46 protein-coding genes, 1 tRNA gene, 1 CRISPR repeat array and 1 other annotated feature (2 of these 49 only partly in view) are annotated in these 57,671 nt (G+C 56.1%); of the genes, 25 read left to right on the top strand and 22 right to left on the bottom strand.

Annotated elements, in window-relative coordinates; genetic code table 11:
- Positions 1-1,979 carry the 3' portion of an extracellular solute-binding protein gene (locus tag I5P96_RS11445; protein WP_117506097.1) on the top strand. 208 nt of this gene lie to the left of the window's left edge, so the window shows 1,979 of its 2,187 coding nt (coding positions 209-2,187); its start codon lies off the left edge, out of view; the stop codon is at positions 1,977-1,979.
- Between the two features lie 57 nt (positions 1,980-2,036).
- Here the strand turns inward: I5P96_RS11445 and I5P96_RS11450 are convergent, their stop codons facing one another.
- Complete coding sequence (locus I5P96_RS11450; RefSeq protein ID WP_223382194.1) at positions 2,037-3,038, bottom strand: metallophosphoesterase family protein; 1,002 nt, start codon at positions 3,036-3,038, stop codon at positions 2,037-2,039.
- A gap of 290 nt (positions 3,039-3,328) precedes the next feature.
- Here I5P96_RS11450 and I5P96_RS11455 point away from each other — a divergent pair, with 290 nt between their 5' ends.
- The 9 genes from I5P96_RS11455 (at position 3,329) to I5P96_RS11495 (ending at position 10,667) form a co-directional block, all read left to right on the top strand.
- Positions 3,329-4,390: a hypothetical protein gene (locus tag I5P96_RS11455; protein ID WP_223382195.1), complete on the top strand. Its 1,062-nt coding sequence runs from the start codon at positions 3,329-3,331 to the stop codon at positions 4,388-4,390.
- Positions 4,391-4,744: 354 nt separating this feature from the next.
- The gene (locus I5P96_RS11460; protein WP_181966910.1) at positions 4,745-5,128 is read left to right on the top strand and encodes a helix-turn-helix domain-containing protein; all 384 of its coding nucleotides are present in this window, start codon (positions 4,745-4,747) and stop codon (positions 5,126-5,128) included.
- 275 nt (positions 5,129-5,403) lie between these two features.
- Positions 5,404-6,060, top strand: a complete 657-nt coding sequence (locus I5P96_RS11465; protein WP_181966909.1) for an ImmA/IrrE family metallo-endopeptidase — start codon at positions 5,404-5,406, stop codon at positions 6,058-6,060.
- A gap of 479 nt (positions 6,061-6,539) precedes the next feature.
- Positions 6,540-7,010 (top strand): sigma-70 family RNA polymerase sigma factor, encoded by a 471-nt coding sequence (locus tag I5P96_RS11470; protein ID WP_223382196.1) that lies wholly within the window; start codon positions 6,540-6,542, stop codon positions 7,008-7,010.
- A 376-nt stretch (positions 7,011-7,386) separates the two neighbouring features.
- On the top strand, positions 7,387-7,614 hold the full coding sequence (locus tag I5P96_RS11475) for a hypothetical protein (RefSeq protein WP_223382197.1): 228 nt from the start codon (positions 7,387-7,389) through the stop codon (positions 7,612-7,614).
- Positions 7,615-7,682: 68 nt separating this feature from the next.
- Complete coding sequence (locus I5P96_RS11480) at positions 7,683-8,357, top strand: type II toxin-antitoxin system PemK/MazF family toxin (protein WP_223382198.1); 675 nt, start codon at positions 7,683-7,685, stop codon at positions 8,355-8,357.
- Positions 8,348-9,160, top strand: a complete 813-nt coding sequence (locus I5P96_RS11485; protein ID WP_223382199.1) for a DUF6551 family protein — start codon at positions 8,348-8,350, stop codon at positions 9,158-9,160. Before I5P96_RS11480 ends, I5P96_RS11485 begins: the two co-directional genes overlap by 10 nt.
- 133 nt (positions 9,161-9,293) lie before the next feature.
- Positions 9,294-9,494: a helix-turn-helix domain-containing protein gene (locus I5P96_RS11490; RefSeq protein ID WP_005927005.1), complete on the top strand. Its 201-nt coding sequence runs from the start codon at positions 9,294-9,296 to the stop codon at positions 9,492-9,494.
- A 75-nt stretch (positions 9,495-9,569) separates the two neighbouring features.
- On the top strand, positions 9,570-10,667 hold the full coding sequence (locus I5P96_RS11495; RefSeq protein WP_223382200.1) for a tyrosine-type recombinase/integrase: 1,098 nt from the start codon (positions 9,570-9,572) through the stop codon (positions 10,665-10,667).
- 134 nt (positions 10,668-10,801) lie between these two features.
- On the opposite strand, the gene I5P96_RS11500 is transcribed toward I5P96_RS11495, so the two are convergent.
- The 9 genes from I5P96_RS11500 to I5P96_RS11540 form a co-directional block, all read right to left on the bottom strand.
- Positions 10,802-10,879, bottom strand: a tRNA-Pro gene (locus I5P96_RS11500).
- A gap of 72 nt (positions 10,880-10,951) precedes the next feature.
- The gene (locus tag I5P96_RS11505) at positions 10,952-11,737 is read right to left on the bottom strand and encodes a ComF family protein (RefSeq protein ID WP_223382201.1); all 786 of its coding nucleotides are present in this window, start codon (positions 11,735-11,737) and stop codon (positions 10,952-10,954) included.
- The gene (locus I5P96_RS11510) at positions 11,737-13,917 is read right to left on the bottom strand and encodes an S-layer homology domain-containing protein (RefSeq protein WP_223382202.1); all 2,181 of its coding nucleotides are present in this window, start codon (positions 13,915-13,917) and stop codon (positions 11,737-11,739) included. The genes I5P96_RS11505 and I5P96_RS11510 overlap by 1 nt, the downstream gene beginning before the upstream one ends.
- A 13-nt stretch (positions 13,918-13,930) precedes the next feature.
- Entirely contained in the window at positions 13,931-15,136 is a 1,206-nt protein-coding gene (locus tag I5P96_RS11515) for an ABC transporter permease (protein ID WP_118553812.1), read from the bottom strand.
- On the bottom strand, positions 15,133-15,894 hold the full coding sequence (locus I5P96_RS11520; protein ID WP_118553813.1) for an ABC transporter ATP-binding protein: 762 nt from the start codon (positions 15,892-15,894) through the stop codon (positions 15,133-15,135). The genes I5P96_RS11515 and I5P96_RS11520 overlap by 4 nt, the downstream gene beginning before the upstream one ends.
- 11 nt (positions 15,895-15,905) lie before the next feature.
- Entirely contained in the window at positions 15,906-17,537 is a 1,632-nt protein-coding gene (locus tag I5P96_RS11525; protein ID WP_223382203.1) for an efflux RND transporter periplasmic adaptor subunit, read from the bottom strand.
- 225 nt (positions 17,538-17,762) lie between these two features.
- Positions 17,763-18,761 (bottom strand): GGGtGRT protein, encoded by a 999-nt coding sequence (locus I5P96_RS11530; protein ID WP_097793550.1) that lies wholly within the window; start codon positions 18,759-18,761, stop codon positions 17,763-17,765.
- Positions 18,762-18,778: 17 nt separating this feature from the next.
- Positions 18,779-19,480, bottom strand: a complete 702-nt coding sequence (locus tag I5P96_RS11535; RefSeq protein ID WP_097793551.1) for an iron-sulfur cluster assembly scaffold protein — start codon at positions 19,478-19,480, stop codon at positions 18,779-18,781.
- A gap of 259 nt (positions 19,481-19,739) precedes the next feature.
- A complete protein-coding gene (locus I5P96_RS11540) occupies positions 19,740-20,960 on the bottom strand; it encodes an MFS transporter (protein ID WP_223382205.1) in 1,221 nt (406 codons plus the stop codon).
- 354 nt (positions 20,961-21,314) lie between these two features.
- Here I5P96_RS11540 and hisS point away from each other — a divergent pair, with 354 nt between their 5' ends.
- On the top strand, positions 21,315-22,556 hold the full coding sequence (hisS, locus tag I5P96_RS11545; protein WP_223382207.1) for a histidine--tRNA ligase: 1,242 nt from the start codon (positions 21,315-21,317) through the stop codon (positions 22,554-22,556).
- 150 nt (positions 22,557-22,706) lie between these two features.
- Here hisS and I5P96_RS11550 read toward each other — a convergent pair whose 3' ends face one another.
- The 3 genes from I5P96_RS11550 to I5P96_RS11560 form a co-directional block, all read right to left on the bottom strand.
- Entirely contained in the window at positions 22,707-24,008 is a 1,302-nt protein-coding gene (locus I5P96_RS11550; protein ID WP_223382209.1) for a putative ABC transporter permease, read from the bottom strand.
- A gap of 153 nt (positions 24,009-24,161) precedes the next feature.
- Complete coding sequence (fucO, locus tag I5P96_RS11555; RefSeq protein WP_223382211.1) at positions 24,162-25,310, bottom strand: lactaldehyde reductase; 1,149 nt, start codon at positions 25,308-25,310, stop codon at positions 24,162-24,164.
- A 211-nt stretch (positions 25,311-25,521) separates the two neighbouring features.
- The gene (locus tag I5P96_RS11560; RefSeq protein WP_118553820.1) at positions 25,522-26,181 is read right to left on the bottom strand and encodes a GntR family transcriptional regulator; all 660 of its coding nucleotides are present in this window, start codon (positions 26,179-26,181) and stop codon (positions 25,522-25,524) included.
- 310 nt (positions 26,182-26,491) lie between these two features.
- Between I5P96_RS11560 and I5P96_RS11565 the strand changes: the two genes are divergently transcribed.
- Positions 26,492-26,968, top strand: coding sequence for a Fur family transcriptional regulator (locus tag I5P96_RS11565; RefSeq protein ID WP_223382213.1), 477 nt, complete (start codon positions 26,492-26,494; stop codon positions 26,966-26,968).
- A 13-nt stretch (positions 26,969-26,981) separates the two neighbouring features.
- Positions 26,982-27,245: a binding site (T-box leader), on the top strand.
- Positions 27,246-27,350: 105 nt separating this feature from the next.
- Positions 27,351-28,937 carry an asparagine synthase B gene (gene asnB, locus I5P96_RS11570; RefSeq protein ID WP_207653471.1) on the top strand — a complete coding sequence of 529 codons (1,587 nt, stop codon included), beginning with the start codon at positions 27,351-27,353 and terminating at the stop codon, positions 28,935-28,937.
- A gap of 152 nt (positions 28,938-29,089) precedes the next feature.
- Here the strand turns inward: asnB and I5P96_RS11575 are convergent, their stop codons facing one another.
- From I5P96_RS11575 to I5P96_RS11595, 5 genes are all read right to left on the bottom strand, one after another.
- Entirely contained in the window at positions 29,090-29,836 is a 747-nt protein-coding gene (locus tag I5P96_RS11575; RefSeq protein WP_223382215.1) for a CpsB/CapC family capsule biosynthesis tyrosine phosphatase, read from the bottom strand.
- 4 nt (positions 29,837-29,840) lie between these two features.
- Entirely contained in the window at positions 29,841-30,572 is a 732-nt protein-coding gene (locus tag I5P96_RS11580) for a CpsD/CapB family tyrosine-protein kinase (protein WP_223382217.1), read from the bottom strand.
- On the bottom strand, positions 30,569-31,360 hold the full coding sequence (locus I5P96_RS11585; protein WP_223382219.1) for a YveK family protein: 792 nt from the start codon (positions 31,358-31,360) through the stop codon (positions 30,569-30,571). Before I5P96_RS11585 ends, I5P96_RS11580 begins: the two co-directional genes overlap by 4 nt.
- A 75-nt stretch (positions 31,361-31,435) precedes the next feature.
- Entirely contained in the window at positions 31,436-32,065 is a 630-nt protein-coding gene (locus tag I5P96_RS11590; RefSeq protein ID WP_223382221.1) for an LCP family protein, read from the bottom strand.
- Positions 32,066-32,522: 457 nt separating this feature from the next.
- Positions 32,523-34,007, bottom strand: coding sequence for a C69 family dipeptidase (locus I5P96_RS11595; RefSeq protein ID WP_223382223.1), 1,485 nt, complete (start codon positions 34,005-34,007; stop codon positions 32,523-32,525).
- 300 nt (positions 34,008-34,307) lie between these two features.
- Here I5P96_RS11595 and cas3 point away from each other — a divergent pair, with 300 nt between their 5' ends.
- From cas3 to cas2, 7 genes are read left to right on the top strand one after another with little or no spacing between them, the layout of a single operon-like run.
- A complete protein-coding gene (gene cas3 / locus I5P96_RS11600; RefSeq protein WP_223382225.1) occupies positions 34,308-36,707 on the top strand; it encodes a CRISPR-associated helicase Cas3' in 2,400 nt (799 codons plus the stop codon).
- 18 nt (positions 36,708-36,725) lie between these two features.
- Positions 36,726-37,448 (top strand): type I-C CRISPR-associated protein Cas5c, encoded by a 723-nt coding sequence (gene cas5c, locus I5P96_RS11605; RefSeq protein WP_223382227.1) that lies wholly within the window; start codon positions 36,726-36,728, stop codon positions 37,446-37,448.
- Positions 37,445-39,436 (top strand): type I-C CRISPR-associated protein Cas8c/Csd1, encoded by a 1,992-nt coding sequence (cas8c, locus tag I5P96_RS11610; RefSeq protein WP_223382229.1) that lies wholly within the window; start codon positions 37,445-37,447, stop codon positions 39,434-39,436. The genes cas5c and cas8c overlap by 4 nt, the downstream gene beginning before the upstream one ends.
- 21 nt (positions 39,437-39,457) lie before the next feature.
- Positions 39,458-40,306, top strand: a complete 849-nt coding sequence (gene cas7c / locus I5P96_RS11615) for a type I-C CRISPR-associated protein Cas7/Csd2 (RefSeq protein ID WP_223382231.1) — start codon at positions 39,458-39,460, stop codon at positions 40,304-40,306.
- Positions 40,293-40,967, top strand: coding sequence for a CRISPR-associated protein Cas4 (gene cas4 / locus I5P96_RS11620; protein WP_411703327.1), 675 nt, complete (start codon positions 40,293-40,295; stop codon positions 40,965-40,967). Before cas7c ends, cas4 begins: the two co-directional genes overlap by 14 nt.
- Positions 40,964-41,995, top strand: a complete 1,032-nt coding sequence (gene cas1c, locus I5P96_RS11625) for a type I-C CRISPR-associated endonuclease Cas1c (RefSeq protein WP_223382233.1) — start codon at positions 40,964-40,966, stop codon at positions 41,993-41,995. Before cas4 ends, cas1c begins: the two co-directional genes overlap by 4 nt.
- Before the next feature lie 9 nt (positions 41,996-42,004).
- Positions 42,005-42,295 (top strand): CRISPR-associated endonuclease Cas2, encoded by a 291-nt coding sequence (gene cas2, locus I5P96_RS11630; RefSeq protein WP_097793571.1) that lies wholly within the window; start codon positions 42,005-42,007, stop codon positions 42,293-42,295.
- Between the two features lie 182 nt (positions 42,296-42,477).
- A CRISPR array of direct repeats spans positions 42,478-46,301; the repeat unit is 33 nt; unit sequence GTCGCCCTCCTCGCGGAGGGCGTGGATAGAAAT.
- A 346-nt stretch (positions 46,302-46,647) separates the two neighbouring features.
- On the opposite strand, the gene I5P96_RS11635 is transcribed toward cas2, so the two are convergent.
- Positions 46,648-47,346 (bottom strand): LytTR family transcriptional regulator DNA-binding domain-containing protein, encoded by a 699-nt coding sequence (locus I5P96_RS11635; RefSeq protein WP_223382235.1) that lies wholly within the window; start codon positions 47,344-47,346, stop codon positions 46,648-46,650.
- 265 nt (positions 47,347-47,611) lie between these two features.
- Here I5P96_RS11635 and I5P96_RS11640 point away from each other — a divergent pair, with 265 nt between their 5' ends.
- Positions 47,612-49,003 carry a DUF1254 domain-containing protein gene (locus I5P96_RS11640; RefSeq protein ID WP_223382237.1) on the top strand — a complete coding sequence of 464 codons (1,392 nt, stop codon included), beginning with the start codon at positions 47,612-47,614 and terminating at the stop codon, positions 49,001-49,003.
- Between the two features lie 15 nt (positions 49,004-49,018).
- Complete coding sequence (locus I5P96_RS11645; RefSeq protein WP_223382239.1) at positions 49,019-51,070, top strand: alkyl/aryl-sulfatase; 2,052 nt, start codon at positions 49,019-49,021, stop codon at positions 51,068-51,070.
- 190 nt (positions 51,071-51,260) lie between these two features.
- On the opposite strand, the gene I5P96_RS11650 is transcribed toward I5P96_RS11645, so the two are convergent.
- Positions 51,261-51,605 carry a winged helix-turn-helix transcriptional regulator gene (locus I5P96_RS11650; RefSeq protein WP_097778356.1) on the bottom strand — a complete coding sequence of 115 codons (345 nt, stop codon included), beginning with the start codon at positions 51,603-51,605 and terminating at the stop codon, positions 51,261-51,263.
- 221 nt (positions 51,606-51,826) lie between these two features.
- Between I5P96_RS11650 and I5P96_RS11655 the strand changes: the two genes are divergently transcribed.
- The 3 genes from I5P96_RS11655 (at position 51,827) to I5P96_RS11665 (ending at position 53,946) form a co-directional block, all read left to right on the top strand.
- Positions 51,827-52,222, top strand: a complete 396-nt coding sequence (locus I5P96_RS11655) for a pyridoxamine 5'-phosphate oxidase family protein (RefSeq protein ID WP_118526777.1) — start codon at positions 51,827-51,829, stop codon at positions 52,220-52,222.
- An 82-nt stretch (positions 52,223-52,304) separates the two neighbouring features.
- Positions 52,305-53,084, top strand: coding sequence for a protein-ADP-ribose hydrolase (locus tag I5P96_RS11660; RefSeq protein ID WP_223382241.1), 780 nt, complete (start codon positions 52,305-52,307; stop codon positions 53,082-53,084).
- Positions 53,029-53,946, top strand: coding sequence for an SIR2 family NAD-dependent protein deacylase (locus I5P96_RS11665; protein ID WP_223382243.1), 918 nt, complete (start codon positions 53,029-53,031; stop codon positions 53,944-53,946). Before I5P96_RS11660 ends, I5P96_RS11665 begins: the two co-directional genes overlap by 56 nt.
- A gap of 137 nt (positions 53,947-54,083) precedes the next feature.
- On the opposite strand, the gene I5P96_RS11670 is transcribed toward I5P96_RS11665, so the two are convergent.
- Positions 54,084-57,122, bottom strand: a complete 3,039-nt coding sequence (locus tag I5P96_RS11670) for a glycoside hydrolase family 2 TIM barrel-domain containing protein (RefSeq protein WP_223382245.1) — start codon at positions 57,120-57,122, stop codon at positions 54,084-54,086.
- A gap of 96 nt (positions 57,123-57,218) precedes the next feature.
- On the bottom strand, positions 57,219-57,671 hold the end of the coding sequence (locus I5P96_RS11675; protein ID WP_223382246.1) for a DUF2264 domain-containing protein. 1,236 nt of this gene lie beyond the right edge of the window; the window shows 453 of its 1,689 coding nt (coding positions 1,237-1,689); its start codon lies off the right edge, out of view — the gene reads right to left on this strand; the stop codon is at positions 57,219-57,221.

Genomic DNA, 57,671 nt, shown 5'->3' on the forward strand with positions numbered 1-57,671 from the left:
ATGACAGACGATATACCGACTTCTTTTTAAGTTTTAAGAACTATGCGGAATCTAGTGGCTATTCCGTTCGACTCTATTTTTCAAACGATTTGCTTGCAGAGGAGGAAGTCCAACTCCAAACTATCCGTTCCGAAATGACGGCGGGAATTGCTACATTTTCGTCTTGTACAAAAGATGGCCGGAACATTTATGACGAAATCGGGATTCCAAAGCAGGATGTTGTCTTTGTGGAGCGAAATCCCTTTGATTCCCCTTTCTATATTGGATTCGATTACGCCAAAGCTGGTTTAGAATTAGCAGAAAAGCTAACATCTAAAAAGTGCAGTCGCATCCTTCTCATCACTGAGACTTTGGATTATTCCAGTCAGAATGAATTTTACTTGGCTTTTTCGGCTGCATTAAAAGCCAAAAACTGCATCCTGCACCATGTCCAAACCGATTCACAGCACTGTTATACCCATTTTTTGCAGGTTTTGAACGATCTTGAACCAGTTGATGCCGTAGTTCTGACAAATTATCACTTGGCAGAAAATTTCAGTAATGTCAGCAAGACATTCTATCCTCATCTTCATTCGCCAATTTATACCATTTCGCCGCTTTTTACAATTCCATCGGTCGGATGTAAAAAATATGAGCTGAACTACCGTCTGATGGGACGCTGTGCCGCAGAGCAGCTTATTAAGCGGAAAGAAAACAAACGATCCGAAATTCAACCGATGATTTTGCATAACGATGGGATGCGAAATTGGTTATCCAAAATTCCGGGTTCGACTTGCAAACGGCTAACGATCCTGACACTAGACAGCCCGACGGCTCGAATTATGGAGAACATGGCGCGTATTTACACGGATGCAACAGGAATCGAAATCAAAGTCGCCATCTGTTCTTATGATGGAATTCACGAGATTCTGAGCGACCTTGGAAACACAGATGCCTATGATGTCATCCGTCTGGATCACACATGGCTTTCATGGTTTGGTGAACATATTTTTGCGCCCTTGAGTGAGTTGACCTCTTCCAGTGCTGAACAGTTGTTCGAGCCTTTTATTCCCGGCCTTGTTCCACAATACACAAGTGTGAATGGCGTTGCCTATGCCTTTCCTGAAACACCGAGCGCACAGTTACTGTTCTACCGTAAAGATTTGTTTGAGAACACCGTCCTGCAGCGTCTTTATAAGGAACAGTATAAGGAAGAGCTTGCGCCGCCGCAAGATTTCGAGCACTTTAACCGTATCGCGAGGTTCTTCACTAGACGTTTCAATGAACATTCCCCCACAACCTATGGCACAACGTTGACACTTGGAAACAGTGGCGTTGCTGCAACCGAATATCTAACACGGTATTTCAGTCACTCGCACGATTTGTTCGATGCAAATGGAAATCTGCTCCTCAACACAGACATCGCTATTCAATCCATGAAGGAACTTATCGAAGCCAAGGATTATTCTCCCAAACGATATAATAGTTGGTGGCGAGAATCGGCACGTGAGTTTGCCGCAGGCGATACAGCAATGTCTATCATTTTCAGCAATTATGCCTCAGAGATGATGGACAGCGATTCAGTTATTATCAATAAAATCGGTTACACATATCTTCCGGGGCAGAATTCTTTGCTGGGTGGCGGCTGTATTGGAGTATCCAAAAACAGCCAAAACAAAACGGAAGCATTTGATTTTATAAAATGGATTTGCAGCGAGGAGATTACGACTGCCATGACCCTTCTAGGCAGTGTTTCTCCTTGCGAAAAAACGTACAGCAACTATGAGGTCCTTGATACCTATCCTTGGCTTGGACTCTCTCACAAGTGTATTGCACAGTCAAAGATCAATCGTATTCCCCCGCAGAAAGCAACCTGCTTTGATGAGCGCAGATTTTTAAGCATCTTAGGCATGGCGGTCAATACGGTATACAATGACACAGCAACTCCACAAGATGCCTTAATCTATGCCATTCAAAGCTACAATCGCACTATGAAATAAAATACAGCCTCCGAGTTTAGGCATAGTGCCGATATCTCGGAGGCTGTATTTTTGTGATTAAACATCACCTTGAAGTGTCTCAAATTCGTCCCATGCAAAAGACCATGATGCAACAGAAGGAGTCAACGGCACAGTGATTCCAGTTTTTTCGGGAGAGGGTGGAACAAAATGACCTTCTACTCCTTTTACCGAAACACCGTTTTCATCCAACGTGACAATTGCATAGATTGGATCTGCATAAGGAACAACAAATTGCAAATTTGGGAACTTCGCTTCAATCTCAGAGCTGTAACGGTGCGTTGCGTACGCAGTTCCCGCCCAGTAGTTGGAGATACTGTTAAGGGTATAATACAAAATTCCATTTTCAAAATGCCTGATATCCCGATGAACATGACCGTTCATGCAAAACTGAATCCGCTTTCCTGCTGCTCTGCCTTCCCGGATAATCTTCTGCAGGTCGTCAACATTTCTGAGTCCGCGAGGGCAGGCATAGAGCGGCTGATGCGAAAAAATCACAATGGGTTCTGTCGCAGAAAGAACTTCTTCCCGAAGCCACACAAGCTGCTGTTCTCCAAGATACGGGAGGTCTGTGGTTTCAAAATATTTTCCAAAATTGTAATCCACAAGGTCGCCGCGTTCATCCCGATAAGAGTTGCCGTCCAGAACGATGAAGTGCCAGCCTTTGAGATGGAACGAGTAATAGGGCTTTTCCATCCCATACATTTCCAGAGCATCTGCCTTGGAGCAAAAATCACACTCATGATTTCCGAGGAGATGATACTTCGGTTTGGAAAACAAATTATATTTATTCAGAATCTCTAGTTTTGGTATTTCAGTCGGACATTCCATTGCATATTTGAGATTGATGGGCATTTTCTCCGGTGCACATAGACAGGTCGAAGTGTCCTTGGGATAAGAAAAATCACCCAGCTGAATGATAAAATCGACATCGGCCTTTTGTGCAGCATCCAGAAAAGCATCTATTCGCATCATGCCATCGTGCATAATGTCCAGATGCAAATCTGTCATTGCTGCGAAGGTCACAGGTTGTGTTTTCATATCAATTCTCCTCTATTTCGTTTCGGATTAACACACTTGTTCGGAATGAGTTAGTATTCTATTTGTGTGTACTTCTTTACGAATTTCTATGCAGAGAGACCACTGTAGCAGCTACTTTCTGCATCGCAAATATGCGCCCTGTTGTATACATTTTTCACCTCCCATGGTAAATTTCTTTATACTGATGCTATTCTATCACTTTTTTTGAAACGTGTCAAAATAATTATTGACGAATCCCAGTGCTTGTTCTATAATGGACATATGAAAGCTGTATTCGAGGAGGTATTAGTATGGATCAAATCCCTGAATTTTACCAACCGCACCATCATCGGAGAACTGCCATCCGAATCATCAAATCAAAGGCAGGGCACTACGGTCTACCAATATTTCACTTTGATGCCGACTTTTTCTTGGAAGCTGTTAACGACCCACATTTCTGCTATGAAACGGATAATGAATTCGTTGTCTATGTGGAACACACACAGTTAGCAGATGCTTGTCTTGCAACCTGCTCCTTTGATACCGAAAACAAGTATGAGGTAACTGCAATTCTCTGTGAAAAGCAGACTCTTTACTTCGAGAACAAAAGCGGTATCATCACCTTTAATTTTGAGATCAGCGGTCTGACCGGGCCAACACGAACGCTATATGTACATTCTATTCTGCGTGATCCCGGTTTGACCCTGCGAATCGAGCAGAACCATATCGGACGACGTGCAGGAAAATACCGCGAAGGAGATTATCCGGCAACCGAAATTTTAGCAGCAAACCATTATATGTTTGCCATGCGCGAGATGTTGTATGCACTTGATCTCCCGCAGTATTTGAACCGGAATCGTCTGGGTTATCTCCTGATTTTGGGCTTTGAAACGAACAATGAGATTCATACAGATTACCCTCCACACTGGCATCTCATTTATCGCTGGCCCAATCATGCTGGTTCTCCTGCACCTCACATTTACCTTGCCCCCGATGGTAAGATGACAGAAAATGCGTGCTATGTAGACTGTGCTCATGGCACGCACCGTGACTATTCCGCAGGTGAATGGTGTCCCTTTGTTGACCCTTATGGACATGATGTATGTGCTATCCGGATAAATGCGGATGGAGGAATGTCTATAACCAAACCGATGTCCTCCATTTATACGATGAGTGCCTATACTCCAGATGTTGGTGTGACCATCTATAAGGATGATACACTCATTGGCACAATCCGAACGGAAAATGATACGGATCAAGGAATTTTCAATGTCACATGGAACAGTACTGGAAATCTCAACTTCCACGGTAGCTATTCCGAAACCATCGAGTACAATACCCTTACAGGTGCAATTCTTAAAATAAAACGATAATTGATACAAATCCCTCAATGCCACATACAGTTTTGGGGAATTGTTGAACAGATAGTTGTACGTCGTTAAGAGACTTTCTCTGAAAGAGGATGATTTGTCAAAACTGTTCTGTAGAATTGCTGCTATAAATTATTGATAGCCCGTCCATCCGAGCGGAGTCCTGTTTTTCAGGGCTCCGCTTTTTGATGTTGTGCAAGTTTGATCTTGAGAAATCCAATGATTTATCAATACCAGTTTTGAAACAAGCAATATATGTAGTAAAATTTCAGTATTTATATTCTATTGAAGGTTTTTGCCGCAACGTGTACTCTTTTTAGGGAAAGCACTTGTTGTTTTGAAGATGAGAGGTATGCTGTGGCAAAATCAAAAGGGAAAAGTCGTTCTACACAGGTGCGTTCAAAGCTTGCGATACAAGTTGGTGAACGAATCCGTAAAACTCGTAAACAAGAAGGACTTAGTATCGAAAACTTTGCACTTCGTTGCGACATTCACCCGTCCTATGTTGGTCATATAGAGCGAGGAATGCAGAATCCGACGCTTTCCACCTTGGAGCGCATCAGCCAGGGTTTGGGAATCAGCATGGAGGACCTTTTCAAGGACATAGATACACCGATCAATGTGGAGAACGCTGCAATACGACATCTATCTCAGGTCATAAGCGAGTTGTCCCCTGAGCAAACGCAACAGCTTCTGCAGATTGTTGATAGTGTCATGGCAATCAAAAACGAATATTTATAAGAAAACGCTCTCTTATCGAGGGCGTTTTCTTGTTGCAAAAAAGTGACACTGTACAATAGGAAGCAACGGATCGCTACATATAAATAGCCTTTTTTCGAGCGATATAAACATCGAACTTTCGTTTATTTTGTGACATTCTACAGTTGTTATTTGAATTTATTTGATATTTATACAAAAAACCATTGAGTATATTGCAGCATGAGAAAAAATGCGGTATAATCGGCGCAATCTACACAGATCGAGTAGGATAATAAAAAAGAATGGGAGGCGTACACATGAGTTGTTTGGGTTCAAAGCATGAGTTACTGCAAGTTGCAGACCATGTAATCGCTCATTATTATCAGCGTGTTCCGTTTGTACGGAATCATCCGCAGGCGATAGACTTGGATATGCTTGTGATGGAACTGATGGGCGGTAGCATCAAGATGTTCCCACTATCTAAAGATGGCTCTATGTTAGGCATGACTGCACATGAGCGCCTTATAATCCGAATGGAACTAAAAGATGGCACAATCATTCGTGACACGTTGCGCCCCAAAGACATTGTGATAGATTCCTCGCTGGCAGGTTTCCACAACACCGGAGTGCGGAACTTTACTTTGGCACACGAAATCGGGCATCAGCTTTTGCACATTTATTATCCACTTCTGGCTCTTTCAGACCAGTTGGAAGAAGACTGTGCGGACATTATTGCAGAAGGTCTTTTGCTGCCAGAGTGCCTTGTGAGGGCCTCCATGGCATTCTTCCAGTTCCCTGACACGTTATCTCATATATCCAGATCGCAGTTAGATATGAACTACCCTAGTTTTAAGAAGATGGCGAGGCAACTAGGTGTGCAACGTCAGCTTCTTGCAAATCGTATGAAGTATTTGCATATCCTGACCAGCGATGTTCCGTATCGCCACACACTTTCGTTGATGGAGGCAGGGTGATAATGAAAGACAGACTTAAAGAACATATGGAAGGCTGGCGTTTCTGCGAAAAATGCGGCATGAAGCTTTATCAAAAGATAGATGGATGCAGCGGCACGATTCATCTGAAATGTCACCGCTGCAATACACTCCTCCGCATTGATTTATCATTCCGAAGAAAGAAGTGACCCTCTAAAAAAATCGGGTGCATCGCACCCTGAATATGGACTGTTCGCACCGAGCAACGGGCCGTCACCTCTGGGTGATGTATGAAACGTAGCACCAAATAGCCGGGCAACAGCTTGATTGAGTGATTTTCGCTTGAGAATCTCTCAGTCGGCTGTTGTCCGGCTATTTTTTATAGCTTCAGGAAGCCTGCTCCCGAAAAGGAGCAGGTTTTATGTTTGCCCTCTTTTCATGGCTGCCCCAAGCGGCGAAATATCCGTAGTGTCTCCAAATTTTCGACTTTTCACGTTTTATCGAAAATTTGGAGGTTACACATGAGTTTCAATAATGGCAATGAACGTCGCAAGCTGAACGCAAAGTGGGCGCATCTTCGTGTGCAGTACCGCGAAGCAGGAATGAGCGAAGATGCAATTCAGGCTATGTACGAGTTTGATTTGGGTGTTCTCAATAGCGAACGCGCCTACATCACCAACACACTGACGATTTCTGACACCACCGATGATAGTACAGCCACGGAAACCAGCGACTTCAAGCAGTATGAAAAAGCCATTACCGTAACGGATACCTACCACGAAACGAAAACGCGCTTTGCATGGGTAGGCGAAGTTCAAAATGAGAGGTTACACACCGGACTAGAAAAACTTTCAGATGAAGATCTCAAACTGCTGACCTTATACGCTGTAAGTGGCTTTAACGAATATGAAATTGCTAAAGTATTTAGGATTTCACAGCCTGCTATTCATAAGCGAATTGCAAAAATCACTTTATTTTTGAAGAAGTTTTGATTTTTGGTTATTTTTTGAGCCTTCTCGATGGCTCGTAAGTGTAAGGGCAATTCACCAGATGGCGAAAGCCGCTGAACGAAATGTCTGCACTCATGTTCTTTGAAAACTGAATAGTTCCGCCATCTGGTACTCCGATAATGATACTTCCGTAATTCGCGGCCCGGTCACAAAGCAGACGGGGTGGCTGAAATGCCAATGAAGCGGTACAAGTCCGCTGCCAGATGTTTATGCCCCACTCGCAGGGAGCCGAGGGCGAATATGCGAGACCTTAACTTATTAAATCAGGCGTGGCCGAATGCTGTTTTCGGTCTTCGTCCACGCCTGTTCTTTTTACTTATTCCATATATCCACATTTTCGTCCTACATAGGAGGTTTTATGAACGAAAACGACCGTACCACCTTAGAGCAAGCGATCTACGAGGAAATGGAACTGACCCCGGAGATGATTCGGTCCATCCGCACGCTCTGCGGTGTCTGCCTTTGTAGTTTTGTAGAATCCAAGGCGTTCAAAATCGCCATTGTTCCCAGCGCAGACCGGAGCATGGACACTTGCGCAGTCTGCCAGACCCGGCGCGGTCATGACTACGTTGTAATGAACCGCTGAACAAACACACCGCCCACCGCCAAGGAGGTGCAGCGGGCGGTGTACATATTGCAAAAGGAGGGCAGCTATTGATTCAAAACTGGAAATTCCAACGTGGAGACATTTTCTTCACCCGTTTCGACAACGCCATCGGTTCAGAGCAAAGCGGGAATCGTCCGGCAGTCGTTCTCCAGAACGATGTGGGAAATTTTTACTCACCCACGCTGATCGTGGCCACATTGACAAGCAAGGCGGCAAAAAAGTATACCCAGCCGACCCACTGCCTGCTGGTGAACGAGTTTCTCTCCGTACCATCCATCGTTCAGGCAGAGCAGATTTTTACCGTAGACAAGAGCAGGGTGCTGAAATTCCTCGGACACCTCACCCCGGAGGAAATGGACCGAGTGGATGATGCTGTCCGCGCCAGCCTTGCTCTGAACCCGATGGGGAGCATTCAGCGGCTTCCACCTATCATCCGTTCTACGGCGGCTTACGCGCCGCCTGAGGTGGTTGAGGGTAAGCCGCCCATCTATCCCTACACACCCATCAAATCGTCCTTTGAGGACGCAGGGAGCGTTGAGGACATGATGCTGTACACCGAACTGGAAGCTGCGGTACACGCAATGATCCAGCGGCTGGAATACAGCTTCACATTTAACCCCAGTCTGCTCACCATCCCGAAGCGTAAACAGCAGGTTGCTGAAATCCTGAAAGAAGCCGAAACGTACATCTGGAGGATCAAGGAGGAAATGCGATGCGCCTGAAAGACAACAACAATCCCTTCATCCATGTCAACCCGCCGTACCAGCTCATGGTCATCCACAGCAGCAAGCTGGTCTATCCCCGCGAACTGTATCAGCGTGGTGTGGAGCGCAAGCGTGTGGAACTGATTGCCGCCCACTTCAACGAATATGTGGCAAATGAGCCGAAGGTCAGTTTCCGCAACGGTCAGTTCATCGTAACGGATGGGCAGCACACCATCGAGGGGCGCATCCTCCGCAACGGTGGCAAAGATCTGCCGATTCTCTGCAAGGTGTACACGGGCATGACCGTAGAGCAGGAAGCCCTGCTCTTTGCCGAGCAGAACGGCTTCTCTGCGCCGCTGACGGCAGGCATCAAGCTCCGTGCCAAGGTGGTGGGCGGCGATGCCATTTCCAAAGCCTTTCTCGCAGCCACCAACCGAGTAGGATTGAGCCTCAATTATGACAGCCAGCAGCTGACCGATTACCGCATCGGCTGCGTTGGTACGGCTTTCCGGCTCTACAAGCAGCTGGGCGAACCGCTCTACTGTGAAACGATGCGGCTCATCGTGGCAGCATGGGAGGGCAAACCGGATTCGTTCCGGGCATCTGTTCTGAAAGGCATGATGCACTTCGTGGAGCTGTACCACGGCGAGTTCAGCGAGGAACGGCTGCTCCGTGCGCTGGGCAGCATCCACCCGGTCGATATCTACCGCATCGGACAGGACGACCCCGCAAAGCTGCGCGGATGGAAAAAATACGTTTTCCCCATCTACACCGCCTACAACGGCAAGTGCAGAAAAGACGCACTGCCGATGAAATTTTGATGTTCACAGGCATTCCTCCCATATACACAAGGGGCATCCGCAAACCGCAGATGCCCCTTGTTACATATCAAGACCACTATATATACGATTTATGTGCTCATTCAATACAATATACAGAGAAAAGAGGTATTCTATGCGCTCTCAGTTCACTTCGTATGAGCAGCTTCCCATCACCCTGACAGCCGATCATGTCGCTGCTGCGCTGGGCATCTCCCGCGCCAACGCTTACATCCTGCTCCGTTCGGACGGTTTTCCCACGCTCCACATCGGTAAGCGGATGGTCGTACCCAAAGACCGTTTTCTTCAGTGGATCACGGACAGCGTAAATGGCTGATCTGACATCCTTGATTCAAGAGGTTTCTTTTTCTATACTATTCCCGAAACGACTTGACATCAGGAAGGAGGCAATATGCCAAGCAAACGTTCTCACGGCGAGGGTACGCTTCGCCACCGCAGCGATGGTCGCTGGGAATTACGTATGATGGACGGCTACCAGAAAGATGGTTCGCCGCGCTTCAAGACCTTCTATGGCAAGACCCAGAAGGAGGTCAAGCTCAAACTGAAGGAGTATCAGGATGCGCTTATCAGCGGTGTCCAGCTGGACACGATCCTGTACTTTGAGGATTGGGCTGATACATGGTTCGAAGGTCACAAGGATAATATCGCTCCCACGACACAGGAAAGCTACAAATACTGCCTGAAAATGCTCAAAGAGGGATTTTATCATCGCCCCTTGACCGTCATACGCCCCATCGACATTGAAAACTTCCTGAAAGGGATGCGGCGCGATGGCCGCTCGGATTCTTACATCAGCAAGGCACGAGGGATGCTCTACCAGATCTTTCAAAAGGCAGAAGCCAATGATCTTGTGCGCCGCAACCCGGTTCGGCTTGCTGAAAAAATGCGGGCATCCGGCACCGCAAAGCGCAAGGAAGCCTTTACCACAGCGGAAGTCGCGCACCTGATGAAGGTGCTGCCCGATGACCGCATGGGCTTGAGCATCCGGCTTTTGCTCGGCACTGGAATGAGAATGCAGGAACTTCTGGCTTTGGAGCCGCAGTTTATTGAAGAAGATGGCTCTGTCATTCACATCCGGCAGGCAGTAAAGGTCGTAAAAGGTACGGTCAGCATCGGCAGTCCGAAATCCAAAGACAGTATCCGGGATATTCCGGTGCCGCTGAATGTCCGCCCGTGTGCCATCAAGCTGCGGGATACCACCGACCAGTTCATCTGGGAAAGCCCCAAAACCGGCTTGCCCTGCAATCCCACCCATTTCCGGGATGTATTTCGCAAATCTCTGGAAGAAGCGGGCGATGTCCGCTTGCTCACGCCGCACAGCTGCCGCCACACCTATGTGTCGCAGATGCAGGCGTTGGGCGTGGATATCCAGACCATCCAGAGCATCGTAGGCCACGCCGATACCGAGATGACTGAGCATTATCTCCATGTTCAGGAATCCATTCGGCAGAGTGCGATCCAGTTGTTCAGCGAGGCGTTTTCGGCCTGAAAATTGGACGGAACGACACTAATTAGACCAGATAAAATCGTTGGCATTGTGGTCAAAATTGTGGTCAAAACCAAATGAGGTCAGCCCACAAACAAAAAAATCCAACGATTTCTAACGTGAAATCGTTGGATTTATGGTCCGAGTGGCGAGAATCGAACTCACGGCCTCTTGAACCCCATTCAAGCGCGCTACCAAAACTGCGCTACACCCGGATATCTGCAAGCGGCTGTCGCTCACAGCTCATTTAGTATACCCGACGAGGGCGGTTTTGTCAAGCACTTTTCTCAAAAATCCTCCTCGGAATTTTCGGAGATGGCTTCGGTCGGGCTTTGCGGGGTGTCGAGTTCCACGGTCGCCAGCGCCACGGCGAAAACGCTCTCGGCACCGGCGGCCAGCAGGGCCTGGGTGCAGGCGGTCACGGTGGCACCGGTGGTGATGACATCATCCACGAGAAGGATGCGCTTCCCTGCCACTCGTTCCGGGTCTGTCACACGGAACGCACCAGATACATTCACCAGCCGCTCATCGAAGGAGAGGCCCTCCTGCCGCTTGCCGGAGCGGGCGCGAACCAGCAGCCTCGGCTCCAGCGGGACGCCCACCGCGCGGGCCACGGACCGGGCCATCCGCTCCGGCACGTTGTACCCGCGCACCCGGCTGGAAGCCGGCACCGGCACCACGCAGTTGTAGCCGATGGCAAGGCCGGGCACGGTCTCCACCTCCGGCCCGAAGCCGCGCATCCGGACTTCGCTCCCGAACAGAAGCCGCGCCATCTCCACGCCCAGCTCATCAGCAGCCCACGGGGCAGCCTGGAACTTTGCCCGCAGCACACCCCGCCGGACGCAGCCCGCATAGCGGTAGGGCGCGGCGGCACCTTCCAGATTTTTGATGTAGTGCCGCTCCCTGGCCAGACGAAAGGTCGGGCGGCGGCGCAGCGTTTCCAGTTCCTCTTTGCAATCGGGGCAGGCGCTCACCGACCCCAGCACCCGGTCACAAAAAGGGCAGCGGCGCGGGTAAAGCACCCAGCGCAGCTGCCGCAGAATGCGGCCAACGCCGCTGTTTTCGATTTGCATCAATCGTTCTTGACCGCGATGATGACCCGCACCTTTTTGCCTGCCGTGCAGCCGAAGTTGTCGTACCAGCCGGTGAGCTTGTACTCGTCGGTGTTCACGGAGGCCAGTCTGGTGGGGTAATACTGGCCCTTGTACCACAGGTAGACCTGGGCATCGTCGGCCATCTCATAGCGGGTATTGCCCGACAGCACCGACGCTGCACCCACGCGGTCGATCTTCAGCGGCATCAGCTGGACCATGCGCTTGACCGAGCCGGTGGTCTCCTGCCGCACTGCAACGCCGCCCGCGATGACCGGGTACTTGATGGCGGTGCTGAAGCTGGCGGGCGAACCGTTCACGTAGCACACATAGGTCGCGCCGCCGCCGATGAACCGAAGGATCTGCTTGAAGGGGGTGCCGGTGATCTCGGCCACCTGCTTGAAGCCGATGCTCAGCAGCGAACCGGTGTTGCTGGTCAGCTTCTGCCAGGCCGTGGAGAGGATATCGCCGGAGACGATGCCCCACAGGATCTCGCTCGTCGTGGGCACCAGAAGGCTCGTGACCTGGTCGGTCACGGTCCCCTGCGTCGTGGAATCGGCAGACCCCGTTGTCCCGTTCTTGTTACCGGTAGTGGTTCCGGTTGTGGTTCCGCCCGCCGCGGACGAACCGCCGGACGAATTTGCATCGGGGTTGAAGCTGGTGATGAAACTCTTGAGGTCGGTGTAATTGGCCGCGAGGTTCTTCACGTCATCCAGCACACCGTACTTCCACAGGTCGCCGGTCACATCGTTCAGGATGAGGCGGTCGATCTGGCCAGCCTCATTGACGGTGTAGTAGCGGACGTCCGAACTGCTCAGTGTGACCCCCGATAGGCGGCTGGGACGAACCGTCCCAGCCACACCCTCCGAAGTCGTATCCAGAATCTCTACATTGTCAGCCAGAGCGGCATCGCCCAGGGCCGTTGCGTTCTCGTTGATGGTGCCGCTGGTCGAGCGGCCGCTGACGTGCTCCACATTCTCGCCGTCCGGGCCTACGGTGATCTCCACCAGCCAGCCCGCCGGGAAATTCAGGCTCTTATCCACATTCACGGTGCGGGTGATGCCATCGGTGCAGAGGACGGCCACTTTTTGCAGCACGTCCGCGCCGTTCTCCTCGATGAGGCTGCGGGCGGAAGACTGGACGACGCCGTAGAAGACGCTGTCGGCCTCCTCGCCGGTCACGATGCCGGCGGCCTCATTGTTCATGCCCAGCAGCAGGGTCACGACCTGACCCACGCCGCCGCCGTTCAGGGAGGACACCTGCGAGGCCACGGCCGAAGAGCCGAGGGTGTAGGTGCTGCCCGCCACGGTCACGGACGTCGGGGCGCTGGCGCTGGGCGAGACTGCCGTGATGCGGCCTGCCGCGCGGCGGGTATAGATCCAGACAGTCTGTAAACTTTCGCTGTAGTAATACACATCGTACTTTGTCAGTTCGGCGGAAGAAGAGACTTTGTCGTTGCGGTAGACGCTCACAGGAGCAAAGGGCAGCTGCGTGGTGCCGTCCGCGATGAAGGGGCCTTTCAGGCTGCTCAGCATGACGCTGGACGTATCCACCTGACCGTTCGAGACCGTGAAGCCCAGCGAGGTGCCGTAGGCACTGCCGCTGGCGGCGTTGGCCGTGAGCGCATTGTAGAACAGGATGGCGCACTCCTCATAATTCAGTGCCTCACCCTGCTGACGTTCCAGCTGATTGCGCAGACCCAGCTCGCTGGCCTTGTTCAGCTGCGCCTGCGGGAAGGAGCCGCTCAGGTCGGTCATCTTATAGCCCAGCAGCTTGAGCACTGCCGTGACAGCCTCTTCCAGCGTCACGGCGTTGTCCGGGCGGAAGGTGCCGTCGGTGTAGCCGCTCATCCAGCCCTGCTGCACCGCGATGCGGACATAGGGCGCATACGCCGAGCTGCCGGGCAGGTCCTTGTACAGGGTGCCCACGGCCCCCTGCGAGCCTACGCTCTCCCGGAACGTGGAATAGGCCACCAGCATCCGGGCAAAGGCCCCGCGGGTGACCACGGCGTTCAGCGCCGCCGTCTGGGTGGAGTCCATGCCGTCCAGCGTGATGGACAGCTGCACGGCGGTGTTGGCATTGCCCGCCGCTGCGGCCGGGAGCGCCAGCATCGACACGGCCATGCTGACCGCGAGAAGGAATGCGAGAAGACGTTTTTTCATCTGGGGAACCTCCTTAATCATACCGCAGGGCTTCGATGGGGTTGAGCCGTGCGGCGCGCTTGGCAGGCAGGTAGCCGAACAGCACACCGATGCCCACCGAGATGCCGAATGCCACTGCGATGGAGTTGAACGACGGGCTGACGGTGACATCCACGCCGGATGCGACCATGGGCAGGATGCGGTTGGCCGCCATCGAGACGACATAGCCCAGCACGATGCCGAGGAAACCGCCCAGCGCCGAGGTGGTGGCAGCCTCCACCACGAACTGCGCCAGGATGACCCGCTCCTTGGCACCCAGTGCCTTGCGGATGCCGATCTCGCGGGTGCGCTCGGTGACGGACACCAGCATGATATTCATGATGCCGATGCCGCCCACCAGCAGCGAGATGCTGGCGATGCCGGTGAGGATGACGATGACCATGTGGATCATCTTGTTCATCTCTTCCAGGAACTCGCTGGCGCTGTACACATAGTAGGCGTTCTCGCTCTTGAGTACGTTGTACAGACCCGCCTCCATCACGGCCTTGGCATCGTTGGCCTTGCTCTCGTCGGTCATGATGGCGATGTAGCTCTGATTCGTGGACGTGTTGGACAGGCGCATCACCGTGGTGTAGGGCAGGTAGACGCAGGCGTCATCCGAGCCCTCCTGCAGGCTGGGGTCGCTGACCTTGGCGGCCAGCACACCCACGATGCGGAACTTGTTGGCACCGATCTTCAGCGTCTGGCCCACGCCGTTGCCGCCAAAGGCCACGCGGTTGAGGTAGTCGCCGATGATGCAGACCTGCTTGTTGTCTTTGATATCCATATACTGCAGGCCGCGCCCCTTGGCAATGGTGTAGTTCTTCAGGGTGGTGTAGTCTTCATCCACACCGTAGATGTTGAGCCAGCGGTAGGTACTGGTGCCGATCTTCAGGTCGCCGCTGCCGCTGAAGTCGATCTGGGGCGAGACGGACTGGATCAGCTCCGGGTTCTTTTCGGCGATGGCATAGACGTCGTCCACCGAGATGGTGCGGGAGCCATAGCCCCAGACGTTGATGTTCAGGGTGTTGGTGCCCATGGCGGAAAAGCTGTCCCGCATGCTTTTGGTCATGCCGTTGCCCAGGCCGACGATAACAATGACCGCCATAACGCCGATGATGATGCCCAGCATGGTCAGGAAGGTGCGGAGCTTGTTGCTCCAGACGTTCTGGATGGCCTGCCGGAAGGTCTCGATGATCATGCCTGCACCTCCTGTTCCGCCGTTTTTTCCGGGGTCTCCGGCAGCAGAGTGGGCTGCACGATGGCCTCCGGCGCATGGGAATCGCCGTCGTAGACGACCCGGCCATCCTCCAGACGGATGATGCGGTCGGCCTGCACGGCGATGGAATTGTCGTGGGTGATGAGGACGACGGTGTGGCCCTCCTCATGCAGCTGCTGCAGCATCCCCAGCACTTCGCGGCCGGTGTGCGAGTCCAGCGCGCCGGTGGGCTCGTCGGCCAGGATGACCGCCGGGTTGCGCACCAGCGCCCGCGCGATGGAAACGCGCTGCTGCTGGCCGCCGGAGAGCTGATTGGGCTTGTTCCGGATCTTGTCGCCCAGGCCCACCTGTTCCAGCACGGCGCGGGCGCGGCGGTGGCGCTCGGCGCGGGGGATGCCCGCATACACCAGCGGCACCTCCACGTTTTCCAGCAGGTTCAGCCGGGGCAGCAGGTTGTACTGCTGGAAGATAAAGCCCAGCATCTCGTTCCGGATGGAGGCCAGCTCGTTGCGGTTCATCCGGCCCACATCCCTGCCGTTGAGCCGGTAGGTGCCGTGGGTGGGCACATCCAGGCAGCCAATGATGTTCATGCAGGTGGATTTGCCGGAGCCTGACTGGCCGACAATGGCGACGAACTCGCCCTTGTCTATTTTCATGGTGATGTGGTCTGCGGCCTTGACCGTGGTATCACCCATCTGGTAATACTTACAGACCTCATCAAACTCGATCAGAGCGCTCATCGTTCCTCCTATCAGAATGGCATGATATATCCGCCGTCGTCATAGTAGCTGTCGCTGCTGACGGAGCTGGGGTCGTAGCCGATGGTGTCGCCCTCCTGGATGCCGCTGACGATCTGGGTATAGTCGTCGTCGCTGACACCGGTCTTGACCGGCACATAGACGAAGCCCTCCGGAGCCTCCATCGCCGTGTCTGCGTTGGCGGCGCTGGGGGAATCCTTTGTGACGAGCACATAGCTGCCGCGCACCACCGCCGCGTTGGGCACGACGAGGGCGTTGTCCGCCTTGGCCACCACGATCTCCGCGTTGGCGTTCATGCCGGGGCGCAGGCCGTCGGTGTCGTCGATGCGGATGCTGACGGGGTAGGTCGTGGTGCCGCCGTTGGAGGTGCCCTTCATCGAAACGCGGGTCACGGTGCCCACATAGGTCTTATCCGGCACCGCGTCGGCGGTGATCTGGACCTGCTGGCCCACCGAGATGGAGCTGATCTGCAGCTCATCCACGTTGATGCTCATTTCCAGATAGCTCAGGTCATAGACGATGCAGAGGGTGTCGCCGGTCTTGACGGCATCGCCCACCTTGGCGTCCTTTTCAATAATGGTGCCGCTGATGGGGGCGGTGATGGTGTAGTTGTTCATGGTATCCTGCAGGTTCTGCATCGAGATCTCCGCGCTGCGCAGGGATTCGGACGCCGACTGGATGGACTCGGTCAGGTCGTCGCCGGACAGGCCGAGGATGATGTCATCCTTCGCCACGTCCGAGCCTTCCTGCACATTGATGGACGTCACCGTGCCGGCCGCCTGCGCCGTCAGGGTGCGCTCGGCCTGATAGGCAAAGGTGGCCGAGCCGATGGAGCTGACCCCGTTGATGGAGGCAGTGGCCGCCTGCGCCGTGGTCAGGCCGCCTGCGTTCTGCACCGTGATGGTCACGGTGCGGGTCAGCAGATTGCCCGCACTCAGCGCATCGGTGCCGCTCACAGAGGTCACGGTGCCGTCCAGCTGCTCAAAAGTGCCGTCCAGCGTCACAGCGGCGCTCTGGCCCACCGAGAAGTTCGCCGCATCGGCTGCGGGGAACTCCAGCGTCAGCAGCATTCTGGAGCTGTCGCGGATGACGGCCACCTCCTGGCCGCTGGTCACTTCATCGCCCTTCGTCACCTTCAGGCTGCTCACCACGCCCGCCACCTCGGCGCGGACATACTGGCGGTCCACGACCTTATCGTAGCTGCGCTGCGCCTGCTGCATGGCGATCTCGGCCTTTTCAAAGTTGGTGGAAGCGTCCGAGCTGTCGATGGTGTAGAGCACGTTGCTCTCCTCCACGATGTTGCCTTCCTCAATGGTGCCGGTCAGCACCTTGCCATCCACCAGGCTCTTGACGGTGTAGGTATTGGCGGGGTTCAGCGTACCGGTGCCGCTCAGGGTGTTGGTCACATCCCGGCGCTCCGGGGCGGCCTCCGTGTAGCTGGCATCCACACTCGCAGGCTTGGCCTGCTGGGGCCGGAGCAGGAACACGCCGCCTGCCACTGCCACGCAGAGCACCGGCACCAGCCACTTCCAATTCTTTTTCAGGAACGGGACCGGGCCCTTCCCTGCGGCAGCCGCTTCGGGTGTCTGCGCTTCCGGGGTGTCCTTCTTCTTTTTCCAGTTCATGTTGCTATGCTCCTCCTATATGTCCGGGCAGACCGCCCGGCAGGTTGCAGACTTGTATAAGTGTAGTGTATCGCATTTTCCCAGCTTGCACAAGCGTCCAAATTTCATTTCCCCACATTTTTAACAAAAAGGGAAGATTTTGTGGAGTTTTGGCCCCTGAAAATGCAAAAACGGTCTCCCGGAGTGTTCCGGGAGACCGCTGAAACGCTTATTTCAAAAACGAACTTATGCGTTTGCCTGAGCAGCAGCAACAGCGCAGGCGACGGTAGCACCGACCATGGGGTTGTTGCCCATGCCGATCAGACCCATCATCTCAACGTGTGCAGGCACAGAAGAAGAACCTGCAAACTGCGCATCGCCATGGACGCGGCCCAGAGAGTCGGTCAGGCCGTAGCTGGCAGGGCCGGCTGCGACGTTATCGGGGTGCAGGGTACGGCCCGTGCCGCCGCCGGAAGCGACGGAGAAGTACTTCTTGCCATTCTCAATGGCCCACTTCTTGTAGGTGCCGGCGACCAGGTGCTGGAAGCGGACGGGGTTGGTGGAGTTGCCGGTGATGGAGCACTGAACGTCCTCCTTCTTCATGATGGCAACACCCTCCATGACGTCGTTTGCGCCATAGCACTTGACGGCTGCACGCTCGCCGTTGGAGAAGGGGATCTCCTTGACGACGGTCAGGGTCTGAGAGGGGATGTCGTACTCGGTCTGCACATAGGTGAAGCCGTTGATACGGGAGATGATGTAAGCAGCATCCTTGCCCAGGCCGTTCAGGATGACGCGCAGGGGGGTCTTGCGGACCTTGTTTGCGGTGCGGGCGATGCCGATGGCACCCTCAGCAGCAGCGAAGGACTCGTGGCCTGCCAGGAAAGCGAAGCAGGTGGTGTCCTCGCTCAGCAGACGAGCGCCCAGGTTGCCGTGGCCCAGGCCGACCTGGCGCTGCTCTGCGACAGAACCGGGGATGGTGAAGGCCTCCAGGCCCTCGCCGATGGCAGCTGCGCACTCGGCAGCGTCGGTCAGGCCGCGCTTCACAGCGATGGCGGTGCCCAGGGTGTATGCCCAGACAGCGTTATCAAAGCAGATGGGCTGCACACCGCGGACGATCTTGTCGCAGTCGATGCCCTTTGCGAGGAGCATCTCGTTGCAAGCGTCCAGAGACTCCAGGCCGTTGGCCTTCAGGCATGCCTCGATCTTCGGCATGCGGCGATCCATAGATTCAAAAGTTGCCATGCGTTGTTCCTCCTCTCTTATTCCTCACGCGGGTCGATGTACTTGACCGCGCCCTGCTCAGCGCTGAAGCGGCCGTAGGTGCCCACGTTCTTCTCGTATGCCTCATTGGGGGTCTTGCCGTGACGGATATCCTCCATCATCTTGCCCAGCTTGACGAACTGGTAACCGATGACTTCGTTGTTCTCGTCCAGAGCCAGCTTGTTGATGTAGCCCTCGGTCAGCTCCAGGTAACGGACGCCCTTCTCCTTGGTGGAGAAGATGGTGCCGGTCATGGAACGCAGGCCCTTGCCCAGGTCGTCCAGACCTGCGCCGATGGGCAGACCGTCCTCAGAGAAAGCGGTCTGGCTGCGGCCGTAGACGATCTGCAGGAACAGCTCGCGCATAGCCACGTTGATGGCGTCGCACACCAAGTCGGTGTTCAGAGCTTCCAGGATGGTCTTGCCGGGCAGGATCTCGCCAGCCATAGCAGCAGAGTGGGTCATGCCGGAGCAGCCGATGGTCTCCACCAGAGCCTCTTCGATGACGCCGTTCTTGATGTTCAGGGACAGCTTGCAGGTGCCCTGCTGCGGTGCGCACCAGCCCACACCGTGGGTGTAGCCGCTGATGTCCTTCACTTCATAGGCCTTGACCCATGCGCCCTCTTCGGGGATGGGAGCCGGACCATGCTTAGGACCTTTGGTGATCGGGCACATATTCTGTACTTGCTGCGAATAGGTCATAATCATACTCTCCTTTTGACAAATTGATGCCACGCAGCAGGGGGGCTCCCCTGCCGTTTGCATTTGACCGGGCCCGCCGCTCTCATCGGTACGCCCAGTACTACCACGCATAGTTTCATTATAGAGGACCTTTTCGCAATTTTCAAGACGTTTCCGACAATTTTTCTACAAAGTTTTTGATGGTTACTTGTGGCTAACCGCCACATTTTATGCTTTTCCCGTTTCGTTTGATATTTTTTTGTCAGGTCTGCCAAAAGGTTCAGTTTTTCTTTGGTGGTTTTTGCCGTTGGACCGGCTGCAAGGCCCAGATGGCTGCAAAGCCTGCCGCCGCCCCGCCGATGGCCAGCCAGTGCCGCCCGGTCTCCAGCCCCCAGAGGTTGGCCGCAAAAGGGAACGCCAGGCTGCCCACGCTCTGCCCCAGAGCCAGAAAACCGTAGTTCACCCCCGCGTGGGGCAGACCGAACAGGTCGGTGGAAAGGGCAGGCAGCACCGCCGCCAGCGCCGAGTAACAGAAGGTCAGGCTGGCATACACTGCCGCCACGGCCCACCCCTGCGCAAACAGAAACACGCCGGACAGCACGAACGACGCCGCGAACAGGAGCAGATCGGTCGGGCGGCGGCCGATCTTATCACTGAGCAGGGGCATCAGCAGCCGCCCGGCCGCACTGCCCACGCTGCCCAGCACCACGCTCCACAGCGCCGCGCGCTCATCCAGCCCCCGCTCCATGCCCAGCTTCAGAATGATGGGGCTGAACAGCAGCACCGCCGGGGTGGAACAGCAGACCGCCCCCGCGCAGAGCCAATATTGCTTCGTGCCCAGCATCTGCAAGGGAGCCAGGTCGAGCGGCGGGGCGTTCCTGCCCCGGCCCTGCTCTTCCGGCCGCTGCTTTTCGGGCGGCGGGTCAACGAGCAGCAGACTGCCCGCCAGACAGACCGGAAGGGTCAATGCCCCCAACGCCCAGAACGCGCCCCGGATGCCCTGCACCGGCCCGAAGCCCTTCAGCGCCGTCCGGACGAAGACGGTGAGGAATGCGCCGGACAGGCCCACTGCGCCCCCGATGACGCCGGTGGCCAGCCCCTTGCGGCCCTTGTACCATTTCTGGGCGCAGGACTGGATGGACGGATACAGAAACGCCGTGCCCAGCCCCGCCGGGATGCTGAACGCCCCAAAGAAAAAGCCGCCCTTCTCCCCCGGCAGCAGCGCCGCCGCAAAGAAACCGCCGCAGAGCAGGGCCGTGCCCCAGAGCGCAGCGCACCGGGGGCCTTTTTGGTCCTGCAAAAAGCCGCCGATCACGCACCCGACGCCGAACGCCGCGATCAGGAGGCCGAACGCATACCCGGCCCCCTGCTCGCTCAGGCCGTACTCGTCCATCACCGGCTGCTGGAATACGCCCCACGCGGCGGGCAGGCCCGTCAACACCTGAATGGCGGCCCCCGCCGCCAGGATGGCCCACGGATGTTTTGCAGAAAACTGCTGCATTTTTGCATCACCTCTGCCCTTAGTCTGCCCTTTTTGATTGACAAACGAGCAGATTCTTTTATAATTGTAGGTACTATGAAAAGAATAACCCTCTCAGGCGCTTCGCGCCAGCTCTCCCAAGGGGAGAGCCTCTGGCGGGCTGGTTCTGGCCCTGCTGGCTGCTCAGGCCCATCCTTCCGAAAAGCCGTGGGCCTTGCGGCAAAGGGCAGGCAGATGCTGCCCATGAGGACAAGGCTCAGCCGCGTAAGAGCCGAAGGCGACAACGTGCAGACCTGCCCGACATGCCAATGGCTCCCCCTTTGGGGGAGCTGGCACGCGAAGCGTGACTGAGAGGGTATAGAGAGAGGATCATCCATGAAAACACAGGCATTAAAGGGTATGCGGGACCTTCTTCCCGCCGAGCAGGCCCTGCGCGACTACATTCAGGGCAAAATTCTGGAGACCTACCGCGCCTCCGGCTTCGAGCGCATCTCCACCCCCATGCTGGAGGATATGGAGAATCTGGACAAATCCGACGGCGGCGACAACCTGAACCTTATCTTCAAGGTGCTCAAGCGCGGCGATAAGCTGACCAGCGCGCTGGACTCCGGCGACCCGAAGCAGCTGTCCGACATGGGTCTGCGCTACGACCTGACCCTGCCCCTGAGCCGCTTCTATGCCGCCAACAAGGACAAGCTCCCCCACCCCTTCAAGGTCATCCAGACCGACCGCGTCTTCCGCGCGGAGCGCCCCCAGAAGGGCCGTCTGCGCGAGTTCGTCCAGTGCGACATCGACATTCTGGGCGACGAATCCCCCAACGCCGAGGTCGAGCTCATCGACGTGACGGCCCGCGCCCTGCTGCGCATCGGCTTCACCGGCTTCACGGTCAACATCAACGACCGCCGCATCCTGCGCGGGATGCTGGAGAGCATGGGTTTTGCCGCCGATACGCTGGATTCCGTCTGCATCACCTTCGACAAGATGGACAAGATCGGTGCCGAGGGCGTCAAGGCCGAGCTGACCGAAAAGCAGCTGCCGGAGAACGCCATCCAGGCACTGGCCGACTTCATCGCCGCCGGTGACGTCACGCTGGATGCCGTCGCTTCCCGCTGCGCCGACCCCGCTATCGCCGACGATCTGAAATATGTTCTCGCCACGGCCAACGCCATCGCCGACGGCCGCTTCGCTGTGGCCTACTGCCCCAGCCTCGTCCGCGGTCAGGGCTACTACACCGGCATGGTGTTTGAGATCACCTGCCCGCAGTTCAGCGGTGCCGTGGCGGGCGGCGGCCGTTACGACAACATGATCGGCAAGTTCCTGGGCACCAGGGTGCCCGCTGTCGGCTTCTCCATCGGCTTCGAGCGCGTCTGCGGCATCCTGCTGGAGCAGGGGTATCAGATCCCCGGTGCCAAGCAGAAGATCGCCCTGCTCTACGGCAAGGAGGCAGATTTCCCCGCCGTCCTCGCCAAAGCCGCCGCTCTGCGCGACAACTACGAAGTCACCATCCTGCCCCAGGGCAAGAAGCTCGGCAAACAGCTGGGTCAGCTCGAAGCTGCCGGTTTCGCCGGTGCTGCCTTCATGGACAAGGACGACGTGAAGATCTTCGCACAGCAGTAACTTTTCCTGCGACACAGAAAGCCCCCGCCGACGAACGGCGGGGGCTTTCATGTTATCGGGCAGCGGTCAGCCCATCGCGAACAACAAAACAGGAATCAGCATCGTTTTCTCCTTTTTCAAACAGCCCGGTATTTCTTGCTGTGCAGTCTCTCACCGGGCATGAGAAGAGACTTTTTTCGCATTGGGATAGATGCGCTCCATCCGGGCATTGTCAAAGTGCGCATCCAAAACCACATCGACGGGGTTCGCCGCCTCCACGCCGCTGGTGCGGGCATCGTACCGGGCCAGCGCAAGCGCTGACACCAGCATATTCACTGCCATAAAGACGGCCAGCGCCGCCGTCATCCAGGGGCGGATGCGGGATTTCAGCTTTCCCATGCACTTTGCCACCAGCGGGTAGCCGTACCGCATCCAGGTCACCGCCGCAATGCCCCAGAAGAAGCAATACAGCAGGTTGATGCGCCCGCCGAGGTTGAACTTGAAGCCGCTGTAATCCCAGAACACGGTGCCGAACAGCAGCTCGGTGACGGCGCTGCACACATACTCATACGCACCGCCGAGGATGACGCCGAACCAGAAGATGCGGCTCTCGCTCTGGTGCTCGCTGCCCCGCAGAAGGACGGCGGCCAACACCAGCGCCAGCCCCCACACCACGCTGAACGGGCCCCATACCAGGCTCGACCGACTCATCCAGACACCGGCCGTGATGCGGCAGAACAGGGTCTCCACCACATCACCGAGGAAGGCCCCCACCACGAACAGCCAGACCAGGTCGGATACGCTCATCGCCTTTTCGGCGCTGGTGGTCGGCTCCGGGCGGGCCGCTGCGGGGTAGGCCCGCTGGATGCGGCGCTCGACGCGGGCGGCGATCTTCTGCTGCAGCCGGTCGGTGCCCTTGCCCAGCTCCTGCCCCAACTGTTCCAGCCGGGGGTGTCTGGCGGCATACTGCCCCACGACCACCACCGCACCGATCTGGTCCAGCACGGCGATCGTCATGCTGACCCATACCGCGATGTGGAGCAGCAGCGGCGGCAGCCAGGCGCAGAACCGCAGCAGCAGGTCATTGCCCCAGCGGACTGCTACTGCGCCCAGCACACCCCACAAGGCAGAATATTGCAGGCAGACGTAGCCGTCCAGGTTGAACTTTTTATCGGAATAATCCCACCAGCGGCGGTGGTGCACCCGTTCCAGCAGCTTCGCCGTGATCCACTCGACCACAGTCGCGATCAGAAAACTGCCCGCGAACAGTGCGAACCAGTTGTTGCGCAGGTCGGCCAGACCCACGGCCAGCAGAACGCCCGCCGTGCCGTAGACGAAGCAGAACGGGCCGGAGGCCACACCGCGGTTGGTGAACCGGCGGCCTTTGGCGGTGGCTACGACCGTCTCCCCCACCCAGCCCAAAAACGAGTAGACCAGATAGATAACGCTGAGGGTATAGAAATTCAATTCCATCGGCTGCTGCCCTCCTGAAACAAAGTATACTCTGATTGTACCCGGTTTCGGGGCGCTTGACAAGCCCGAATCGCAAAAATGCCACCTCCGGCGCTGCGGCCGAAGATGGCATTTTGAGGTTTTGGATGTTACTGCAGGCCGGACCGGAGCGGGTTACAGCTGGCTCTTGTACAGCTCCACGATCTCTTCCACGCTGGTGTCACGCGGGTTGCCGGGGCGGCAGGCGTCGGCGTAAGCGGACTCTGCCAGGAACTGGATGTCCTCTTCCTTCAGGATGCCGTGCAGGTTGGTGGGGATGCCCACATCTGCACTCAGCTGCTTGACGGCGGCGATGGTGGCATCAGCTGCCTCGGCGTCGTTCATCTCGTCGATGCCCTGGACGCCCATGGCCTTGCCGACAGCACGGTAGCGCTCACCGGCCACGCTCTTGTTGTATTCCAGACCGACCGGCAGCAGGATGGCGCAGGCCACACCGTGCGGGGTGTCATACAGAGCGGACAGGCCGTGTGCCATGGAGTGGACGATGCCCAGACCGACGTTGGAGAAGCCCATACCGGCGATGTACTGGCCCAGAGCCATGCCCTCACGGCCTTCCGGGGTGTTCTGGACGGCACCGCGCAGGTTCTCGCTGATGAGCTTGATGGCTTCCAGATGGAACATATCGGAGATGGTGCAGTGGCCCTTGGTGATGTAGCCCTCAATGGCGTGGGTCAGAGCGTCCATACCGGTGGCAGCGGTCAGGCCCTTGGGCATGGAGGACATCATATCGGGGTCCACGACGGCGATCTCCGGGATGTCGTTGGTATCGACGCAGACGAACTTGCGCTTCTTCTCGACGTCGGTGATGACGTAGTTGATGGTGACTTCGGCCGCCGTACCGGCGGTGGTGGGCACAGCGATGGTGAAGACAGCGTGCTTCTTGGTGGGTGCGACACCTTCCAGAGAGCGGACATCCGCGAACTCCGGGTTGTTGATGATGATGCCGATAGCCTTTGCGGTGTCCATGGAAGAGCCGCCGCCGATGGTCACGATGCAGTCTGCCTCAGCAGCCTTGAAGGCCGCCACGCCGTCCTGCACATTGGCGATGGTGGGGTTGGGCTTGATCTCGCTGTACACAGCGTAGGCAAAGTTTGCCGCATCCAGCAGGTCGGTGACTTTTTTGGTCACGCCGAACTTGATGAGGTCGGGGTCGGAGCAGACGAACGCCTTCTTGTAGCCGCGGGCGGTCAGTTCGGGAACGATGTTCTCGATGGCACCGTGGCCATGGTAGGAAATGGTATTCAGTACGATACGATCAGCCATAATTACGATCCTCCAAATCATTGTACCCGTTTTCAGCCGGGTCTCTCTGCCTTTTACTTTACCACATTGTTAAAAACTATGCAATGTCAAATTCTTATGATTTTTATGAATTTTTTATACATATCCCACTGTTTCTGGACAAATATGCTGTTTTTGTGCAAAAAAGCACCCTCTCAGGCAAACTCGAATAGTTTGCCTGAGAGGGTACGTCTTACCACAGCCGGATGACCTTGATGACGCCTTCGGCCTTATCGCGGGCCAGCTCCAGATGGTGCTGCAGCGCATCGGCGGCGGTGTCCCAGTTGTCGTTCAGGGCCGCATCCAGGATGTGCAGATGCTCCTCGCAGGTCTGGTCCTGATTGATCATGCTCACCTTGCCGGTCATGATGCGGAACCGGGTGTTCAGGCCGGTGATACGGTCATAGGCCGAGCGCAGGTACTTGTTGGGCAGGCTGCTCATCAGCAGCTCGTGGAAGTCATCGTCCGACTTGCAGAAGTCGTCGATGCGGTCCGGGTGGTGCATCAGTTCCTTATAGTCTTCCAGTGCCTGCCGGGGGATCAGGTTGCCGTAATTGCGCAGCGCATACGGCTCCACCAGAAGGCGCATCTCGAACATGCTGTGCACATCGTCCTCCGTGATGCCGGAGACCATCAGGCCCTTTTTGGGCAGAATGGTGATGAGACCCTCCTGCTCCAACCGGCCCAACGCATCCCGCATGGGGGTGCGGCTGATATTGCCCATCTCCGCACAGAGCTTCTGCTCGTTGAGAAACTCATTGGGACGGTACTCACAGTTCAGGATCTTTGTTTTCAGGTACTGGTAGGCCTGGAGCTTCAAGCTCTGCTTTGCCTGCTGTTCCATCTCTTTCATCTTTCCAATCTCCTAACCGAACAGATCATTTCATTCCGATGTTCGTCTCAAACAACGCAAAGCCGCCCAAAAGGCAGCTTGTATCCCTGAAATAATCCAACTCATCTCATACGAATATTATCACACAACTTGTCAATCTTTACAAGAGTTTTTCCAAAAGATTGGGAGCTTTTCCGTTTTGCACAGATATTCTGCCGTATTTTCTCGCATTATTCACAAAGTTTTTTGTGCTTGTCACCAACTCTCCCATCTTGTTTTGCATCGAAGGATAAATTGTGGTACACTTGATGCAGAAAGGAAGGCGGATATCATGGCAGGTCGCGGCGGATACAACACCAAAACCCGGCAGCTCATCCTGGATTACCTCATCAACAACCGGCAGCACGCGGTCAGTGCGTCGAATATTCTGGAACATCTGGAGGCCGAGGGCGCCAGCCCCAACCCCACCACCGTCTACCGGTATCTCGACAAGTTGGCGGGCGAACAGCGCATCATGAAATACGTCGCCGACAAGGGCGAAAAAGCTGTGTTCCAATATGTGGACGAAGGGCGGCACTGCCGGGAGCATCTGCACCTCAAATGTGTGCAGTGCGGGCGGATCTATCACCTGGACTGCCACTTCATGGACGAGGTGCGCGCCCATCTGATGGCCGAACACGGCTTTACGCTCCAGTGCGAGGGAAGCGTTTTGTACGGACTTTGCCGCCGCTGTGCGCAGCAAAATGAGCAGGCTGAACAAACCGCAGAAAATTCAAATTCGGATGTTGACACGGACAAAAAGCCGTGATACAATTCAGGCAAGAAAAGCGTTGACCGGGAAAAGTAAGGTCCAACCGCTCTTTTTCAGAGAGCGCGGGCAGGTGTGAGCCGCGCAGAGAGCCGGACCCGAACGAACCCCCGTGAGCTTCCCCCTGAACCCGCGCAAGGCGGCAAGTAGGGGCAGACGTGCGCCGCTCGTTATCGCGGCAGTGCTTTCAACGGGGAGAGCGCACAAAAGTGACTGACATGCCCAGCGTGTCGGTAATTTAGGTGGCACCACGGATACGGCAGCATTCGTCCTAGCAAAGTGGGATGAAGGCTGCCGTATTTTTTTATTTGAGACCGCTCCGATCCGGAGAGGCGGCATTGCAAAGCAATGACGGAGCGGTCACTTGAGAGGGGTAAGAACTATGTGTTGTGTAATGGGTTACACCGGGCACGATCTGAGTGCCGCCAAGTTCAAGGATTATCTGCTGCGCACCGTGATGCGCGGCCCGGACGACCAGCGGGTCGTGGAAGGGCCGTTCGGCCTGATGGGCTTTGGCCGGCTGGCCATCATGGGCCTGACGCCCGAAGGCATGCAGCCGTTCTACCGCGGAGCCGACTGTGTGGTCTGCAACGGCGAGCTGTACGGCTTCCGCTTTGAAAAAGAGATTTTGAAGCGCCGGGGCTACAAGTTCCAGTCCGACTGCGACTGTGAGATCCTGCTGCCGCTTTATTATGAGTACGGCCTCGACATGTTCCGCCATCTGGACGCTGAGTTCGCCCTCATCCTCTACGATTCCCGCAAGGACCGCCTCATCGCAGCCCGCGACCCCATCGGCATCCGCCCGCTGTTCTACGGCTACTCCAAGTCCAGCCACCAGATCGCATTCGCGTCCGAGATGCAGAACCTCATCGGCTGGTGCGACGACATCCGGCCCTTCCCCATTGGCAGCTACTACTGCGACGGCCGCTTCGTCCGCTATGAGGACATCGCCGATGTGCCCGCCCCCATGGAAGACGACATGGAGACCACCTTGACCAACATCCGCGAAAAGCTCATCGCCGGTGTGGAAAAGCGTCTGGACGCCGACGCACCGGTCGGCTTCCTGCTTTCGGGCGGTCTGGACTCCTCGCTGGTCTGCTCCATCGCAGCCAAAAAGCTGGGCAAGCCCATCCGCACCTTTGCCATCGGCATGGACACCGACGCCATCGACCTGAAGTATGCCCGTCAGACCGCTGACTATCTGGGCAGCGAGCATCACGAGGTCATCATCAACCGGGAGATGGTCCTCCAGAGCCTGGAAGAGGTCATCCGCCTGCTGGGCACCTGGGACATCACCACCATCCGCGCCAGCATGGGCATGTACCTGCTGTGCAAGGCCATCCACGAGCAGACCGATGTCCGTGTCCTGCTGACGGGCGAGATCTCCGATGAGCTGTTCGGCTACAAGTACACCGACTATGCCCCCACCGCCGACGCCTTCCAGCAGGAGAGCCAGAAGCGCATCCGCGAGCTTTATATGTACGATGTCCTCCGCGCCGACCGCTGCATCTCCTCCAACAGCATTGAGGCCCGTGTGCCCTTCGGCGACCTGGACTTCGTCCGCTACGTGATGGCCATTGACCCCGAAAAGAAGCTGAACAGCTACGGCAAGGGCAAGTACCTGCTGCGCAAAGCCTTCGAGGGCGACTGGCTGCCGCCGGAGATCCTGTGGCGTGAAAAGGCCGCCTTCTCCGATGCCGTAGGCCACAGCATGGTGGACGACATCAAGGAGTATACCGAGAGCCTTTACACCGACGAGGAGTTCCAGCTCCGCCGGGCAAACTATTCGGCCCACTGCATGCCGTTCACCAAGGAGAGCCTGTTCTACCGCGAGATCTTCGAGAAATACTACCACGACCAGAGTCGCACCATCGTCGATTTCTGGATGCCCAACAAGGCATGGCCCGGCTGCAACGTCAACGACCCCTCCGCCCGTGTGCTGGCAAACTACGGCGCATCGGGGGTGTGATTTTTTATTTTTGCTCTAGATGCAACAAAACAGCGGCCACTTTCCAATTTGGAAAACTGCCGCTGTTTTGCTTTTTCTGCGTCTTGCACACCCGCCCCCAACATGCTACGCACTTTGCAGAAGGAAGCGGTCCCCAGCACTTTGCTGGAACGTCAAGTCGCTTTTTGTTGTGCTAAGGCGTCCCGGAATTCCTTCCATAGGCCGCTGCGCCCGGTCAAACGGTCCGCTGTTTCCTCGCCGAAGGTGAGTTTCAGCTTTTGATAGGCTTCCCGCAGATTGACCGGCCGGGACGTGGTGTTATGTGCATCCGATGCTACCACATCAATGACACCGCTGCTCAGCCAGCGTTCCACCCGCCGCCGCTTCCAGAAGCTGCCCGGCTCCAGCACCGTGGAACCGTTCATCTGGCAGGCCACAGGATACCGGGCCTTCAGCTTTTCCAGCAGGCCCCGCGATTCCAGGCAGCGGTAGCGCTCCACATGGGCCATCAGAATGGAGTAGCCGCACACAGCCACTTCTTCCAGCCCGTTTTCCAGCTCTTTGGCGGAAGTCTGCGGTAAAAACTCCATCAGCACCCAGTCCGTACCGGCCAGCGTGGGCAGGCCGTTTTCTCTGGCCGCATCCCGCAGCATGGGGTTGTACAGCAGCTCCGCACCGGGGTACAGCCGCAATCCATACCCCTGCTGTTGACAATAGGCCTGCGCTGCATCCAGGTGGCGCTGGTAGCGCTCCTGTGGAAAGGCCTCCAGGCCCGGTGTCGCGTGGGTGGTGGCCACCAATGTGGTGATGCCGTTGGCAACAGCTGCGTCCAGCATCGCCCGCATCTGTTCTTCCGTGCGGGCTCCATCGTCCACTCCATAGACCACATGCGTATGCAGATCTAAAAACTGTTCTGTCATGGGTTCAGCTCTTCTTTTCTTCTGCCTCTTTTTCGTAGGCCTTGTAATAACTGGAATAATGCGATTTGTAATAATACTTCTTGTTGGCAAAGCCCTCGTAATCCACCTGATTGAGGATGGTGCCGAGGATGGGGCAGCCCGTTTGTTCCAACTGGTTTTTGGCGTCGATCAGCTCCTGCCGGTGGACCTGATTGTAGCTCACCACCAGCAGAATGCCATCGCAGACCTTGGCGATCTCCGCAGCATCAATGACCACGCCCACCGGAGCCGCATCCACGATCACGTAATCGTACTGCTCTGCCAGTCCATCCAGCAGGTTCTGAAACCGCTTAGAGCTCAGCAGCGGGATGGGATTCAGCAGTTCGTGGCCCATAGGGATAAAGTCCATGCCCGGAACGTTGGTGTGGAACAGGACTTCCTCCTTTTCGGCAATGCCGGCCAGATAGTGAGACAGGCCCTGCTTTTTGGAACCCGGCGCAAACTGCACCCCATAAACAGTGGTGATCATGCTCCGCCGCAGGTCCGTATCCACCAGGACCACCCGCTTGCCTCGCTCTGCCAGCTTCCGGCACAGCGTAATGCTGGTAAAGCTCTTGCCCTCGGATGCGTGGGAACTGGTAAGCATGATCTTTTTGATATCCCGACCCAAAAAGGAGACATTGGTGGAAAGGGTGTTGAAGGCCTCATTGACCGGGTAGCTCAACTGGGGAAGTTTTCGAAATTCAAGTCTGTTCACAGCGTTTTCCCTTCCGGCAGCTTCAGGCCGATCTGCTTGTCTGCCCTCTGGTGTTTTGGCTCATCGCCCTTTTCCAGCGGGATCACCGCCATCGTCACCAGGCCGGTGTATTTCTTGATGTCCTCCGTCGTCTTGTAGGTATCGTCCAGCAATGTCATCACAACAACGACACCCGCACTGACCACAAAGCCCAGCAATGCTCCCAGCAGGATGCTTTTGGTTTTGTTCGGGCTGACCGGCTCCGTCGGAACCAGTGCTGTGGACATGATAGAGATCTTGTCCGTTGCCATCTTTTTGGCAATGTAGTCCTGCACCACGGTAACATACTCATTGGCGATGTCTGCTGCTTCCTGCGCAGACTCCGACGTCACGGTGATCTCCACCATCCGGGTGTTGGAGGCATTGGTCACAGAGAGCATCTTATCCAGCTGGCTGTAGGTATAGGGCAGGTCCAGGTTGGAGATCACCTTCTCCTGCACCTCCCACATATGAAAGACTTGGATATAGTCATCGGTCAGGGCCGTGCCGATCTGGAGATCGGAGATGTTGATGTCCGAGTCTTTCTGGCTGATGACGTAAATGGTAGACGACGCCTGATACTTGGGCGTCACAAAAAACAGCACCCCAATGGCTGCGATCAGGGCGCAGGCCACGGTTGCTGCTGCAAGCTGCTTCCATTTACTCAGCAGCGCATAAAACAGCTCCAGGAGGTCAATGGTCTCCTCGTCTCCATTGCCGGGCTGGGGCGAATTCACCTTATTGGGGGGTGGCATTTGGTATTCTGACATAGTTTTGTTCTCCCTTTGATTTATTCTGAAGCAGAAAGAAAGCAGTGGCAGCAAATGCCACTGCCTTCTGTAAACCTACAAAAGGTACTTTCTCAAACTCAGACCTTTGCAGTCTTCTTGGTCGCGACCACGGAACGCCTCCTGGCGTTCCATGCGGCTGGCGTTGGTCCCATCTCCGACCGTCATCCGGCTGCGGACAAAGGTCTCGGCCTGGTCCCCATGCAGCGTCAGGGTCGTGCCCTTGGCCATTGCAGGGTCTATGGAGGAGAAATCATCCTCCAATGTCACGGTGACACCGCCTGCCAGATCGTTCAGCTCCGAGATGCCATCCATGTTCATGGCCACGTAAAAATCAATGGATTCTCCCAGCAGAAGACCTTCCACTGCCTCACGGGCATACTCGCAACTTTCCTCCTTGCCATCGCCGAAGCCATGCGCAAGGCTGATCTGCATCTCTTTGGTGCCGATGGGGCTGCCAAGGTAGCCCAGCACGGTGCATTCTGTCATGGTATCCCGGTCGATTTTCAACTGACGGATGACCTGGCGTTCCGGATCGATGACGATCAGCCGCTGGAAATCTCCCTGGCCGCCCTGGTAAGCGCCCTCGCTCTCCACAGCACTGTCATGGTCCACGCCCATCACAAGGATGGAGGTCAGCCCCTCCCGGCGCTGGTATGTGACGCCGTTGTATTCCTGCGTTTCCACCGCTTCCGTCTGGGTCAGATCCCCGCGTACTCCTTCAACGCTCCTGGTCTCCAGCCAGCGTCCCCCTGCATACAGGATCACACCCAGCAGAAGGATGCCTGCCGCAATGACCAGGATCAGCCACTTTGCTTTTCCTGCCTAGTCATACCGTTTCAAAAAGTTTTTCCCCTCCTCAGGGTACAATGACATCCGAGGTATAAAGCCTCTCTCATAAGATACCATCTTTTATAGCCGTCTGTCAATGTTTTCCTCCATGTTTTTTCATTTTTATCCCCCCCCCCCGCGAAAATATGAAACGCATACAAAAATTATTTTCTTTATGATTTATATCCATCATTATGAGTTTTTTTGCATCGGGAGATCCCTATGAAATACTGTTTCTGGCACAACAAAGGAGCGCCCCCGCACGAAGTAGCTTCTGTGCGGAGACGCTCCTTGTTATTACCTTATTTGTTGCTCAGGCATCCGAGCGGGAGAAGGCATTCTTCATATTGCAGCTCAGTTCAAAGAGGACCTTGTTCAGCGTATCGGCGGCGCGGGCCTTCAGCTCTCTGGCGATGGCCTCGTTGGCCTCCGTGCGCAGGGCGGCACGGCGGGCCGGGTCGGCCTCCTGGGCCTGTTTTTCATCGTAGGCGTTCAACAGAGCGCGTGTGGCGGAGAGGACGCCTTCCTCGTAGCGCTCGATATGGAAGATGGACTTGCCGTAAGCGGCATCGGCCATGGCGGCGATCATCCGGCTGACCCAGTAAAAGCTCTCGGTGGAGACTTCGCCAGTGGTGCAGGCGAGGTAGGCCGGGGTGGTGTCCACATTGGCATAGAACGGCACCATCGTATTGAAGGCATTGGACGCATAGGCGATCCACTCCACCGTGCGGAACTCCTCCGGCAGATCCGGGCGCATCTGGGTCAGCGCCATGAAGCTGTTGCGGTTGATGCCGATCGTACGGTAGGCACCCTTGCTCTTCGGGTCGCCATAGGCGGCATACGGGTCATACGGTGTGCCCTGATAGTGCGAAGACAGCAGGTATTTCACGTCTTCCGGTGTGATCTTCCGCTCCGGGACCATGCACCAGGGCAGGTCGTCCGAATGCGGAGTATAGTCTGCATCGGGGCCTTCCCAGACCCAGGTGTTGGGGTTCAGATGCCGCAGCATGAACCAGGCGCGCGGTGTGTTATACACATGGTCAGCATCGTCGTGGCTGCCGAAGGCATCGCGCGGGTTGAAGCTGCCGTCCAGCGAGAGGTCAAGGTGGTGCTTGTCCACAAAGGCCTTCAGGTCATCCGAACACATGTAGTTTTCCTGTGCGCCGCAGGCGTCGGCAAAGTCGAAGCTGTCGATGCCGAGCTGGTTGGGCATCACGACATAGCTGTCGTCCGGCACACGGCGGGCCATCCAGTGGTGGCCGCCGATGGTCTCCAGCCACCAGATCTCGTTCACATCCTGAAACGCGATGCCGTTCATCTCATAGGTGCCGTACGTCCGGAGCAGCTCGCCCAGGCGCACCACGCCCTCGCGGGCCGTGCGGATATAGGGCAGCACGAGGCAGACGATGTCCTCCTCGCCGATGCCGCCGGGCACCTCCGGCCGTTCCCCTTTGGCGGGCTGGTACACCACCAGCGGGTCTGCACCCAGAACGCGCGGGTTGGACGTGATGGTCTCGGTGGCCGTCATGCCCACATGAGCCGCATTGACACCCGCTGCCGCCCAGATGCCCTCGCCTTCCACCGCGTTGGGCATGGCCGTCATCCGCAGCGCATGGCCGGGCAGCGGCACCTCCACATGGGAGATCACCGACCGATAGACGGCCGGGTGCTCCTCCGGCTGCACGACCACGAACTTTTTGGCCGTGAAATGCCCCGAACCCGAATCGTCGTTGCGGGCGACCATGGTGGAGCCATCGTATGATGCGTTTTTGCCGACTAAGATTGTAGTACAAGCCATTGTTCTGTCCTCCGAAATTGTTTCCTTATCTTTTCGGTTTGCCGAGGCTATTGTAAGCCTTTTTGGGGGAAAAGGCAAGATTTTTTGAGAAGGGAGCGTGGAAGTACGATTTATGGGATATCATGGAATGTATTATGAATGCAGGCCACAAGATTTCCCTCCCACATCGTCAATCAGACGGTTTTTCCTGCGTAAAATTAGGCACCTTGCCAAAATCCTTTTCTGTTGTTTGTATTGGATTGACACCGTTCGCACCACGTTCTATCATTATGGTAAAATCATCCAAAGGAGGAATGTCGGATGAAACGTCCTCTCATTGCCCATCAGACACCCGACAGAACACGCACCCAGCTTCTGGAAACACACAGTCGCAACGTCGGTGAACGCTGCGGTGCTGCCTGTCAGCAGATCGGCCTGGAACATCTTGGCCGCCTGACCGGACTTCTGCACGATCTCGGAAAAGCTGCTCACGAGGTTCAAGACTATCTTTATGGAGCCCCGATCGTCGGAAAACTCAATCATTCCAGTGCCGGGATGCGGTGGGTCTGGGAAGCCTTTGGAAAAAACGAAACACGGAAAAGTTACCGCCTGGCTGCACAGTTTGCCGCCATCGCCATCGGCTGCCATCACGGCACACGATGCGATATTTTCGACCCGGAAGACGGCAGCGAACCCTGGCTGGAACGAATGTATTCCGAGAAAGCAGACCCATTTTACGCCCAGAGCTGTGAAACATTTTTCACCGAGTGCATCCCACAGGAGGAGATTGAGCAGGAAATAGCGCTTGCCGCAAAGGAGATCGCGTCTCTTTGGAACGAACTCCTGCAAATCGGTGACAACCGCTCCAACAGCGTTTCGTTTCAGATGATGCTCGGTCTTGTTCAGCGCTATCTATTTGGTGCATTGGTCGATGCCGATTGGACCGACACCGCCCATTTTGAGGAAAACACGCCTTTGCCATCCGCTGAGGCAACCGACTGGCCCGCACTGGCGAACACCGTGGAGCACTTTCTTGCGGACCTGAAGCAAACCCGCACGATCGACTTTCTGCGGCAGGAAATCTCCGACCAGTGTCGTTCTGCCGGGCAGAACGCCGCTCCCGGCATTTACCGGCTCTATGTTCCCACCGGAGGCGGTAAAACTTACTCCGGCCTCCGTTTCTGTATTCACGCAGCAGAGCACACCCATGCCAGCCGGATCTTCTATTTTGCACCCTATCGCTCAATCATCGGGCAGAACACCGGGCATTTCCGGAAGGCGCTCGGCAATTCCGCTCTTGTTCTGGAACATCACGCGGACGCCATCCAGGACGAGACTCTGCAGGAATCCATTCTGGCACAAACGCAGAATTGGCAGGGTGTGCCCCTCATTGCAACGACCATGGTTCAATTTCTCAACACCCTGTTCGCTGCGCCTCGCCGCAACGCCCGCAGAATGCCCTCACTGGCCAACGCTGTCTTGCTTTTCGATGAGATCCAGTCGCTTCCATTGCAACACATCTACTTATTCAATATTGCACTCAACCTGCTTTCGCAGGCGATGGGCTGCACGATCGTCCTCTGCACCGCCACGCAGCCTCCTCTGGAGCAACTTGCTTATCCACTTTTGTTTTCTACTCCCAAGGACATCGTTCCAGATTATGCAAAACGCTTTGAGCAATTCAAGCGAACCGAAATCGTCCCCATTCTCGACCATTACGGTTTTTCTGCTGAATCACTGGCCGATTTTGCCTTGGACAAGCTCCAAACCAATGATTCTCTGCTCGTGATCCTCAACACCCGCCGGATGGTCGAAGCCGTATTCGATCATCTAAAACCGCTTCTGGGTTCGGATGTTCAGCTTTTCTGCCTTACTACACATCTTTGCCCGCAGCACCGCATGGATGTGATCGACGCCATCAAAGCCCATCTGGATCCACCACACCCGGCACAAAAGCTGATCTGTGTCAGCACTCAACTCATTGAAGCAGGTGTAGATCTGAGCTTTGACTGCGTCATTCGCGGCATGGCCGGCCTGCCCAGCGTCGCACAGGCCGCCGGACGCTGCAATCGTCACGGTAAAACGTCCTGCCGCCCGGTCTATCTGCTCCCCTGCGCACAGAACGAAGAACATCTGGACTCCCTGCCGGATCTGGATGAGGGGCGTCGTTCCACAGAACGTCTGCTTTCCAGCCTGCCTGCTCATACAGACCTGCTCTCTCCAGCCTCCATTCAGGCCTACTACGATGCCTATTATTCAGAAGGTCGTCAGAAGAACCAGATGCTTGCCCCGACCGGGCAGGACGGACAGACGCTCCTCGACCTTCTGAGCGACAACAGATCCGGTGTCAAATCATATCGGGAAACCCACCGTTCGGCACCGCCGCTTTCTCCCGTTTCGCTTTTCCAGGCATTCGATACGGCCGAATCGCAATTTCATGCACTGGAAAGCGACACCGTTTCTGTCATCGTACCGTACCAGGAGCAGGGGCAAAAGCTTGTCTCCGCCTTTTTGGCCACCGAACACCCCACCTCCGAACTGTTCCGTGCGGCACAGCATTATACCGTAGAGCTCAACAGCAGCGAGTTCCGACGCCTTGACCAAGCCCATGCGATCCTACCCGGAGCAAAAGGAGCCGTCTATCTTTTGCAATCCAATTGTTATGACTCCATCAAGGGCATCCAGACCGAGCCCTCTGCACCGGAGGTTCTGATCTTCTGATAAAAAGGAGGAATTTCTTTGCAATATCCCAACACCATCACTCTGCTTGTATCCGGACGCTATGCACTTTTCAGTGACCCCATTACCCGCGTGGGCGGCGAGAAGTGCAGTTACCCCGTCCCGACGTACCAAGCGCTCAAAGGCATTCTGGAAAGCATCTATTGGAAGCCCACATTTATTTGGGTCCCTACCGATGTCCGCATCCTGAACCGGATCGAAACGCAGTCCAAGGGCATCCGCCCCATCAACTACAGCAACGGCAAAAACGACCTTTCCATCTATACGTATCTGTCCGATGTTGCCTATCAGGTGCGTGCCCACTTTGAGTGGAACGAGCACCGCCCGGACCTTGCGCAGGACCGGAACGAAAACAAGCACTACGCCATCGCCAAGCGAATGCTGGAACGCGGCGGGCGGCGGGACATCTTTCTCGGCACACGAGAATGTCAGGGTTACGTAGAACCCTGCACCTTTGGCGAGGGCCCCGGTGCTTACGACAACACTCCCTCTGTTCCGCTTGGCCTGATGCTGCATGGTCTGACCTACGCAGACGAGACCACCACTGGCACCATGCAGGAGCGTTTCTGGTATCCGGTGATGGAAAACGGCATCATCCACTTCTGCCGCCCGGAAGAGTGCCCCGTCGTCCGCGATATCCGGAAGCAGTCGGCCAAGCATTTCATCCTGAACGAAACGCTCCAAAGCTGCGATGATCTTTATCAGGAGGTGTTCTCCGAATGAGCTGGCTGGAACGCTGTTATCAGACCTATGAGTACATCCGCCGGGCAGAACCTGACCTCATCGGCAGGCAGGAACCCAATCGTGCCACCCTCCTGCCCGTCGGTCACACCACCCAGCAGGCACAGATTCAGGTAGAGCTCGACCTCGACGGCAATTTTCTGAACGCTTTTGTCCTGCGCAAAAAGAACAAAGAGAAGGGGTCCAAAAAGGAGGATGAACAAACCACAATCATCCCCTGCACCGAAGAATCCCTTGCTCGTACCACAAACATTGCGCCACATCCCTTGGCAGATAAGCTTCAATACGTTGCTTCCAACTATAAAGACTTCGGTGGTCCTAAAAGGGCCGGCTGGGACGCGTATCATGCCCAACTTGTTCAATGGTGTAATTCACCTTTTGCGCATCCACTGGTCCGTGCTGTTTTAACCTATCTTGAAAAAGGCACGCTCATTCAAGATTTAATTCATTATAACGCTCTTTTTACAGACGATTCAGGTCTTCTCCCCCAGACAGACGATAACCCCAATGATTCCAAACATCCCATCAGTTCGCTTATCAGTGATCAAACGGAAGCTTTTGTTCGATTTCGCGTGAATGGCATCGACCTTTCAAATGACAAAGAGATCTGGGATTCGTTTTTATCATTTTATGAGCCAACCATCACTTCAAGAGATTACTGCACAGTTCTTGGTGAAAAAACTGCTATTTCGTATCTCAGTCCTAAGAAAATCCGTAATGATGGCGACGGAACCAAGCTGATTTCGCACAATGCGGACAAAGGGTTCAATTACACTTTCCGTGGTCGCTTTCATAATACGCAGCAGGCGCTTTCGATCGGCTATCGCACCACACAGGAAGCCCACAGTGCACTGCGCTGGCTCATCAGCCGTCAGGGCACAAATCTTGGTGATGAATCCATCCTGGTCTGGGGCACACAGGATGAACCGGTTCCCTCGCTTTGCGATGATACCTATGATCTTGCGCAGAATGCCCCCGCTGATGATCTCGATGACATGGAGATTCCAGAATTTGCTTTGATGCCCTCACAGGAAGCTTCCACCGCCGAGACCATTGCGCGGCAGTTCAATCGGGCGATCCATGGATACCGCTTGAAGCTGACCGACACCTCCCAGCTTTCCGTTCTGATCCTGGACTCTCCTTCTGGTGCCAAAGGCCGCCTTTCGGTCCGGTATTATCAGGAACTCAGCGGCTCCCGGCTGCTGGAAAATATCGTTGACTGGCACAAGACCTTTGTGTGGCTTTTGGAATACCGCTCCCGCCCCGCACCGGCACAGCCCGGAACGAAACCCAAGCAGGAACATTTTTCGTTTGTCGGAGCACCCGCTCCGGAGGACATCGCGAAAGCTGCTTACGGAGAAAAGGTCGATCAGAAACTCAAGCAACAGACTTTGGAGCGCCTTGTTCCCTGTCTGGTAGAACGAAAGCCGCTGCCTTATGACCTTGTGCGAAGCGCTGTACGCCGTGCTACGGCAGGTGTCACGCTGGAGCCCTGGGAAGCCCGCAAGACCCGCAGCATCGCCTGTGCGCTGATCTGCGGTTATTACAACCGATCGAAAGGAGAATCTTATTCTATGGCATTGGATGAAACCTGCCGCGACCGCAGCTATCTGTTCGGCCGCATCCTCGCCTGCGCAGAGCAGGTCGAACGCTATGCACAAAACCTGACCACCGATGAAAAACGTACAACGAATGCCGAACGGGCACAGGTCATGTTCGTACAGCGACCCGCCAAAACGACCGTTCTGCTGCAAAACAAGCTCACGCCCTATCTGAGCCGCATCCAGTCCAAAAACGGCAGCCGACGCCGTTATCAGCTCATGCTGGATCTGATCGATCAGCTCGGTGAAGAAAACTTCACCAACAAACCCTTGAGCGAACTTTATCTCCTTGGCTATTCCAGCCAGCTGATGGCCTTCCGCCGTGAAAACGAAGAATCGAAAAAGAATTCCAATCCGAGTGAAGAATAAATAACAGGAGGATCTACTATTATGAGTACTTTGAACCATAAGATCGACTTTGCCCTTGTTCTTTCCGTCCGCCACGCAAACCCCAATGGGGACCCGCTCAATGGCAACCGCCCCCGTGAGACCTACGAAGGCTACGGCGAGATCTCGGATGTCTGCCTGAAACGAAAGATCCGCAACCGCATGATGGACCTCGGCGCTCCGGTTTTTGTGCAGTCCAATGACCGCTGCATCGACGGCTGCAAAAGCCTGAAAGACCGTGCTGACTCCATCCCTGCACTGAAAAAAGAAAAAGACGCCGATGTTTACGCAAAAGTCGCCTGCCAGACCTGGCTGGATGTGCGCAGCTTCGGCCAGGTGTTCGCCTTCAAGAATGGCGGCGAGGCCGACGGTGTCTCGATCGGTGTGCGTGGGCCCGTATCCATCCACCCGGCGTTCAGCGTTGACCCCGTCGAGATCAGCAGCCTGCAGATCACCAAAAGCGTCAACGGCGTATCCGGTGCAAAAAAATCCAGCGATACCATGGGCATGAAGCACCGTGTGGACTTCGGCGTCTATACGACCTTTGGCAGCATCAACTGCCAGCTTGCCGAAAAGACCGGCTTCACGCAGGAGGATGCCGACCTGATCAAGCAGGCTCTCCTCACATTATTTGAGAACGACACGTCTTCTGCCCGGCCGGACGGCAGCATGGAGGTGATTCGCCTGTACTGGTGGGAGCACAACTGCAAGAGCGGTCAGTATTCCTCCGCCAAGGTCCACCGCTGCCTGCATGTGAAGTCAACCTGCGAGACACCTCGCAGCGCAGAGGATTACGAGATCACCTGCGACGAATTGGACGGTCTGACGCCGGAAGTGTATGATGAACACTGACGAATATCTGCAAATGTCCGGTATTCAACACTTTGCCTTTTGTAGAAGACAATGGGCGTTGGCCTACCTCGAACAGCAATGGTCTGAGAACCTTCGCACTGCGGAAGGGCGGCTGGAACATATCCGCTGCCATGATACCGCGCAGACCGAGCGGCGGGGCGATCTGCTCATCACGCGGGGGATGAAGGTCGTCAGCCACCGGCTGCGGCTCAGCGGAGACTGCGACGTTGTGGAATTCCGGGCGGACCCGGAGGGCATCCCGCTGCAGCACACCGAAGGCCGCTGGCGGCCCATGCCGGTGGAGTACAAACATGGCCGCGCCAAGGAGAACGACGCCGACCGGCTGCAGCTCTGTGCGCAGGCCATGGCTCTGGAAGAGATGCTGGCCTGTGATATCCCGCAGGCCGCGCTCTTCTACGAGGAAACGAAGCGGCGGGAACTCGTTCCGCTGACGGACGCGCTGCGCCAAAAAACGCAGGCCATGGCCGACGAGATGAACCAGTATTTCGCCCGCGGCTACACGCCAAAAGTCAAGCCGGGAACCTTCTGCAACGCCTGCTCCCTTAAAGAGCTTTGCCTACCCGCACTGTACAAACGCGCCGACCCCAGGGCCTACCTGAAAGCCTATCTGGACGAAGTGCAAGCGGAGGACACGCCATGAGACAGCTTTTGACCCAACTTTACGTCACTTCGGAAGACGCCTATCTTTCGCTCGACGGCGAAAATGTCGTGGTCAGCCGCCAGAAGACCGAGATCGGGCGGGTCCCGCTCCACACGCTGGAAGGGATCGTCTGCTTCAGCCGCTCCGGTGCCAGCCCGGCACTCATGGGCAAATGCGCGGCCAAGGGCATCGACCTCTGCTTTTTCAGCCCCTACGGCCAGTTTTTGGCGCGCACCGTCGGCGAAGAGCGCGGCAATGTCCTGCTGCGGCAGACCCAGTACCGCATCTCCGACAGCGAAGCGCTGAGCTGCCGCTATGCGCGGTACTTCATCCTTGGCAAAGTTTACAACGCCCGCTGGGTACTGGAACGCGCCACCCGCGACCACCCGCAGCGCGTACCCGTAGAGGAATTCAAACGCACGAGTGCCCAGCTTGCGGCGGCGCTCCCGCTCATCGAGCAGTGCGACGATCTCGACCAGCTGCGCGGTCTGGAAGGGGAAGCAGCGCAGCGCTACTTTGACTGCTTCGACTTCCTCATTTTACAGCAGCATGAAGCGTTTCCGTTCGTGTCCCGAAACCGTCGGCCTCCGCTGGACAATGTGAACGCGCTGCTCTCCTTTGCCTATTCTCTGCTGGCCCGCGACTGCGCTTCCGTACTGAGCAGCGTCGGGCTGGACCCGTATGTCGGCTTCCTGCACCGCGCCCGTCCCGGACGCTGCAGTCTGGCGCTGGACCTTATGGAAGAGCTTCGCGCCGTTTACGCAGACCGGTTCGTGCTGTCCTGCATCAACCAGAAACTGCTGACAGCGAAGCACTTCCAGAAACAGGAGAATGGTGCTGTCCTCCTGACCGACGATGGCCGCCGCGCGTTTCTCAAAGCCTGGCAGACCAAAAAGCAGGAGCAGATCACCCATCCCTTCCTGAAAGAGAAACTGCCCTGGGGACTGGTGCCTTACGTGCAGGCGCTCCTTCTGGCGCGGACTCTGCGCGGTGATCTGGAACTGTATCCGCCATTCTTCTGGAAGTGAGGTTCGTCTATGCTGGTCCTGATCACCTACGATGTCAACACTGAGACCGCTGCTGGGCGCAAACGCCTGCGCAAAGTGGCCAAAAAGTGCGTGGACCACGGGCAGCGGGTGCAGAATTCTGTCTTCGAGTGCCTGCTGGACGCCGCACAGTTTGCTGTTCTGAAGTCCGAGCTTGCCGCTCTCATCGACCCCGATCTGGACAGTCTGCGGTTTTATCAACTGGGCAACAACTATAAGACCAAGGTCGAGCACATCGGAGTTCATCCCCTGTTTGAATCCGGAGACGTGCTGATCTTCTAGCCCTCTCCCTCGGTGCGAATGGAAAGTGCTCACCCTTTTTCCGTCTCCTTCGCACCATGTTTTCAAGGCATTCTGTGCAGATCGCGGCTCTTTTTTCGGATGTTTTTGGAAAAGCTCTTCCAAATCTGTGCAGATCGTTTTATAATGAAACAAAAGCGGAGATGTTTTTCTCCGTTTTTGCTGTCGCCCTCCTCGCGGAGGGCGTGGATAGAAATAGCTATCCCTGCGGCGATTGCGGCAAGGAGACCACGTCGCCCTCCTCGCGGAGGGCGTGGATAGAAATTTCAAAAAATCGTTCCCGCTGGGTTCGGGCCGGTCGTCGCCCTCCTCGCGGAGGGCGTGGATAGAAATAATCAAAATCGGAGGATAGTATTCTTGTAAGGCGTCGCCCTCCTCGCGGAGGGCGTGGATAGAAATCAACATCGCCCGCCTGAAAAAAGGCAAGGCTCCCCGTCGCCCTCCTCGCGGAGGGCGTGGATAGAAATGTCATTGCTGGCGTCCCCTTTCAAGATCCAGACCGTCGCCCTCCTCGCGGAGGGCGTGGATAGAAATAGGAATCTGCCGCCGCCCTCGGTGTGCTGGCCAACGTCGCCCTCCTCGCGGAGGGCGTGGATAGAAATCCGAAAGGAGTGATTCATCCCATGAGCAAAGAATCGTCGCCCTCCTCGCGGAGGGCGTGGATAGAAATATCGACAACCTGGGCAGTATTTTTGACAGCAACGTGTCGCCCTCCTCGCGGAGGGCGTGGATAGAAATTCGACCAGAGAGCGACAGTAGGAGCAGGCGTCCCGGTCGCCCTCCTCGCGGAGGGCGTGGATAGAAATGGCAGGGGAGTGGCAAGCCCTACTGTTCCCATGCCGTCGCCCTCCTCGCGGAGGGCGTGGATAGAAATATCCGCCAGCTGGGTGAGCTTGTCGCACACAGCTCGGTCGCCCTCTTCGCGGAGGGCGTGGATAGAAATCATCTGGCCGCTCAGCCCGCGCACTGCGTCGCGCAGTCGCCCTCCTCGCGGAGGGCGTGGATAGAAATTTGAGCTCTTCCCAGGTCTTGATCGCCGAGGTCCAGGTCGCCCTCCTCGCGGAGGGCGTGGATAGAAATTCGCAGTTTGTCCTCGACCTCGATACGAAACTGGGCGTCGCCCTCCTCGCGGAGGGCGTGGATAGAAATTCAGGCATGTTTTTTCCTCCAAATAAAAAAAGAAGTCGCCCTCCTCGCGGAGGGCGTGGATAGAAATTTCCTCCAGCGGAAGAATCGACTCGCCGCTGGACCGTCGCCCTCCTCGCGGAGGGCGTGGATAGAAATAGGAGGAACCCATGAGCACTCAAGCGGTCTGAGGTCGCCCTCCTCGCGGAGGGCGTGGATAGAAATAAAAAGCAGTCACCAAATGGGGCGACGCCAGCAAAGTCGCCCTCCTCGCGGAGGGCGTGGATAGAAATTTCAGCCGGTCGGCCTGCGGACGCCGGACGTCGAGTCGCCCTCCTCGCGGAGGGCGTGGATAGAAATACGGCTGCGTCGCTGAGCGAAGCCATCACAAAACGTCGCCCTCCTCGCGGAGGGCGTGGATAGAAATTTCAAAGCCGTGCTGTACAAGGACGGTAAGGCATGTCGCCCTCCTCGCGGAGGGCGTGGATAGAAATATAAAAGAATTATCCAAAAATGATGGGTATGATATGTCGCCCTCCTCGCGGAGGGCGTGGATAGAAATGGCATGCGTTTGCGTCGGACTTATATGACGCAGGCGTCGCCCTCCTCGCGGAGGGCGTGGATAGAAATTTTTTCCATCCGCTCCGTGAGCTTTTGCGCAACTGTCGCCCTCCTCGCGGAGGGCGTGGATAGAAATCTGATCCAGAAGGGTATCCAGCCGGATGGTGTTTGTCGCCCTCCTCGCGGAGGGCGTGGATAGAAATCGCAGCAGCCTGTCAATCCTTACGGCGGCATGGGCAGTCGCCCTCCTCGCGGAGGGCGTGGATAGAAATTTCTGGATATAGCCCAGAATAGACGGACCGACGTAAAGTCGCCCTCCTCGCGGAGGGCGTGGATAGAAATGGTCTGCGTGACGGTGAAATCTTCCGAATCTGACTGTCGCCCTCCTCGCGGAGGGCGTGGATAGAAATTTCACAGCTCATTTCCAATACCTCGTTTCTAAAAGTCGCCCTCCTCGCGGAGGGCGTGGATAGAAATATTCTGGTCATTTCCAAACGAATGCAACTTATCAAGTCGCCCTCCTCGCGGAGGGCGTGGATAGAAATGCTCGTGTTGGCCTGCTTGTCCAGATCCATGACGTCGCCCTCCTCGCGGAGGGCGTGGATAGAAATATCTCGCGCGTCCTCCTTAGTAAGCCCCAAATTCGTCGCCCTCCTCGCGGAGGGCGTGGATAGAAATATTTTGGTCGTCGAAGCGGAGACAAAGGCCCTCGGTCGCCCTCCTCGCGGAGGGCGTGGATAGAAATTCCAAGTGGTGAATGGTGCAACAAGGATTTTTGGCGTCGCCCTCCTCGCGGAGGGCGTGGATAGAAATAGTTTTGCGTTATGCTATCCCACCGCCGTGTGCGAGTCGCCCTCCTCGCGGAGGGCGTGGATAGAAATATTGTGTCTATATATTACCATACATACGCATGGTGTCGCCCTCCTCGCGGAGGGCGTGGATAGAAATTTCAGTGCCGCCGGGGAGAGCTTGGTATAGTCCGCGGTCGCCCTCCTCGCGGAGGGCGTGGATAGAAATATTTGTGCGCATCGGCTGCTGTAACCGCTGGTACGTCGCCCTCCTCGCGGAGGGCGTGGATAGAAATAACTTCAATTTCGCCGGGGTGCGGCCCAATCCCGCCGTCGCCCTCCTCGCGGAGGGCGTGGATAGAAATTTGTTCACAGACTTGTCGAGGGATGCCAGCGACTGCTGGTCGCCCTCCTCGCGGAGGGCGTGGATAGAAATACCCAGTGGACCGCCCTCTGGTACGTTGGCGGCAGTCGCCCTCCTCGCGGAGGGCGTGGATAGAAATACCTCGGACAGGTCAGCAGACCAGCGAACGTCCCGTCGCCCTCCTCGCGGAGGGCGTGGATAGAAATTTCCAATCTCCACACAAGACGGCATAGACATGAGTCGCCCTCCTCGCGGAGGGCGTGGATAGAAATTCTTCCACATGTGCAGGCAGTACGGATGGGTGTTGTCGCCCTCCTCGCGGAGGGCGTGGATAGAAATGCTTAATGGCTTTTGGGAAAGACAGTTCCAGAAAGGTCGCCCTCCTCGCGGAGGGCGTGGATAGAAATTCTTGCCCGGCGGCGGTTTTGAGCGCTAGGGCCTGTCGCCCTCCTCGCGGAGGGCGTGGATAGAAATTCACTTCAGAGGTCTGGCCTTCCTCATCGGTCACGGTCGCCCTCCTCGCGGAGGGCGTGGATAGAAATAGCTATGAGGTGGACACCAAGACCGGCCCGCTGACGTCGCCCTCCTCGCGGAGGGCGTGGATAGAAATCCGTTCATCCAGACAACCGTGTTGGTTTCCTCCGTCGCCCTCCTCGCGGAGGGCGTGGATAGAAATCTCTGTGGTGCTGTCGATGTCGACGATGCACTCGCGTCGCCCTCCTCGCGGAGGGCGTGGATAGAAATGCCTCGTTGACCATGGCTTGCAGCATATTGCGCCGTCGCCCTCCTCGCGGAGGGCGTGGATAGAAATTTGCAAGTCGGTAGGCCATCGTCGAAAATTGCCCCGTCGCCCTCCTCGCGGAGGGCGTGGATAGAAATCTATGTGAAGAAAACCAACCCGCGCACTGACCTTGTCGCTCTCCTCGCGGAGGGTGTGGATAGAAATGTCGTCGCCTCCATTCGCAGCAAAACCAGAACCGGTCGCCCTCCTCGCGGAGGGCGTGGATAGAAATCACACTGGCCGTGGTGCCTACGACAATGCCGTGGCAGTCGCCCTCCTCACGGAGGGCGTGGATAGAAATACGGACATCGACTGGCTGGGCGTTGGTAAGAACGTGTCGCCCTCCTCGCGGAGAGCGTGGATAGAAATGTGTCGGTGGTCTACCTGTCCGATGATCACCTGCGGTCGCCCTCCTCGCGGACGGCGGAAGATGCCGCCCGCCGGGGTGAGCACATTGGCCATCTCATTTTCCTGCACGACAGTGGACAGATACCCGCTGTGGCAGTGATAACGCAGCAGGCCGACCCGGCCGAGCTATGCTGCAAAGTGCATCTTTTAAGATGACAATTTCCTTGTCATCTCGCTTCGCTCGAATCTTATAGCTAAAGCATTTTCTACTCCACCAGCGGAGCTGTTGGTTGTCGCCCGCTCAAGCTACTCAAAACAAAAGCAAAAGGCGGCATGACCCGTTGTATGGGCCACGCCGCCTTTTGCTTCAGGGCTCGTTTGCCTGCAGCACACAGGCACAATACCCCGGTTCGGGCTGATAGCAGTGGATGGTCAGGTATTTGTCCACCTCCGGGCTGTAATCGTGGAGGGTATGCTTCGTACCGTTCAGCGCCACATCTGCATAGGACACCAGCCACTTTTTGTCCCCATTGGGGAACACCTTGTAAAACGAGCGATTCAGCATTTCCTCCACCGGCACACCCTCGATATTGGCCATTTCCGCATTGCAATAGCGGAAGATGAAATCCACGCCGTGTCCATCTTCATTGAAGACCAGCTCGATGACACAGAACGCCAGCGGCATATCGTCCAGCAGGCTGCATTTTTCCAGCAGGCTCATGCTCATGGGGCGAGACTGCGTGTCGGACAGCCCGATCTCCATGCGCAGGCGGCGGTGGCTGCTCAGGCCGCGCTTGCGTCCCTGAAACGTGCGGCCGTCCGACATGGTATAAACGCCATCGTTGTCGATGTTAACGATCTGGCTGCGGTTCACTGCGATCCCCTTGCTGATGTTCAGGAACTGATCTTCCGGCAGAACAGACAGGACGCCGTGCATCGGCGCATACAGCGCGGCTTCCCCGCCGTCCATGCGGTGAAGGACCGTTTTCCGGTCGCTGCGATAAAGATATAAAATGTTTTCCGGGCAGAGATTGTGTTTTTGCATCCATCGATTCAGGTCGCTCATTGCAGTGCTCCTTTGTCAGTTGATGACTTTAGTATAACATACTGCCGTGCATCGGACAAGGAGGATTCACAAAAAGCACAATTCAATGGAGCTTTCAACAATAATCTGAGGTGCTTTTTGTTGAAACTCACGTTTTTGGCGTATCGTGCATAGAAAGTGTTGACTTCCCGGCATTCTTTTCGTATGATGAACACAGAACACTGAATGGTTATTCCCATAAGGCGCATATGCCTAAAACAAAAAGCATAACAGGAGGTTTCATGTTATGAAAATGACCCGCCGGAAATTTCTGAACGTTTCCGCTGCGGCTGCGGTGGTCTGCGCAGCTACACTTTTGCCCGTAGAGAAAGCCGCCGCAGCACAACAAACGATGGCGGCGCAGGAACTTCTGGAACAGGCGTATCTGTACGCCTTTCCACTGGTGATCATGGACGCTACCCGGACGGCTTCCACAAACACCCGCACAGCTACAAGCAACAAGGCTCCCATCAACCAGTTCATCCATGCGGAAAAGCTGGCAGATGCAACGACCCGTGTGGTGGTTACGCCGAATGTGGATACCATCTATACGCAGGCGTTTCTGGATGTCGGCGCAGAACCAATGATCTACGGCGTGCCGCAGACCGACCGCTTTTTTAATGTACAGGTGCTGGATGCGTGGACAAACACCGCCGCCGTGCTGGAAACGCCGGGGCTTTACGCCATTACCCGTGCAGACTGGCAGGGCGAACTGCCGGAAGGGGTGCAGCGCATTGATGTACCTACCACGATGGTCTGGACCATTGCCCGCATCGTGCTTTCCGGACAAGAGGACCTGCCCAACGTCCGGGCCATTCAGGATAAGATGCAGCTGATGCCGCTTTCCGCCTATCAGGCGGGTGGATGGACCGCCCCCGCAGGCAGCTATGACCCTGCCAATGACTTTGTGCCGGTAAAGCACGTTCTTGCCATGGACGCAAAGGAATTTTTTGATACCGCCAACCAGCTGATGGAAACCAACCCGCCCGCTGCGGCAGACGCGCCGGTACTCCGGGAGCTTGCAGCACTGCACATCGGCCCCGGTGAGAAGTTCGATGACAAGGCGCTGGGTCTGTTCAGTGGGCTGCGCTGGAAGCTGATGCTGCTCCAGCTGAAGAAAAAGCTGCTGAGCGAATCGAAGGGCTATACGCGCCAGATGGGTCAGTGGACCTATTTCGGCGACCCCATCGGCAACTTTGGCACAACATATACCTACCGTGCCATGGTGGCGCTGCGGGGTCTGGGTGCCAACACCACCGATGTTGCCATCTACCCCAAAACCGATGTGGACAGCACCGGCGCAGTCCTGACCGGTAAAAAGACCTACACACTGCATTTCGATTCGTTCCCGCAGACATTAGAGAAGGGTTTTTGGTCCGTAACCGCCTATGGCAAGGACGATTTTCTCATCGACAATCCCATCGATCGCTACTGCATCAATGACCGGTCTGTCCTGAATCGAAATGCAGACGGTTCTGTGGATGTCACACTTTCCCATGCGATGCCGGAAAACACGGAGAACTGGCTTCCCATCGGAGAGACTGAATTTCATCTCTTCCTGCGCATCTATAAGCCCGACTGGAATGCCCTGCGCGGCTGGCAGCCGCCCACGGTTTGTGTAAAATCGCCCCAGATATAACGGAGGCAAACGACTATGAAGATGACCCGCAGAAACTTTATTTCCGCTTCGGCGGCTGCAGCTTTGGCCTGCGGCGCATCCCTGACTGCGCATGCAGCAGGCAGCACCGATGAAAACGGTCTGAACTTTATCACAGACATTTTCAAGGACTCCACCCAACCGGGCGAGATCGAAGAGGCAACGGCTATCACGGCAGAAAAGAACGCCGAATGGTATGAAGCGCTGGATTTTTCCGACCGGCGGGAGTTTGCCAACGCAGAGCGCGGCTGGCTGGACAACGCGGAAGGCAGGATCATTGATGGTGATGATAACAGATCTGCATGGGATCTGCAGAGCTACGGCGATTTGAACCGGGACGCACCGGACACCGTCAATCCGAGCCTGTGGCGGAACACGCAGCTGAACGCCAAGGCCGGTCTGTTTGAAGTGTGCGACGGCATCTATCAGGTGCGCGGCTTCGATATGGCCAATACGACCTTTATCCGCACCGACCATGGCTGGATCGTGTTTGACGTGCTGATGTGCAGGGAAAACATGAAAGCCGCCAAGGAACTGATGGAAAACCGCTTCGGCCCGCTGGAGATCAAGGCCGTACTATACAGCCACTCTCATGTGGATCACTTCGGCGGCGTGGAGGGTATCATCGACCGCGCACAGGCAGCAGATGCAAGCCTTTCGCTCCAAGACCAGCTGGCTTCCGGCAAGGTCCCTGTGCTTGCGCCGGCGGGCTTTCTGAAGCACGCCATCAGCGAAAATGTCTATGCGGGCATCGCCATGGCGCGGCGCGCACAGTTCCAATACGGCACGGTGCTTGACAAGGGCGAAAAGGGTGCGCTGAGCGTGGGCATCGGCATGGGACAGTCCACCGGTACGGTGTCCCTCATCGCTCCTACCTACGAGATCGGGGAAGATCTCCCGAAACTGACCATCGACGGGCTGGAGATCGAGTTCCAGCTGACCCCCGGCACCGAAGCCCCCGCCGAAATGAACGCCTATTTCCCGAAATACCGCGCCCTCTGGATGGCGGAAAACTGCACCGGCACCCTGCACAACCTCTACACCCTGCGCGGCGCAGAGGTGCGCGATGCCAACGAGTGGGCAAAATATATCATCGAGGCCGACCAGCGCTTCTGCGATAAGACCGATGTGGTGTTCCAGAGCCACAACTGGCCGCACTGGGGCGAGGAGATCCATGAGTATCTGCTGAATACAGCCTCCATCTATAAGTTCATCCACGACCAGACCCTGCATTACATGAACCAGGGGTATACCTCGAATGAGATCTCGGCGATGCTGACCCTGCCCAAAAAACTGGAAAAGGTCTGGTACACCCGGCCGTATTACGGCACACTGGCACACAATTCCAAGGCCGTTTACCAGAAATATCTGGGCTGGTACGATGCCAACCCGGTCAACCTGAACCCGCTCCCGCCCAGCGATACTGCCAGGAAGCTGGTGGAATATCTGGGCAGCACAGAGCTGGTGCTCTGCAAAGCGAAAAAAGACTACGAAAAGGGCGAGTATCAATGGGTAGCGCAGATCACCAAAGAACTGGTCTACGCCGACCCGTCCAATCAGAAAGCACGCAATCTGTGTGCAGATGCACTGGAACAGCTTGGCTATCAGGCAGAGTCCGGCGCGTGGCGCAATGCCTATCTGATGGGTGCCGCCGAGCTGCGCAAGGGCAACTTGTCCAAACTGGCGCGCACAGCCAATGGACTGGCCGCGACAATGGGCGAGATGACCATCGCCATGCTGCTGGATTACATCGCGATCATGACCGATGCCAATGCCGCCCAGAACGATGATCTGACTTTGAATCTGACGGTGACAGATGTGAATGAACAGTTCTATGTAACCCGTAAGAATGGCATCCTGCTGTCTTACCCCGGCGAGAACCATCCGGATGCGCAGGCTTCCGTCACCTGCAAGCGTCTGCAGCTCTTTGCCTTGATGACAGGTCAGCAGGCCGGGCAGGTACAGATCAGCGGCGATGCCACCGTTCTGAAGCGCCTGCTGGCGTACGCCTCCAAGTTCGAGAAGACTTTCAATGTGATTGAACCGTAAAAACTGACTGCAAACAAAAAACGACAGGAGCCGTTTTCTGCGGCTCCTATCGTTTTTTGTTTCCTGTGCGCGTTCGCGTGAACGCTCAGCTTGCCTTCTGGGCCTCCCCCTTCGGGAAGATGATCTTACAATAGGCCGCTGGAGTATGCCCAGCTTGTGCTGGGTGGGGAGATTGTGCAAGCAAATACGCTTATTCCGCCTTTCCTTCCAGCCTGTTTTTATACCCTTCGCCCCATGCCCGCATGGCATCCAGAACCGGTTTCAAACTATACCCCAATTCGGTCAGAGTATATTCCACCCGGGGCGGCACTTCAGCATAGACCTTCCGGGTCAGCAATCCGCTTTCCTCCATCTGCCGCAGCTGAGCGGTCAAAACCTTCTGGGTTACATGGCCGATGGACTTTTTCAGTTCTCCAAAACGCTTTGTGCCCAGCATCAGATCCCGGAGGATCAGCACCTTCCATTTATCGCTGATGAGGGTCAGGGTGGTCTCCACCGGGCAGGCCGGGAGCTCTTTGAGGATTTCCTTTTCCATAATTACCTCCAAGGGAATTTCAAGTGGTCATCGTGCCGGATGCACGGATACCACAAACCGCTTTATGGCATCATTATAGCTTTCAACAGCAAAAAAAGCAAGCAGCAGCGCAATAGTATCTTTCCGGTAACTACACCACAATATTGTGCGTACTTCACAAGCCGCACAAAGCGCATTACAATAAAGCTGTCCGAAAAGAACAATGTATGGAGGTACATCCCATGAATAAAGTCGTAGAATTTCTGAACGCAAACCCGGTGCAGTATCTGGCCACCGTAGGCCGTGACGGCAAGGCCAAGTGCCGTCCCTTCATGTTTGCCGGTGAGCTGGACGGCAAGCTGTGGTTCTGCACCAACAACCAGAAGGATGTTTACAAGGACCTGCAGGCAAATCCCAATATCGAGATCTCCGTTTCCAGCCCGGAGTACGCATGGATCCGTCTGCATGGCAAGGCTGTGTTTGAAAACAACATGACCGCCAAGGAGATGTGCATCGCAAACCCCATCGTGAAGAGCCAGTACGGCGAGGCTGCCAACCCCATCTTTGAGGTGTTCTATCTGGAGGATGCCCACGGCATCATTGCAGACTTCTCCGGCAACCCTCCCTACGAGTTCTGATCTGAAAAAACAGCGCAGCAGTCTTCTGAACGGGTAGACTGCTGCGTTTTTATAGAAAGATTTTGAAAGGCAGGCGAACACCATGAACCAGAGTGAGCGGCGAACGATCCTTATTCAGGTGCTTTTGAAAGAGCACCCGGAGTATCAGGGACTGCGGATCCCGGCAGACGCAGACACCCAGCGGCAGCTCCTGCGGGGCTTGATGAATATCCGTGAACCACGGCGCATCGGCACAGACTTTCTGCAAATACAGGATGCGTACCTGCAAGAGGAGACCGCCGCAAAAGGCATCACCGATGCAGCTGACCTAGTACCCCTGCAGCCGGGGCTGTACCTCTGGCAGGGGGACATTACCACCCTGAAATGCGATGCCATCGTCAACGCCGCCAACAGCGGCATGACCGGCTGCTACTGCCCGAACCACGGCTGTATCGACAACGCCATCCACACCTATGCCGGGGTACAGCTTCGTCTTGTCTGTGCGGAGATCATGGACAGGCAGGGACACCCGGAGCCCACCGGACAGGCAAAGCTCACGGCTGCATTTAATCTGCCCTGCCGCTATGTGCTGCACACCGTCGGCCCGATCATCCATGGTCGGGTGACTCAGCAGGACCGGGCGTTGCTGGCTTCCTGCTACCGGTCCTGTCTGGAGCTGGCGGCAGAGAACGGGTTGGAAAGCGTGACGTTCTGCTGCATTTCCACGGGAGAGTTTCACTTTCCCAACCAGCTTGCAGCAGAGATTGCGGTGCAGACTGTGAAAGAGTTCCTGCAAACACCCACAAGCATCAAAAAGGTGATCTTCAATGTTTTCAAAGATATGGACAAAAAAATCTACGAACGACTGCTCCGGGCCGATTGATACGCTGCGGCAGGTTCTGAGCCATGCCGATGCAGTGGTCATCGGTGCAGGTGCAGGGCTTTCTACCTCGGCAGGTTTTACCTATGACGGGGAGCGGTTCCGGGAATATTTCTCCGATTTTGCCAGCAAGTACGGCTTTACGGATATGTACTCCGGCGGCTTTTACCCCTACCCCACCATGGAGGAATACTGGGCATACTGGAGCCGCTATATTTGCATCAACCGCTATCAGGATGCACCCAAGCCGGTGTATCAAGGTCTGTTTTCTCTTGTGAAAGACAAGGACTACTTTGTGCTGACAACCAACGTAGACCACTGTTTTCAGAAAGCAGGGTTCGACAAAAAACGGTTGTTCTATACACAGGGTGATTACGGTCTGTTCCAGTGCAGTGAACCATGCTGTCAGGAAACGTATGACAACGACAAGCTTATCCGGCAGATGGTGGAAGCGCAGGGGTATATCATTGCACCGGATGGTCAACTGACCGTACCGGAGAATACCATCCTGAAAACTTATATCCCGTCCGAGCTTGTTCCCCACTGCCCGCACTGCGGCAGACCCATGAGCATGAACCTTCGTGCAGACGATACCTTTGTGGAGGACGTGGGTTGGCACACTGCTGCCGACCGGTACAGCGAATTTCTGCGCCGCCACGAGGGACAGCGCATCCTCTTTCTGGAATTGGGGGTTGGCTACAACACCCCGGTCATCATCAAGTATCCGTTCTGGCGGATGACCGCTAAAAATCCAAATGCATTCTACGCCTGCATCAATCAGGGACAGGCCGTTTGCCCGCCGGAGATCGAGCGGCAGTCTGTCTGCATTCATGCAGATATTGGCGCTATGATAGCGCAATTGTGACCCACAAGAGGGCTGGCATCGTCCAGCCCTCTCTCTTTTTGCCAAAGTTTCCCTCGCTTTTTCTCGCACATTGCCGAAAGCAGCGCAATTCTCAACAACCTGTTTGCGATATGCAGTTTTTGGATGTTGCTTGTGCATTAAAAATGCAAATTGCGATAGTTTGATTTTTGAACTAAAAAATGAAATGCTGTCCCCTTCTCCACCGCAAAGCAGGTGTCTGCATGGGGCTTTGCGCCCCAGCTATTATCGCCGCCCACGCCGCGCTGGAAGGCAGCACAGCGCACGATGGTCTTATTGTCATCGCGAGGCAGTTCGTAGAGATGGCGGGCGTTTTCCAGTTCATGGGGCGTGTAGGGCAGTGCCGAGAAGGTCATGCCGTCCCCTGCAAAGCCGATGCCTATATTCAATCCGCTGCCGGTGAGCGTTGCGCTGTACACACCGGTGCGGCTGCCGCATTCCTGCGGGTAGACCGGGGTGTTCTGGGCAAAGTCCTGCCGGACGTTGTAGCTCCATGCGCCCATCTTGCCGCCTGCGGTGCGGTCAGCGGTGGTTTCCCGGGGGCCAAGACCCAAGTAGGAGACTTCTGTCAGCTCCCGGCGCAGCGGGAAGAGCAGCCCGAACTCCGGCAGTTCAGTCTTTTCGCCCTGCCATGTCATCGTAATGTCGCAGCGGCCTGCACCGTCGATGGCAAACTCAATGGGCAGCGTCTGCCCGCCCGGCAGGGTGTAGACGGCACGAACTGTGACAAATTCTCCCTTTATTTCGGCAGTCAGGGCATCGCACCGGGCATAGAGACCGGCGGTCTTCCAGAAGGCAAACTCAAAGGGTTCTGCACAGCCCTCGTCGTTGTTTGTGGGCGCACGCCAGAAGTTGGGGCGCACGGTATCGTCCAGCAGCTGCACGCCGTTATAGCGGATGGACACAAGCCCCTTGCCCCGGCTGAAGAGATACTCAAAGCCTTCGCCCTTTACGCCGATGTTGCAGTCCATCTCCACCAGCTGCGGAGCGGGCAGGGTCAGCCGGGCGGCGGCGTGGTTGTGCCATACCTGCCCAAAGGCAGCTTCATAGCCCGCTGGGATGCCGGGCTTTGCAGCCCGCTGGATAGCGGTAACGGTCATGCAGGCAAACCCTGCTTCCGGCAGAGCAAACGGGAACGGGATGTGCACTGTCTCACCCGGCTTGCCGTCCACCCGCAGCACCGCACGGCGCTCCGGCTGGCCGTTGACCGAGGACGCAAACACAAGATCGTAGGCGCTCAGGTCGGTAAAGAGATTCCGGTTTTCCACCACGGCTTCGGTATCGGTGAGGGTGATCTTCAGGGGCGCATAGGCTGCCTTGACTGCGTCCATCTTGGGGGTGTTGCGGCGGTCCGGCAGTACCAGACCGTCCACGCAGAATTCCCGGTCGGTGGGGCGGTCGCCAAAGTCGCCGCCGTAGGCAAAGCCGGGTCTGCCGTCCGGGTCGGTCACTGCGATGCCGTGATCCATGTACTCCCAGATAAACCCGCCCTGATACAGGGGCTCTTCGTAAGCATACTCGGTATAATCCGTGATGCCGCCGCAGCTATTGCCCATGGCATGGCTGTACTCGCACATGATAAAGGGCTTTTCCGGGTGCTCCGCCAGAAACTTTTTAATGTCGGCCACCGGGGTGTACATCTGGCTTTCCATGTCGGAGGTGGCTGGATATTCCCGGTCCCAGAAAATGCCCTCGTAGTGCACAAGGCGGCTGGGGTCGGTGCGGCGGAAGTACTCGCTCATCTCCCACAGGGTCTTGCCGCCGTAGCTCTCGTTGCCGCAAGACCAGACGAGGATTGCAGGGTGGTTTTTGTCCCGCTCCAGCATGGCTTCGGCACGGGCCAGCACATTCTCCCGCCACTCCGGGCGCGCACCGGGCAGTGTCCACTCGTCCGAGCCATCCGCGCCCAGCTTCTGCCATGTGCCATGCGTTTCAAGGTTCGTTTCCCCAATGACATACAGGCCATATTCATCGCAGAGCTGTAAGAAATACGGCTCGTCCGGGTAGTGGCTGGTGCGCACAGCGTTGACGTTGTGGGCTTTCAGGTTTTTCACATCCCAGAGCATTTCTTCATGGGAAATGGTGCGACCGGTGCGGCAGCTCCACTCGTGGCGGTTGACACCTTTGAACACCATACGCTGGCCGTTCAAAAGCATCTGGCGGTTCTTCCGTTCAAACTTCCGCAGACCGACTTTCATGCCGGTACGCTCCACGAGAGTACCCTCATTCAGCAGGGCAATTTCCGCCTCGTACAGGTTCGGCTGCTCAGCGCTCCACAGGGCGGGATCAGTCACCGCAAAGGTAAAGGAAACGTCCTGCACGTCCTCTTCCACGTCCGGGTCAGCCTCGCCCTTGCCGAACACCACGCCGCTGTCGTATTCCGCAGGCACACCCACCTCAGCAGACTGCTGCTGCCCGTTGAACACCACCGAGATGGTGCCCGCGCCGCTGACCTTGCAATCAAAGGTGACTGTGGCACTGGAGAAGTCCAGAGCAAACTCCTGCTTCACAAAGGCATCTTCCAGATGCAGCTCAGGCTTTGTGAACAGCTCCACCGAGCGGAACAGCCCGCTCATGCGCCAGAAATCCTGATCTTCCAGCCAGCTTCCGGAGGAAAAGCGGTACACCTGCACGGTCAGGGTGTTCTCGCCGGGATGGACGGCGGCGGTCATATCAAATTCTGCCGGGGTAAAGGTATCCTCGGTGTAGCCGATGTAAACGCCGTTGCACCAGACGGCGGCGGTGCTGTCCGCACCGTTCAGGCGCAGGTAGCAGCTCGCCCAGCTTTCCGGCAGGGTAAAGCTGCGCTGATACTCCCCGATGGGGTTATAATCCTGCGGAATCTCGCCGGGGTGCAGCTTTTCGTGACCATCCCACGGGTACTGGGTGTTGACGTAATGGGGCGCGCCGTAGGGCTGACCGGGCTTTTGCAGGCTCTGCATCTGGATAAAGCCCGGCACGGTCAGGGTGTCCCAGTCCGTAAAGGGTGCAGTCAGGTTTTCCGCATAGCGGAAAGCCCACTCGCCATCCAAGCTGACAGTCAGGGGCATTTCCGGGCTGGTCTGGTCCGCAAAATGGGCATGGAAGGGCAGGCGGTTCTGCTGGAAAATTTCCGGGTCGGCCAGCAGTGCCGGGGTAATGGGATCGTTCAAAGGCATAAATGTCACCTCGCAGCATTCTCTGCTTTCATTATAGCACAGGATATAAGAAAAACAGCCGCACAAAAACGACTGTTTTTCTGGAAAGAAGCGGCATCAGTCTGCTTCGTCAAGGATCTCAGTATCCAGAACAGTGCGTCCTTTGGCAATATGATATTTCACCGCAGGCAGGTGGACATTGGTAAAATACAGGCTGGTGTTGGGGTCGCAGCCGATGACTACCGCTTCGCCTCTGCCCGTCACAGTGCAGCGCAGTGCGTCGCAGCGGGCTTCGGCGGTGTTGTTTTCCACACCTTCGGCGTATCCCGGTGCAAAATTGGGCACGGCAAAGCCGCAGTCATAGGCTTCGCAATCGAAGCTGCTGTCAATTTCGTGATGGCGGCGGTGGCCGGTGGCCGTGGGGGTGATGGTGGTGGTGACCTCAATGCCAGGGAAGGGTGACCACTGCGCGGTCACCGTCCCGGCTTCAATTTCCCACGTTTTGCTCACCTTGCGCACGAACACGTTATCGTCTATCACAAAGGCCAGCATACTGTCTGGTGCGGCCTG

Source organism: Faecalibacterium prausnitzii (genome assembly GCF_019967995.1).
Lineage (GTDB): Bacteria > Bacillota > Clostridia > Oscillospirales > Ruminococcaceae > Faecalibacterium > Faecalibacterium prausnitzii_E.

What these genes read in the sequence shown, in the direction of transcription:
- I5P96_RS11525 (WP_223382203.1), bottom strand. Translation starts at nt 17,537, where the DNA reads ATGAACTGGAAAAAGAAGAAGGACACCCCGGAAGCGCAGACACCCGAA.
- fucO (WP_223382211.1), bottom strand. Translation starts at nt 25,310, where the DNA reads ATGGCTGATCGTATCGTACTGAATACCATTTCCTACCATGGCCACGGT.
- I5P96_RS11640 (WP_223382237.1), top strand. Translation starts at nt 47,612, where the DNA reads ATGAAAATGACCCGCCGGAAATTTCTGAACGTTTCCGCTGCGGCTGCG.
- I5P96_RS11595 (WP_223382223.1), bottom strand. Translation starts at nt 34,007, where the DNA reads ATGGCTTGTACTACAATCTTAGTCGGCAAAAACGCATCATACGATGGC.
- I5P96_RS11540 (WP_223382205.1), bottom strand. Translation starts at nt 20,960, where the DNA reads ATGCAGCAGTTTTCTGCAAAACATCCGTGGGCCATCCTGGCGGCGGGG.
- I5P96_RS11665 (WP_223382243.1), top strand. Translation starts at nt 53,029, where the DNA reads ATGTTTTCAAAGATATGGACAAAAAAATCTACGAACGACTGCTCCGGG.
- I5P96_RS11560 (WP_118553820.1), bottom strand. Translation starts at nt 26,181, where the DNA reads ATGAAAGAGATGGAACAGCAGGCAAAGCAGAGCTTGAAGCTCCAGGCC.
- hisS (WP_223382207.1), top strand. Translation starts at nt 21,315, where the DNA reads ATGAAAACACAGGCATTAAAGGGTATGCGGGACCTTCTTCCCGCCGAG.
- I5P96_RS11510 (WP_223382202.1), bottom strand. Translation starts at nt 13,917, where the DNA reads ATGAAAAAACGTCTTCTCGCATTCCTTCTCGCGGTCAGCATGGCCGTG.
- I5P96_RS11535 (WP_097793551.1), bottom strand. Translation starts at nt 19,480, where the DNA reads ATGACCTATTCGCAGCAAGTACAGAATATGTGCCCGATCACCAAAGGT.
- cas2 (WP_097793571.1), top strand. Translation starts at nt 42,005, where the DNA reads ATGCTGGTCCTGATCACCTACGATGTCAACACTGAGACCGCTGCTGGG.
- cas8c (WP_223382229.1), top strand. Translation starts at nt 37,445, where the DNA reads ATGAGCTGGCTGGAACGCTGTTATCAGACCTATGAGTACATCCGCCGG.
- I5P96_RS11470 (WP_223382196.1), top strand. Translation starts at nt 6,540, where the DNA reads ATGAGTTTCAATAATGGCAATGAACGTCGCAAGCTGAACGCAAAGTGG.
- cas1c (WP_223382233.1), top strand. Translation starts at nt 40,964, where the DNA reads ATGAGACAGCTTTTGACCCAACTTTACGTCACTTCGGAAGACGCCTAT.
- I5P96_RS11475 (WP_223382197.1), top strand. Translation starts at nt 7,387, where the DNA reads ATGAACGAAAACGACCGTACCACCTTAGAGCAAGCGATCTACGAGGAA.
- I5P96_RS11465 (WP_181966909.1), top strand. Translation starts at nt 5,404, where the DNA reads ATGAGTTGTTTGGGTTCAAAGCATGAGTTACTGCAAGTTGCAGACCAT.
- I5P96_RS11565 (WP_223382213.1), top strand. Translation starts at nt 26,492, where the DNA reads ATGGCAGGTCGCGGCGGATACAACACCAAAACCCGGCAGCTCATCCTG.
- I5P96_RS11660 (WP_223382241.1), top strand. Translation starts at nt 52,305, where the DNA reads ATGAACCAGAGTGAGCGGCGAACGATCCTTATTCAGGTGCTTTTGAAA.
- I5P96_RS11550 (WP_223382209.1), bottom strand. Translation starts at nt 24,008, where the DNA reads ATGGAATTGAATTTCTATACCCTCAGCGTTATCTATCTGGTCTACTCG.
- I5P96_RS11515 (WP_118553812.1), bottom strand. Translation starts at nt 15,136, where the DNA reads ATGATCATCGAGACCTTCCGGCAGGCCATCCAGAACGTCTGGAGCAAC.
- I5P96_RS11585 (WP_223382219.1), bottom strand. Translation starts at nt 31,360, where the DNA reads ATGTCAGAATACCAAATGCCACCCCCCAATAAGGTGAATTCGCCCCAG.
- I5P96_RS11655 (WP_118526777.1), top strand. Translation starts at nt 51,827, where the DNA reads ATGAATAAAGTCGTAGAATTTCTGAACGCAAACCCGGTGCAGTATCTG.
- cas3 (WP_223382225.1), top strand. Translation starts at nt 34,308, where the DNA reads ATGAAACGTCCTCTCATTGCCCATCAGACACCCGACAGAACACGCACC.
- I5P96_RS11490 (WP_005927005.1), top strand. Translation starts at nt 9,294, where the DNA reads ATGCGCTCTCAGTTCACTTCGTATGAGCAGCTTCCCATCACCCTGACA.
- I5P96_RS11575 (WP_223382215.1), bottom strand. Translation starts at nt 29,836, where the DNA reads ATGACAGAACAGTTTTTAGATCTGCATACGCATGTGGTCTATGGAGTG.
- cas4 (WP_411703327.1), top strand. Translation starts at nt 40,293, where the DNA reads ATGATGAACACTGACGAATATCTGCAAATGTCCGGTATTCAACACTTT.
- cas7c (WP_223382231.1), top strand. Translation starts at nt 39,458, where the DNA reads ATGAGTACTTTGAACCATAAGATCGACTTTGCCCTTGTTCTTTCCGTC.
- asnB (WP_207653471.1), top strand. Translation starts at nt 27,351, where the DNA reads ATGTGTTGTGTAATGGGTTACACCGGGCACGATCTGAGTGCCGCCAAG.
- I5P96_RS11485 (WP_223382199.1), top strand. Translation starts at nt 8,348, where the DNA reads ATGCGCCTGAAAGACAACAACAATCCCTTCATCCATGTCAACCCGCCG.
- I5P96_RS11670 (WP_223382245.1), bottom strand. Translation starts at nt 57,122, where the DNA reads ATGCCTTTGAACGATCCCATTACCCCGGCACTGCTGGCCGACCCGGAA.
- I5P96_RS11635 (WP_223382235.1), bottom strand. Translation starts at nt 47,346, where the DNA reads ATGAGCGACCTGAATCGATGGATGCAAAAACACAATCTCTGCCCGGAA.
- I5P96_RS11650 (WP_097778356.1), bottom strand. Translation starts at nt 51,605, where the DNA reads ATGGAAAAGGAAATCCTCAAAGAGCTCCCGGCCTGCCCGGTGGAGACC.
- I5P96_RS11450 (WP_223382194.1), bottom strand. Translation starts at nt 3,038, where the DNA reads ATGAAAACACAACCTGTGACCTTCGCAGCAATGACAGATTTGCATCTG.
- I5P96_RS11505 (WP_223382201.1), bottom strand. Translation starts at nt 11,737, where the DNA reads ATGCAAATCGAAAACAGCGGCGTTGGCCGCATTCTGCGGCAGCTGCGC.
- I5P96_RS11645 (WP_223382239.1), top strand. Translation starts at nt 49,019, where the DNA reads ATGAAGATGACCCGCAGAAACTTTATTTCCGCTTCGGCGGCTGCAGCT.
- I5P96_RS11495 (WP_223382200.1), top strand. Translation starts at nt 9,570, where the DNA reads ATGCCAAGCAAACGTTCTCACGGCGAGGGTACGCTTCGCCACCGCAGC.
- I5P96_RS11520 (WP_118553813.1), bottom strand. Translation starts at nt 15,894, where the DNA reads ATGAGCGCTCTGATCGAGTTTGATGAGGTCTGTAAGTATTACCAGATG.
- I5P96_RS11455 (WP_223382195.1), top strand. Translation starts at nt 3,329, where the DNA reads ATGGATCAAATCCCTGAATTTTACCAACCGCACCATCATCGGAGAACT.
- I5P96_RS11530 (WP_097793550.1), bottom strand. Translation starts at nt 18,761, where the DNA reads ATGGCAACTTTTGAATCTATGGATCGCCGCATGCCGAAGATCGAGGCA.